Here is a 56,473-nt window from a genome sequence, read left to right as displayed (position 1 = left end):
CTCGGCTCGACCGCGCTGCTCTGCCTGTCCGTGCCGTCGTGGACGACCGGTGCGCTGATGGTCAACGGGGCCCTGCTGTCCACCCTGGTCGCACCGGTGCGGATGTCCATCGAGAAGACCGTCCCGCAGCTCGCCACGGACGAGGACCTGCCGCGCACCCAGGCGCTGTTCCAGAACATGGAGCTGCTCGCCATGGCGCTCGGGCCCGGTCTCGCCGTCGTGGCGGTGGCGGTGATCGGCAAGATCTGGTTGCTGGGGCTCGCCGCGCTGATGTTCCTGTCGGCCGCCGCCTGCTGGCGCGGGCTGCCCCGCGGCACCCGCACCGCGGGCACGGCCACCCTGCGTGGAAGCCTGGGGGAGCTGGGGCTCGGCTGGAGACTGCTGCTCGGCAACCGGCCGGTGGTGCTGCTCGCGAGCCTGAACTTCGCCATCAACCTGGTCTTCGCCACCATGCTCGGCGCCAACGCGGCCGTCGTCACCGATGTGTTCAAGGCCCCGGAATCCTCGTTCGCGCTCCTGAACATGCTGGTCGGGATCGTCGGGCTGGCCAACCTGCTGATCACTCCGCGGCTCCTGAAGCGGTTCGGAGTGGGGCTGATCGGCGTGGTCGGCTACACCACGCTGTGCGTCTGCCTGCTCGTCCTCGGCCTCGCCCCGTCGTTCGCGGTGTACGCCCCGGCCTTCGTCGCCGCGCTGTGCGGGGTCGCGTACTTCAACGTGTTCAACCGGACCGAGCGGGTCAAGATCATCCCGCGGCAGCACCTGGGCAAGGTGATGGGGCCGTTCTTCCTCGTCGGCCTGCTCTCCTACCCGATCGGCGGCCTGCTCATCAGCACCGTCGGCGCCGCCGTCGGTCCGCAGCGCCTCGTGGCCGCCCTCGCCGTGCTGATCACCGCGTTCGGCGCGGTCGTCCTGCCGCTGACCCTCCGGAGTTTCCGCCGGGCCCTCGCGGCCCGGCCGGCCACCCCCGCACCGGCCGCCCCGGAAGCCGCCGGGGCGCGCTGAGCGACCGGCCCGCCGACGCCACCCCTTCCGTACCGAACCACCGAGGAAAACCGTGACCGCAATGGCTCAGGACCTGTCCGCCCCCGTGGACAGCGACACCTTCCGCGAGGCGATGTCGCTGCTCGCGGCCCCGCTGACCCTCGTCACCACCCGGGACCGGGACGGGCGCCGCAAGGGCTTCACCGCCTCCGCGGTGACCTCGGTGTCGCTGGATCCGCCGCTGCTCCTGGTCGGGCTCGCCAACGACTCCAGCTGCCGGGCCGCGCTCACCGAGGCCGAGGGCTTCACCGTCAACCTCCTGGGGGCCCAGCACACCGCGGTGGCCCGGCAGTTCGCCTCCCGGGGCGTCGACCGCTTCGCCGGCCTCGACTTCGACGACTGGCCCGGCAGCGGCCTGCCGTACCTGAGCGACGCGGCCGCCGTGCTGCGCTGCCGCACCCACGCCCTGCTCCCGGTCGGCGACCACCAGCTCCTCATCGGCGAGGTGACCGGGGTACGCGTCCACGGCGACTGCGAGCCGCTGCTGTGGCACCGCCGGGCCTTCCACTCCACGCGACGGGCCGGGTGAGCCATGAAGGGCCGTCATATCGCCCTCGCCGTCCTGGTCACCGCGGTCTGGGGCGTCAACTTCTCCGTGATCAAGATCGGTCTGCACGCCGTCGACCCGTTCATCCTGGCGGGTCTGCGCTTCGCGCTCTGCGCCTTCCCCGCCGTCCTGTTCATCCGCCGCCCCGACGTTCCCCGGCGCCATCTCGCAAGCTACGGGCTGGTGTTCGGGGTGGGTCTGTGGGGCGTGGTCAACCTGGGGGTGCGGACGGGGCTCTCGGCGGGGATGGCCTCGCTGGTGCTCCAGTCCAGCGCCTTCTTCACCGTCCTGCTCGGGGCCCTGGTGTTCCGGGAGGCGCTGACCCGCTTCCAGCTCGCCGGAGCCGCGGTCGCCCTGGTGGGCCTGGCCTGCACGGCGTTCATCACCGACGGCAGCGTCACCCTGGCCGGGCTCGGCCTGGTCCTGCTCGGCGCGGCCGCCTGGAGCGTCGCCAACATCATCCTCAAGAAGGCCGGGCCGAAGGACGTGCTCGGCTTCCTGGTGTGGTCCTGCCTCTTCTCGCCGGTACCGCTGTTCGCCCTTGACCTGCTGGCCAACGGGACCTCCGGCTACACCCACCTGGCGGCCCAGGTGGACCTGACGGCCGTCGCCTCGGTCCTCTTCCAGGTCTACCCCAACACCCTGTTCGGGTACTGGATGTGGAACCTGCTGCTCAGGGAGTACCCGGTCTCCACCGTCGCCCCGCTCTCCCTGCTCGTCCCGGTCTTCGGCATCGTGGGATCGATGGTGATCTTCGGCGAGCGGCTGTCCGCCCTGAAGGGCCTCTCCCTCCTGCTGATCGTCCTCGGCCTCGCCATCGGCCTGTACGGCGGCCGGATCCTCGCGGCACTGCGCCCGCCCCGCCCCGCCCGAGCCTGACGCCGCCCAACCCTTCCCTGGAGGAACCCATGCCCTCGCACCTTCCGGCCCGGCCGGCGCCGTCGATGATTCCCGGAGTGGTGGACGGGACCGTGTACCTGTCGCTGGACTCCGAGCGGAGCCTCTCGCTGCACGTCTCGATCCGGGACAGCGACGACTACATCGAGCTGATCCTGACCGAGGAGCACGCCCGGGCGCTCGGCGCCCAGCTCGTCGCGGGAGAGCCGGACGCCTCTTTCCTGGCGTCCTGCTCGGTGGGCGTCCGCCTGGCCCCGCCCGTCAGGGCGTGACACAGGGGGAAGGGGCGCCCGCCGGTCTGGCGAGCGCCCCTTCCCCCGTGTCACCGGCCCGGAGCCGCAGGTCAGTTGCTGTCGCCCTTGCGTTCGCCGAGGGTGACCGTGACCGTGTTCTCCTTGCCGTCCCGCTTGTACGTGAGCGGGACCTGGTCGCCCGGCTTGTGCGTCCAGATCTCGCTGATCAGCGTCGGGCCGCTGTCGATGGGCATGTCGCCGAACTTGGTGATGACGTCGCCGGGCTTGAGACCCGCCTTGTCCGCCGGGCCGCCCGGGGTGATCGGCTGCTGGCTCGCGGTGCCCTGCGGGGAGATCTGGGCCCCGTCGGCGTTGCCCGCGCCCGGGCCGCTGCCCTGCTGGATGCCCACCGAGGCGCCGATCACCGGGTAGACCGGCTGGCCGGTCTTGATGAGCTGCTCCGCGACGTTCTTCGCCTGGTTGATCGGGATGGCGAAGCCGAGGCCGATCGAGCCCGCCTGCGACTGCCCCATGCCGCCGCCGCCCGTGCCCGCCGACTGGATCGCCGAGTTGATGCCGATGACCGCGCCGGCCGAATTGATCAGCGGGCCGCCCGAGTTGCCCGGGTTGATGGAGGCGTCGGTCTGGAGGGCGCTCATGTACGAGGCCTTGGAGTTCTGGCCGTCGCTGGAGGCCACCGGGCGGTTCTTGGCGCTGATGATGCCGGTGGTGACGGTGTTGGAGAGGCCGAACGGGGCGCCGATCGCGATCGTCGAGTCGCCGACGGCCACCTTGTCGGAGTCGCCGAGCGAGAGCGGCTTCAGGTTGGCCGGGGCGTTCTTCAGCTTGATGACGGCCACGTCGTACCCCTGGGCGCGGCCCACCACCTCGGCGTCGTACTTCTTGCCGTTGGAGAAGGTCGCGGACAGCTTGCCGCCGCTCGCCGCGGAGGCCACCACGTGGTTGTTCGTGAGGATGTGGCCTTCCTTGTCGTAGATGAAGCCGGTGCCCGTGCCGCCCTCGCCGTCGTTGCCCTGCGCGTCGATCGTCACCACGCTGGGCAGCGAGTTGGCGGCGACGCCCGCGACCGTGTTCGGGTCGCGCTTGAAGTCCTTGGGCGTGTCGGAGGAGGCCACGGTGGTGGAGCCCGAACCGTTGTTGTCCCGGTCCGCCGCGACGTAGCCGATGGCTCCGCCGATGCCGCCGGCCACCAGGGCGGCCGCCACGACCGCGGCGATCAGCCCGCCGCCGCGCCTGCGCGGGGCCGGGGGCTGCGGGGCTCCCCACGGCTCGCCGCCCTGGCCACCGCCGCCGTAGGTGGGGAGCGTGGGCGGGGGCGGCGGCCAGCCGGCCCCGCCGCTCTGCGGGGGCGCCGACTCGTGCGCCGCGTACGCGGGCCGGGCCGGAGCTTCCGGCACCGGGGGCCGCTGCTCGGTGACCGGGTCCCGGCCGGGCTGCTCCGACGCCTCCTGCGCGGGCGGCACGGGCTCGTGGACCAGGGTCTTCTCCGCCTCGGCGGGCGCGGCGTCCGACGGAACGGGGGCGGCGGGGGCCGCGGCGGGCTCGGGAGGTGCAGCAGGTGCAGACGACGGGGCAGGCGGGACGGCCGGGACCGCGGTGCCCTCGTTCTCGGTGCTCACAGCTTGCTCTCCTCGGTTTCCACTCGGTCTTGGGGACGGTCCGGCGGGCCGGCTGATGCCGGTGCGGGTGGCGCCGGGGCGCCTGCGTGGGAGCCCCGGTGACCACCATGGTGCGCCGGGGGTACGACATCGGATCACGCACTGTGCGGATGACTCCGCTCAGCTTTTCCCACCGCACGTCAGGCCACTGTAAGCAGGAGCTGTGTATTCGTGCGCCAACCTGTGACCCGGCGGTGGCACGATGACGCGGTGACCCAAGCACGGCAGCACAGCCCGCACACCCCCGACCGCGCCCCCGTTCAGGTGGTGGCCCACCGCGGAGCCTCCGAGGACGCCCCCGAGCACACGCTCGCCGCGTACGTGAAGGCGATCGAGGACGGGGCCGACGCCCTGGAGTGCGATGTCCGCCTGACCGCGGACGGACAGCTCGTCTGCGTCCACGACCGGCGCGTCAACCGCACCTCCAACGGCCGCGGCGCCGTCTCCGCGCTGGAGCTCTCCGAGCTCGCGGCGCTCGACTTCGGCTCCTGGAAGGACAGCGAGGAGAGCCCGGACTGGAAGGACCGCGAGTTCACCTCCGTCCTCACCCTGGAGCGGCTGCTCGAACTCGTCGCCGACGCCGGGCGGCGGGTGGAGCTCGCCATCGAGACCAAGCACCCCACCCGCTGGGCCGGCCAGGTGGAGGAGCGGCTGCTGCACCTCCTGAAGAGGTTCGGCCTCACCGAGCCGCCGGCCGGCGAGACCTCCCCGGTCCGCATCATGAGCTTCTCGGCGCGCTCCCTGCACCGGGTCGCGGCGGCCGCCCCCGACATCCCGACCGTCTACCTCATGCAGTTCCTCTCGCCCCGGCTGCGCGACGGAAGGCTGCCCGCGGGGGCGCGGATCGCGGGCCCCGGCATGCGGATCGTGCGCAACCACCCCGCCTACATCGAGCGGTTGCACCGCGCGGGACACCGCGTGCACGTCTGGACGGTGAACGAGCCCGAGGACGTGGATCTGTGCGTAAGCCTCGGCGTGGAGGCAATCATCACCAACCGCCCGAAACAGGTCCTGTCCCAACTGGGCCGCGCGTAACGCCCGTTACAGGGAGTGCACCGGCGCGTTCGCTCCGTGTCCGGCCGTGACGAATGCGTCGCCCGTCGCCCGTTGGCCGGTTTCCGGTCCAGTCCATTGGGGCATCCACACCGTGGCGTGGGGCGAAGGAGGTCTCGGGGGTGGCGTTGGTGGTGGCACAGGAGGTGCCCACGTCGTCGAGCATGGCCGTACCCCATGGCCCTGCGGGCGTGGGCAAGGCGAGACACCGGATGCGCGAGCAGCTGCTCGGCAGCGGGGTGTCCGAGCCGGTCGTGGACGATGCCGTTCTGATCCTTTCCGAACTGCTCAGCAATGCCTGCCGGCACGGCAGGCCGCTGGGGCGGTCCGACATAGGCGACGGAGACATCCGGGCGGCCTGGCGCATCGACAAGGCCGGGCGGCTGACGGTCGAGGTGACGGACGGGGGCGGCCCCACACGGCCGGTCCCCGCGACACCGTCGGTGACCGCGCGCGGCGGCCGGGGGCTGAACATCATCAGCGCCCTCGCCCAGGACTGGGGCGTACGGGACAGCGCGTCCGGGGAGGTCACCGTGTGGGTGATCCTCACCGCGGGGCACCGTCTCGACGATTTCGCTACGCGCGTCGCAGGGCCGGGAGCGGCGGCGGGCCTGGAGTACGCGGACGCGTTCGACGACCTCGACTGACCCGGTCCGACCCGGGCCGCCCGGACCGAGGGTCGTGCTGCCCGGGTCGCGCCCGGCCCGGGTGGCGCGTGCGGCTCCAAAGGCGCGCCGGGGGCCGCCGGGCCGGGAGCGGCACTCCCGGTGCGGCCGCCTCCGGGCGGCCGGTGCGGCTAGGCTCGCGCCCGACACAGCGACACCGCACCACCGCAGTCGGGAGAGAGCCACACCATGGCCAAGAAGCGTCCCCAGGCGAAGGCCGTCAAGCCGCAGATCAGCGACGGGGAGATCCCGGTCGTCGGGGCCCGTGAGCCCTGCCCCTGCGGCTCCGGCCGCCGTTACAAGGCCTGTCACGGGCGGGCCGCGTCGCACGCCGTGACCGAGCTGGTCCAGCGCCCCTTCGAGGGGCTGGCCGGCGAGTGCGACTGGGTCGCGCTGCGCGAACTGGTCCCGGCCGCGACCGTCCCGCTGACCCTCAAGGACGGGCTGCCCGAGGGCGTGCCGTCCGTGACGCTCGCGACCGTGCTGCCGATGGCGTGGCCCGCGCTGCGTCGCGAGGACGGGTCGGTGCTGCTCGGCCTCCAGAACGACACCCCCTCCGGCGACATCAGCCGCGACCTCGCCGACACGCTCCAGCGCGCGCTGGTCGCCGAGCCCGGCTCGCCGGTCGCCGCCCAGCGCGCCGAGTCCGACGGCGTGCGCCTGCAGGACCTGCTCGACGCGGCCGCCCCCTTCGAGCCCGAGGTGCACACCGGCTTCGAGTTCTGGGTGCCGGACGCCGACAGCGCGGCGAGCGAGGTGTCCGCCTCCCTGGAGCGGGCCAACGCCGCCGCGATCCCGACCGTACGGCTGAAGTCGGTCGACTCCTCGTACTGGTGCGAGACGCCCGAGAAGAACCACCTGCGGTGGGTCATGCCGCACCCCGAGGAGAAGCTCCTCGACGCGCTGGCCCGGCTGCACGCGGCCGGTACGTCCTCGCTCGGCGAGGGCACCCGGCTCGTCGGCTCCTTCCGGGCGCACGGCCTGACCGTGCCGGTCTGGGACCTGCCGTCGGACATGGGCGCCGAGGAGTGCGAGAAGCCTGCCGCCGAGTTCGCCGAGCGGCTCGCCGGGGCGCTCGCGAGCGAGGAGCCGCTCACCGCGGACGAGCGCCGCGCCCGTGGCGGGCTCACCAACCGCCAAGTGACCCTCAGCTGAGAGTGACCACGGGTACGGTTTCGGTCGACCGACAGGTGACTCCTGTCACAACTCCCCGTACCCACAGGTAAATCGGTGTCCGAATTACCGAGATCGAATTTGCGAACGACCGATCTCTTGTTACCGTTCTAATAGCCCGGTCGCTGGTGCATCCCCCGTCGCCAGCGACCGGGCCCTTCCATGTGCCGGCTCGCTCAACGAGCCGCGGCGTCCGAGGAGTTGCTCCCGGACCGCAGGAGCAGCGGTGAGTCCTCTCCCGCCGCCGAGAACTCCGAAACCGCCGAATACGCTCCCGTTCCCGGGGCCCGTCCCGCAGCGCTCTCGTGCGGGGTTTCGCAAGAATCCGGCTGGTCGTCGGCCGTCACCTGGCAGTTCGTCTCGACGGTGCGGCCGTCCGGGCCCATCAGGGTCAGCACCGAGCGCAGCTCCTGACCGGTGGCGTTGCGGTAGTAGGTACGGGCCCAGGTGTCGCGCCCCCGCTCCAGTACGCAGGTCTGCGCCTCGATCCCTTCGGGGGAGGCGAGTTCGGGTCCGCAGTGGGCGGCCGCGGTCCGCGCGGCCCGCGGCAGTGGCTTGTTCGCCCGCGCGAGGACGGGGGTGAGGGAGCTTTTTGCGTCATCCGCGGAGCCTCTTCCCGCGGGCTTCTCGGGCCCTCCCGCGGGGCCCGCGGAGGCCGCCAGCGGCAGCAGCACGGCGCCCACCACGACGGCGGTGAGCCCTGCCACGCGGAGGTGCTGGAGATTCATGGAGGGACCCGCCTGCCCTGGAATTCCTGATGGTGGGGCCGAAGATATCGACGGAAACCGGGCACCCGGCGGCGCGCACGCCCAATTCCCGTACAACCAGGGCCCGCTCACACCCGAAAGAGTGAAGGCGGCCCGGGAACCGGACCGCCTTCTCGCTCCTTGGGCGTCCCGCGCCGCGCGGGAAGCTCCTTGGGCGTCCCGCGCCGCGCGGGACCTCCCGCACGCTCAGTACGCCAGCCGGCTCCCGCCGTCCGGAGCGCTGGTGCTCGCCTCGACCAGCGCGTCCACCACCGCCTCCACGTCCGGCAGCCAGGGCCCGGGAGCCGTCCCCAGCGGGGGGCGCTCCCAGCGGATCTGGCCCTTGCCGGTCTGCGACGGGGGCAGCACCAGATATCCGCCCTCGCTGTGGAAGCGGAGCGAACTGGGCACCCAGTCCTTGGAGTAGAGCAGCTCGCCCAGGCGCTCCATCGAGTAGGGAGCGACCAGGAGCGACCACCGGGTGGGGGTCGCCACGACCGGGCCGAGCCGCACGCCCATGGAGTCGAGGACGGCGAGCGCCCGCGCTCCGGCGACGGCCGGGAGGCTGATCGCGCAGGGTGCGCCGGCGCCGGTGGCGAGCAGGACCGGCGCGGTGGGCCGGTTCGTCCACCACCAGCGGATCATGCGCTCGTCGGTGGTCGCCGCGAGCAGCACGGGGTCGAAGGGGTGTGCCCCGGGCACCACACATTCAGGGTCGGGACAGGCACAGCCGCGCCCGCCCGCCGCCAGTCCCGCGCCGGGAAGCACGGGCCATTTCCACCGGGTCGCACAGGTCAGCGCGGCGCCGAGCTGAGCAGCCCTTTCACTGCGCCGGAACCGGAACCTGCGTCGCCTTCCGAGGATCTCGCGCATGGGCGCTCGTTCCTTTCCGTTGAACGCCGAGTCCACATCACACCATGTGTGCATCTCTTCACTGCGCGTACTTGCTCTGTGGGCCTGCGGTAGGGGGAACCCGCCAGGACCGAACGCGGGCGGTCACCACTGGTTGCGACGGCCACTGCCCGTAACCATTTAAAGCATGGCGAAGGGTGGCGCGTACGTGGCGCTTGCCGTCCGGTGTGCAAAAACCCCGCCGCTCGGGGATGAGGCGGGGCCGGTCGGCTCCTAAGACGCTCAGGCCGGCCGCAAGGTTCCGGGGCATCCTCAACTGCCCCGGACCACACCGATTACGTACCCAACGCGGTTGAAACGACGCACAGTTGAACGGCCTCAGTCGACCCCAGAGCTGGGCCACCAGGGTCATTTTTTGGCCAAGTTGAACGCCCCACGGACACCAATAGTCCCGCTATGACAATGCTGGACATCCCCTCACTTGTGCGTGTACATGTGGATGCATTGATAGCGGCGCAGAATGACATGGGGGTTTGCGATGCTATTGCGCGGAATCGACCAGTCGGAAAGCCGGCTGCCATGAGCGCCCCTCACCTGCCGAAAGTGGCTGGAATCGATCCAGCCGTTCCGCCCCCCGCGCACACTCATGCGCCTCTGCCCTCACCCGCCGCCCCGACCCCACCCGGCGCGGTGCTCCAGGACCGGCTCGCCGGCTGGGTCTCCGACCTGACCACGCTGCACGAACTCACCGAGCGGCTCGCCCGCACGACCGCGCTCGACGACGCGCTGGACGAACTCCTCAGCGCCGGTGCCGCGCTGGTCGGCGCGCGGCGCGGGCTGGTCGTCCTGGAACCCGCCGACGGCCTGGGCCCGGCCGTCACCACCGGCCTCGGGCTCGCCCACGCCGACCTCGGCCACATCGAGACCGTCCCGCGCAGCGCGACCGCCTACGGCCGGATCCTGGACGGGCTGCCGGGCGCGGCCGGCGGCCCCGACCTCATGGCCGACCCGGACGGCCTCGACCCCCGCCACCGCGAAGTCGCCGCCCGCCTCGGCTACGCCGCCAGCTACGCCCTCCCCCTCACCACCGACGCCGCACAGCGGCTCGGCGCGGCCGTCTGGCTCTACGACGAGAGCGCGGAACCCGTCGAGCGCCAGCAACACCTGGCCGGGCTCTACATCCGGTACGCGGCCGAGCACCTGGGCCGCCTCGTCGAACTGGAGCGGGCCCGCACCCATGTGGCGACCGTCGCCGAGGAGCTGCTGCCCAGCCGGCTGCCCCGGGTCGCCCGCGTCCAGCTGGCCGCGCGCCACCGCACGGGACCGCGCGGCGGCGGCGACTGGTACGACGCGCTTCCGCTGCCCGAGGGCGCGCTCGGCCTCGCGGTCGGCTCCGTCACCGGGTCCGGGCCGAGCGCGGTGGCCGCCATGGGGCGGCTGCGCGCGAGCCTGCGGGCGTACGCCGTCATGGAGGGCGAGGATCCCGTCGCCGTGCTCTCCGACCTCGAACTGCTGCTGCGCCTGACCGAGCCCGCCCGCTCGGCGACCGCGCTCTTCGCCTACTGCGAGCCCGCCCGGCGCAAGATCGTCCTCGCCGGGGCCGGGCACGCCCCGCCGCTGATCATCGGGGACCGGCGCACCGAGTTCGTGGAGACCTCGCTCTCGGCGCCGCTCGGCATGCTGGCCTGCTGGGAGGCGCCGAGCGTGGAGATCTCTCCCGACCCCGGAGAAACGGTGCTGCTGTACACGGACGGGCTGCTGCACCGCACCGGCGACCCCATGGACCGGGCCTTCGCCCGGCTGCACGCGGCGGCGGCGAGCGTCCCCAAGGCGGTGCGCGACGACCCGGACGCCGTGCTCGACCACGTCCTGCGCACCGTGCTGCCCGACGGTCTCGACGCGGCGGACGGCGCCGAGGACGTCGTGATGCTCGCGGCCCGCTTCACCCAGCCGCGGTAAGAGGCACAACGACCCTGGACCCCCTTCCGCACGCCCGTACGATAGTGGGGGTCTCCCGTGGCTTTCCGGCCATGGGGGAGTCCGACGTCGTACTAGTGGAGGCAGACCGTGGCGGACCAGCTCACTCCGGAGACCCCGGAAGAAGCGGACGAGAAGCCGATCCAGCAGCGGAAGAACGGCCTGTACCCGGGCGTGTCCGACGAGCTGGCCGAGAACATGAAGTCCGGCTGGGCCGACACCGAGCTGCGCGACCTGGAGCCGATCGCGCAGGCCGGCCACACCGCCGACCGCCGGGCCGCGCTCTCGAAGCGCTTCCCGGGCGAGCGCCTGGTGATCCCCGCGGGCAACCTGAAGACCCGCTCGAACGACACCGAGTACAGCTTCCGCGCCTCCACCGAGTACGCGTACCTGACCGGTGACCAGACCGAGGACGGCGTGCTCGTCCTGGAGCCCACCGCCGACGGGCACGAGGCGACGATCTACCTGCTGCCGCGCTCGAACCGCGAGAACGGTGAGTTCTGGCTGTCCGGCACGGGCGAGCTGTGGGTCGGCCGCCGCCACTCCCTGGCCGAGGCCGAGCAGCTGCTCGGGCTGCCCGCCAAGGACGTCCGCGAGCTGGCCGCGGCCCTCGCCGAGGCCACCGGGCCGGTGCGCAACGTCCGCGGGCACGACGCCTCCATCGAGGCCGCCCTCGCCGACAAGGTCACCGCCGAGCGCGACGAAGAGCTGCGCGTGTACCTCTCCGAGGCGCGCCTGGTGAAGGACGCGTTCGAGATCGCGGAGCTGCGCAAGGCGTGCGACTCGACCGCCCGCGGCTTCGAGGACGTCGTCAAGGTGCTCGACAAGGCCGAGGCCACCAGCGAGCGCTACATCGAGGGCACGTTCTTCCTGCGCGCCCGCGTCGAGGGCAACGACATCGGCTACGGCTCGATCTGCGCCGCGGGCCCGCACGCCACCACGCTGCACTGGGTGCGCAACAACGGCGAGGTCCGCTCCGGCGACCTGCTGCTCCTGGACGCCGGTGTGGAGACGAACGAGCTCTACACCGCCGACATCACCCGCACCCTGCCGATCGACGGCACCTTCTCGCCGCTCCAGCGCAAGATCTACGACGCGGTGTACGAGGCCCAGGAGGCCGGCATCGCGGCCGTGAAGCCGGGCGCCGCCTACCGCGACTTCCACGACGCCGCGCAGCGCGTGCTCGCCGAGAAGCTCGTCGAGTGGGGTCTGCTCGGCGACCTCGGCGTGGACAAGGTCCTCGAACTCGGCCTCCAGCGCCGCTGGACCCTGCACGGCACCGGTCACATGCTCGGCATGGACGTCCACGACTGCGCGGCCGCGCGCACCGAGACCTACGTCGGCGGCGACCTGGAGCCGGGCATGTGCCTGACGGTCGAGCCGGGTCTGTACTTCCAGGCCGACGACCTCACCGTGCCCGAGGAGTACCGCGGCATCGGCGTCCGGATCGAGGACGACATCCTGGTCACCGAGGACGGCAACGTGAACCTGTCCGCCGCGCTGCCGCGCCGCGCGGACGAGGTCGAGGCGTGGATGGCACAGGTCAAGCAGGCCTGACCCAGGCCCGCCCGGCGTCCGGGGACGCGCGGCTCAGGACACCTTGAGCAGCGCGTCCTCGCGCCATTTCAGGATCTTGTCGAAGCTGACCACCGCGCCCCGGCCGGGCCGGTTCCTGAAGTGCACGTGGTCGGCGAGCTGTTCGATCAGGCCCAGGCCCCTGCCGTGCTCGGGCAGGGCGGCGGTCCGGGCTGGCACCGCGGCGCGCCGGCCGCGGCGCGCCGGAAAGCCGGGTCCGGAGTCGGCGACCTCGATGCGGCACTTCTCGCCGTCGAGGTACGCGGTCACCCGGTACGCCGCCGACGCGCTGTCCTCGACCTCGTCGCCGCCGTGCTCGACCGCGTTCGCACAGGCTTCGCTGAGCGCGACCGACAGGTCGTAGGAGATGTCCGGGTCAACGCCCGCGGTCTCCATGGTGCCGAGCAGGAGACGCCGCGCGAGCGGCACGCTCGCGGCCTCGCGCCGCAAGTGGAGGGACCACCAGATGCTCATGCTCCAGCCTCCTGGCTGCGGCGTTTGCGGCTCGACCCAGTCCTTCTCCCTACGGGCGCAGTATTGCCGCAAGTTCCCGTCCGTAAGCGCCCTCTTGACGTGATGGCGCCCATTCGGCGGATGTACGCGCCCCGCGCGCCGGTGTAAAGCACCCCGGAACCTTCCGCTCCGCTTGTCCGGAACCCCCGCCCCGTACCCAAAGGCGACCTTCCGGACCTGCCGTATGGGGCGGGTAAGCGCAGTGCGATGATGGCCCCGCCATGTCTACCCCCCACGCCCCCGCAGGCGCCGGTCTCCGGCTGCTCAGGGCCGCGGTGTTCGCCGCGGTCTGCGTCGTGCTGTCCGCGATGGGGCACGTCATGGCGGCCTGCGCGACCGTCCCCTGGTGGACGCTGCTCGCCGGTTTCCTCGGGGTGCTCGCGGTCGTGGCCCCGCTCGCCGGGCGGGAGCGCACGCTGCCGTCCATCGCGGGCGCGCTGGCGGCCGGACAGCTCGGCCTCCACATCCTCTTCGGCGTCGGCCAGCACACCGCGGCCCCCTCCGGCGGCGGATCCACCGGGGACCTCCCGCTGATCCGGTTCGCCGCCACGCTGATCTGCGGCCGCGGCGCGACCCCGCTCACCACGGCGGACGCCCAGCGCATCGTGACCGACGCGGGCATCGACCCGGCCCGCGTCACCGGCTCGGGCCACGCGGCCATGCCGGGGATGCACGGCATGGCCGACATGGTCTCCGGCGCGGGCTCGGCGCACTCCGCCTCGCTCGCCGCCTCCCTGCTGCCGACGCTGCCCATGCTGCTCTGCCACCTGCTGGCCGCCCTGGCCACCGGCTGGCTGCTGCGGCGCGGCGAGATCGCGCTGTTCCGGCTGGTGGAGCTGGCCACCGAGTCTGTCACCGCGGCCGCCGAGGCCACGGCCGTACGGTCGCTGCGCCGGGCCCTGGCCTTCGCGGCGGCCCTGTGCACCGGGCTCCTGGCGGCGGCCGGACCCGGCCCGCGCGCCCCCCTCGGGGACCCGCGCGCCCCGCTTCCCCTGCCCGGGGCGGCACTTCAGCACTCGGTGATCAGGCGCGGGCCGCCCGCAGCGTACGCCCTCGCAGCCTGAACGCGGCCCACTCCCCACACGTACGGCAGGGGTGGTGTCGCGGGTCCCCGCGCACCCGTGGCGCGGTGGACGTCCCCACCTTCCTGCTCACTGGAGTGTCTCTGTCATGAACGCTGCCCGTTCGCGCACCCGTCTCGCCGTGGTCACCTCGCTGGCCGCGGGGTCCGTCCTGCTGCTGTCGGGAACGGCCTTCGCCCACGTCACCGTCCAGCCCGAGGGCGCGGCCGCCAAGGGCGGTTACGCGGTGGTCGACTTCAAGGTCCCCAACGAGCGCGACAACGCCAAGACGGTGAAGGTCGAGGTCAACTTCCCGGCCGACCACCCGCTGGCCTCCGTCATGCCGCAGCCGGTGCCGGGCTGGAACGTCGAGGTCACCAAGTCCAAGCTCGACAAGCCGCTCACCGTGCACGGCAAGCAGATCAACGAGGCCGTCACCAAGGTGACCTGGAGCGGCGGGACGATCGAGCCCGGCCAGTTCCAGAAGTTCCCGCTCTCCGTCGGCTCGCTGCCCACCGACACCGACCAGCTCGTCTTCAAGGCGCTCCAGACGTACGACAACAACGAGGTCGTGCGCTGGATCCAGGAGACGCAGAAGGGCCAGCCCGAGCCCGCGAACCCGGCGCCGACCCTCCGGCTGACCGCCGCGGCCGGTGGCGGCGACGACGACGCGCCCGCCGCCGCGGGCGCTGCCGACAAGAAGACCGAGGCCGCCTCCTCGTCGGACACCGACACCACCGCCCGGGTCCTGGGCGTCGTGGGCATCGTGGCCGGCGTCGCCGGAGTGGCCTTCGGGGTGTTCGCCGGACGCCGCCGCTCCGCGTAACCCCTCCCCTGCACCCCTTCGACCGGAAAAGACCGGAAAATCACCCCATGCGCACCAAGACCGCGCTGACTGCCGCCGCCCTCGCGGCGGCAGCGGCGCTCACCCTGACCGCGTGCGGAAGCAGCGGTGACAGCGGCTCCAACAGCGCTGTCGCCGATGTCTCCGCCTCGGCGAAGACCCAGGCCGCGACGCTGCTCGACCGGCCGTTCACCAAGCCCGGCTTCGTCCTCACGGACACCAACGGCAAGAAGTTCGACTTCCGCGCCGAGACCAAGGGCAAGCCGACGCTCATCTACTTCGGCTACACCAACTGCCCGGACGTCTGTCCGCTCACCATGGGCAACATCGCCGTCGCCAAGAAGGCGCTGCCCAAGGCCGACCAGGACAAGCTCCAGGTCGTCTTCGTGACCACCGACCCCGAGCGCGACACCCCCGCCTCGCTCGGCAAGTGGCTCAAGGGCCAGGACCCGTCCTTCATCGGCCTGACCGGCGACTTCGCCACCATCCAGGCGGGCGCCCGCCAGCTGGGCATCGGCATCGACCCGGCCACCAAGGACAAGGACGGCAAGGTCGTCTCGATGCACGGCGCCCAGGTCATCGCCTTCTCCCCGAAGACGGACCAGGGCTACGTCCTCTACGGCGAGGACGCGACCGTGGCCGACTACACCAAGGACCTGCCGAAGATCATCAAGGGGGAGAACCCGTGAACCGCCGCACCACCCACGCCGTCCGCACCACCGTCGCCGCCGCCATAGCCCTGTCCGCGGGCCTCGCCCTGGCGGGCTGCTCCGGCAGCGCCGACGCCAAGCCGAAGCTCCAGGTGAGCGACGCGTTCATGCCGGTGCCGACCAGTGACATGGCCGGCGGCTTCCTCGTCGTCAAGAACGACAGCAAGACCGCCGACAAGCTCACCAAGGTCACCAGCGACCTGTCGGACAACGTCACGATCCACGAGACGAAGAACCAGAAGATGCAGGAGGTGACGTCCTTCGACATCCCCGCGGGCGGCGAGCTGGACCTCGAACGCGGCGGCAGCCACATCATGTTCATGGGGCTCAAGAAGAAGCCGAAGCAGGGCGAGAAGGTCACCATCGAGCTGCACTTCGAGAAGGCCGACCCGGTCAGGGTCGACCTCCAGGTGAAGGAAGCCACCTACAACCCGAAGCACCACTGAGGTAACCAGAGGGACTTGAGGGACTGACATGACGGCCACCGCCCCACGCCTTCGTACCACCGCGAGCCGGCCGCTGATCCGGCTGCTGCTCGTCACGGTGGCGCTGCTCGGCGCGCTCTTCGCGGGCGCCGTGCCCGCGTCCGCGCACGCCGCACTGACCGGCAGCGACCCGAAGGAGGGGGCGGTGGTCGCAACCGCTCCCGCGCAGGTCGCCCTCACGTTCTCCGAGGGCGTCGCCCTGGACGCCAACTCGATCCGGGTCCTGGACCCGACGGGCAAGCGGTCCGACACCGCCGAACTCGTCAACATGTGCAGCGGGGACGTCGTCAAGTACGGCGTCCGGCTGCGCACCGGCATCCCCAACGGCACCTACACGGTGGCCTGGCAGGCGATCTCCGCCGACAGCCACCCGGTCTCCGGCGCCTTCACCTTCTCCATCGGCGCCCCCTCCGCGACCACCGCGGTCGTCCCCACCCAGCAGGTGGGCGGCGGCCCGGTCGGCGTCCTCTACGGCATCGCGCGGTACGCGGCGTACGGCGGCTTCGTGCTGCTCACCGGCGGCGCCGCCTTCGTGCTCGCCTGCTGGCGGCGCGGGGCGACCGTGGGTCCGGTGCAGCGTGTCGTCGTCGGCGGCTGGCTCACGATGACCGCGGCCACCCTCGCGATGCTGCTGCTCCGCACCCCCTACACCGGATCCGGGAAGCTCTCGGACGCCTTCGACCTCAACGGGCTCCGGGCCGTCCTGGAGACCAAGCCGGGCGCGGCGCTCATCTCCCGGCTGCTGCTGCTCGGCGCCGCCGCCCTGTTCGTGTCGGTCCTGTTCGGCGCGTACACCAGGCGGGACGACGAGGGCGAGCAGGACGAGAAGAAGGACCTCACCTTCGGCCTGGCCATCGGCGGAGCCGTCGTCGCCGCCGGTCTCGCCGCGACCTGGGCGCTCGCCGAGCACGCCTCGACGGGGCTCCAGCCCGGCGTCGCCATGCCCGTCGACGTCGTGCACCTGCTGGCCGTGGCGACCTGGCTCGGCGGACTCGTCACCCTGCTGGTCGCCCTCTACCGCGCCCCGGGCATCGAGCGCGCCGCCGTCCTGCGCTTCTCCCGCATCGCGTTCTGGAGCGTGACCGTTCTCGTCGCGACCGGGGTCTACCAGTCCTGGCGGCAGGTCGGCACCTGGTCGGCGCTGGTCGACACCGCCTATGGGCAGCTTCTGCTGGTGAAGGTCGCCCTGGTCGCCGTGGTCGTGGGGACCGCGTCGGTCTCGCGGCGCTGGACCGCGCGCCTGTCGGAGGGCACCGCGCCGGAGGCCGAGGCCGCGCTGGTCGTCGAGCAGCGCGCGAGCGAGCCGGAGCCCGTCACCGTCCCCGACGACGGCAAGGACGCCAAGCGGGCCGCTCAACTCGCCCGCCAGCAGGCCGCGATGAGCACCGCCCGCGAGAAGCGGATCCGCGACGCCGACCCCGAGCGGACCGGGCTGCGCCGCACGGTCCTGGCCGAGGCCGGCGTCGCCGTGGTGCTGCTCGCCGTGACGACCGTGCTGACCTCGACCGAGCCCGCCCGCACCCAGGAGGCGGTGGACCGGGCGAAGGCCGGGTCCCAGATCGCCGTCGCGGACCGGCCCGTCGACATCCGGCTACCGTTCGACACCGGCGGCCCGAACGGCAAGGGCACGGTCAAGCTCGCCCTCGACCCGGGCCGGACCGGCTCCAACGACCTCCGGGTCGCGCTGGAGGACCCGGACGGCAAGCCCAAGGACGCCCCCGAGGTGAAGGTCGCCTTCACCCTGGCCGCGAAGTCGGTGGGGCCGCTCCCCGTCGTGCCCGACCGCGTCGCCGCCGGGCAGTGGAAGGCGAGCGGCGTCCAGATCCCGATGGCGGGCGACTGGCAGATCGCGGTGACCGTACGCACCTCGGAGATCGACGAGACCACCGTGGACAAGAACGTCAAGATCGGCTGAGTAGAACTGACATGAGTGAGACCAAGAACTCCGATCGGGCTCGGGCCTCCGCCTCCACCGAGGCTCCCCTCGACATCTCCCGGCGCAAGCTGCTCGGCACTGTCGGCGGGGTCGGCGTGGCCGGCCTGGCGCTGGGCGCCGCGGGCGGTGCCGGGGCGTACGCGGCCGTCGAATCGCCGGACGGCGCGAGCCCGTTGACGTCGGTCGGTGCCACGGAGGTGATGTTTCACGGGAAACATCAAGCGGGGATCTCCACTCCGCTTCAGGCGACCGGCCATCTGATCGCCTTCGACCTGGCCCCGGGTGCCGGGCGCAAGGAGGCGGCCGCGCTGATGCGGCGCTGGTCGGCGACGGCCAAGTCCCTGATGGCGGGCGAGCCGGCGGGCAGCGGCGACACCGGCGTGGCCCTGGACGCGGGCCCCTCCTCGCTGACCGTCACCTTCGGCTTCGGCCACAGCTTCTTCGACCGTACGCAGCTGACCGACCGGCGCCCCGCACAGCTGGACCCGCTGCCCGACTTCTCCTCCGACCAGCTCGACCCGAAGCGCTCCAACGGTGACCTGTGGGTGCAGATCGGCGCGGACGACGCGCTGGTCGCCTTCCACGCCCTGCGCGCGATCCAGCAGGACGCCGGTGCGGCGGCGAAGGTGCGCTGGCAGATGAACGGCTTCAACCGCACCCCGGGCGCCACCGAGAAGCCGATGACCGCCCGTAACCTCATGGGCCAGATCGACGGCACCGGCAACCCCAAGCCCTCGGACGCCGACTTCGAGCAGCGCGTCTTCGTGCCGGACACCGGGCAGCCCGCGTGGATGGCGGGCGGCTCGTACGCGGTGGTCCGCCGGATCCGGATGCTCCTGGACACCTGGGAGAAGCTGCCGCTCACCCAGCAGGAACAGGTGATCGGCCGCAGGAAGTCGAACGGGGCCCCTCTTTCGGGGGGGACGGAGACGTCGAAGATGCAGCTCGACAAGTTCGGTCCCGACGGCAAGCTGGTGATCCCGGAGAACGCCCACGCCCGCATCGCAGCGCCGGAGCAGAACGGCGGCGCGGCCATGCTGCGGCGCGCCTTCTCCTACCACGACGGCATCGCCGCGGACGGCACCCCGGACGCGGGCCTGCTCTTCGTCTGCTGGCAGGCCGACCCGGTCAGGGGCTTCGTACCGGTGCAGCGCAAGCTCGACCGGGGGGACGCGCTGTCGGCGTTCCTGCGGCACGAGGCGAGCGGGCTCTTCGCGGTGCCGGGCGGGCCGCGGGCGGGCGAGTACGTGGGCCAGCGGCTCCTGGAGGCGTGACCGGGCGATCGGCGGGTCGTGCTGCCGGAGCATCGGCCCGCCTGGTGGGACGGCCGCCGTGAGCGGTGGGTGCCGGTGAGTTCGGGCCATTAGTGTGACGTGCATGTCCGCCACGCGATACACCTATCTGGGTCCCGAGGGCACGTTCACCGAGGCCGCCCTGCGCACCCTCCCCGAGGCCGCGACCCGCGAACTGGTCCCGATGGTCTCCGTGCCGGCCGCCCTGGACGCGGTGCGCTGCGGGGAGGCGGCCGCGGCGCTCGTCCCCATCGAGAACTCGGTGGAGGGCGGCATCACCACCACCCTGGACGAGCTGGTCTCGGGCGAGCCGCTGATGATCTACCGCGAGGTGCTGCTCTCCATCAAGTTCGCGCTGCTCGTGCGGCCGGGGACGACGCTGGCGGACATCAAGACGGTCACCGCGCACCCGGCCGCCCAGCCCCAGGTCCGCAACTGGCTGAAGGCGAACCTGCCGGAGGCCCTGTGGGAGTCGTCGGCCTCCAACGCGGACGGCGCCCGTCTCGTCCAGGAGGGGCGCTACGACGCGGCGTTCGCGGGCGAGTTCGCGGCGGCGACGTACGGTCTGGAACCGCTGATCACCGACATCCACGACGCGGTCAACGCGCAGACCCGCTTCGTGCTGGTCGGCCGCCCGGCCCGCCCGGCGGCGCCGACCGGGGCCGACAAGACCTCGGTGGTCCTGTGGCAGCGCGAGGACCACCCGGGCGCCCTGCTCGAACTCCTCCAGGAGTTCTCGGTGCGCGGGGTCAACCTGATGCTGCTCCAGTCCCGGCCGACCGGCCAGGGCATCGGCAACTACTGCTTCGCCATCGACGCCGAGGGCCACGTCTCGGAGCGCCGGGTGGGGGAGGCGCTGATGGGGCTGCGGCGGATCTGCCCCGAGGTGCGCTTCCTCGGCTCCTATCCGCGGGCCGAGGTGACGCTCGACGACGTACGGCCGCTGCGGGCGGGGACCTCGGACGCGGAGTTCGTCGAGGCGGCGGAGTGGCTGGCCCGCTGCCAGGACGGGCGCGTCTGAAGCCGGCCGCCTGCCGTACGCAGCGCCCTGTGCGGGTCCGGTCGAGCGCTTCCCCGGAGGCGGTCCCCCGGGCCGCGCACGCTGCGGCGGCCGGTCCTACCTGCTGATTTTCGTTGTCCACAAAGTTATCCACAGGCTCTCTTCTCGACCTGTGGGTAAGTCGACAACACAACCGGACACAGTCGACAAATCCCTCTAGTGACGACACATCAGTCCACAGGTCGCCAGGGCATCCTCTGTCACCTCAATTCCATTGATCAACTCTTTAGAGCGAGCAATTCCCACCCGAATGAGTGTGTGGAGCGGGTTTGAGAGGGGAAACCTCGGTCCCGCACGCGGCTTTCGGAACGATCTCTTCCGAAGTCCACAGGGCGCCCGCACAGCCTGTGGATAAGTTTCCGGGGCTGTGCACTTCTGTGGACAAGTCCTGTGTGCGGCAAGGGAGTCGGTCAACGACCGTCCGGAAAGCGCCTCTTTTCAGGGAATAGCGGCGATTTCATTGACATCCCGTCCGGGAATTCCAGGGCCAGATTTCCCAATTCGGTCAATTCGGACAAAGTGACACGCGGGTGGACCGGGCCGGGGATATCCGGTGGGGTGCCGCGAGTCCGCACCGGTAGCCTGGAGGGGTGATTGACCTTCGCCTGCTCCGTGAGGACCCCGACCGTGTTCGCGCCTCCCAGCGCGCCCGTGGAGAGGACGTCGCCCTCGTCGACGCCCTGCTCTCCGCCGACGAGCTGCGCAGGTCCTCGGGCCTCCGCTTCGACGAGCTGCGCTCCGAGCAGAAGTCGCTCGGCAAGCTCATTCCCAAGGCCTCGCCCGAGGAGCGCGCCGAGCTCCTGAAGAAGGCCGAGCAGCTCAAGACCGACGTCAAGGCCGCCGAGGCCGCGCAGAACGACGCCGACGAGCAGGCCAAGCAGCTGCTCCTCCAGCTCGGCAACATCGTCCACACGGACGTGCCGGTCGGCGGCGAGGAGGACTTCGTCGTCCTGGAGACGCACGGCACCATCCGCGACTTCGGCGCCGAGGGCTTCGAGCCCAAGGACCACCTGGAGCTCGGCGAGGCACTGGGCGCCATCGACGTCGAGCGCGGTGCCAAGGTGTCGGGCTCGCGCTTCTACTACCTGACCGGCGTCGGCGCGCTCCTGGAGCTGGCCCTGGTCAACGCGGCGATCGCGCAGGCCACGGAGGCCGGGTTCATCCCGATGCTCACCCCGGCCCTGGTCCGCCCGCGCGCCATGGAGGGCACCGGCTTCCTGGGCCAGGCCGCCGAGAACGTGTACCACCTGGAGAAGGACGACTACTACCTGGTCGGCACCTCCGAGGTCCCGCTCGCGGCGTACCACATGGACGAGATCATCGACGCGGACAAGCTGCCGCTGCGCTACGCGGGCTTCTCGCCGTGCTTCCGCCGCGAGGCCGGCACGTACGGCAAGGACACCCGGGGCATCTTCCGGGTCCACCAGTTCGACAAGGTCGAGATGTTCTCCTACGTCCACCCGGACGAGGCCGAGAACGAGCACAAGCGCCTCCTGGACTGGGAGAAGCAGTGGCTGACCGCGCTTGAGCTGCCGTTCCAGGTGATCGACGTCGCCACCGGCGACCTCGGCGCCTCGGCCTCGCGCAAGTTCGACTGCGAGGCGTGGATCCCCACCCAGGGCAAGTACCGCGAGCTGACCTCGGCCTCCAACTGCGACGGCTTCCAGGCCCGCCGTCTGTCGGTCCGCATGCGCGACACCAGCGACGGCAAGAGCAAGGTCGCCCCGCTGGCCACCTTGAACGGCACGCTGTGCGCGGTCCCGCGCACCATCGTGGCGATCCTGGAGAACCACCAGCAGGCCGACGGCTCGGTGCGGGTCCCGGCCGTGCTCCGTCCGTACCTGGGCGGCCGCGAGGTCCTGGAGCCGATCTCCAAGTGAGCACCGCCGTGGGGCGCCCGTTCCCGTACAAGCTGATCGCGACCGACCTGGACGGGACGCTGCTGCGCTCCGACGAGTCGGTCTCGCAGCGCACCCGTGACGCGCTGGCGGCCGCCACCGCGGCGGGCGCCGCGCACATCGTGGTGACCGGCCGTGCGGTGCCCTGGACCCGGCACATCCTCGACGACCTCGGCTACGAGGGGCTCGCGGTGTGCGGCCAGGGCGCGCAGGTCTACCACGCCGGCGAGCACCGGCTGCTGACGTCGGTGACCCTGGACCGCCAGCTCGCCGGTCTCGCCCTGTCCAAGGTGGAGGCGGAGATCGGCCCGCTGGCGCTCGCCGCGAGCCGTGACGGCATCGACGGGGAGGTCCTGGTCGGCCCCGGCTACCAGGTGCAGGAGGGACCGCTTCCGGTCCGCTTTTTCGAGGACCCCGCCGAGCTGTGGTCGGCCCCGCTCAACAAGGTCTACCTCCAGCATCCCGAGTACGACGACGACGCGCTCGCGGCGATCACGCGGCAGGTGGTCGGCAGCCTGGTGGACGTCGTGATGGCGGGCGCGGGCGTCGTGGAGCTGCTGCCGCTCGGCCTCAGCAAGGCGACCGGGCTCTCGCTGGCCGCGCGCCGGCTCGGCTGCAAGGCGGCGGACACGATCGCGTTCGGGGACATGCCCAACGACATCCCGATGTTCGGCTGGGCCGAGCACGGCGTGGCGATGGCCAACGCCCACGACGAGCTGAAGGCCGTGGCCCACGAGATCACGGCGTCGAACGAGGACGACGGCATCGCCGTGGTCCTGGAAGAACTGCTTCAGGGGCGGTAAGCCCCAAGGACGGTCTCGCGGTCGGTCGGCGGACAGCGACCGGGGAATGCGAGTAAGGGGCGCCCGCTCTTGGCGGGCGCCCCTTACCCATGTCGCAGGGGCGGCCTCGCGCGTGATGCGCGCTCGAAGCGGCCGCCCCGGGCAGCCGTCCGCGGGCGGCCCGTCGGAGTCGTCGGTGCTACTCCGATGCCTGCCCCGCGCCGCCCCGCCAGGAGCACGTCGCACCTGCCCGTACGGTCCTTGTCGGACGCGTCCGTGCGGTCGTCGTCGTGCTCGTCCCCCGTCCGGCGGGCTCGCGTTCTCCGCGTCCGGCTGCGTCAACCACTGTGCCGGGCACGGTCGTTGGGCGCCACTGGTTTTCGCGTGGGCACGCCCCGGGTCAGCGGCCAGCAGGCGAAGCCGATGAACAGCGCGGTCACATGGCCGAGGTCGGTGAAGGTGCCGCCGGAGGCGAGCGGGATGCCGAAGAACGCGGCCACCCCCACGAGGTAGAGCCAGCGCCAGGGGTGGGGCAGCCGGTAGACGAGGATGCCCAGCGCCGCGGCCAGCCCGTAGCTGACCCCGATGTCCACGACGTGCGACATGGCGTGCGCGAGACGCTTGGGCAGGTGCTGGTTCTGGATCGACCACAGGACGTACTCCTGGCTGATCAGGGTCGCCACGACATGGCCGACCACGACCGTGCACAGCCAGCGCAGCGTGCCGAGCCAGCGCTCCACCGTGGCGTGCACGACCTCGAAGAGCACCAGGTAGAGCAGGAGCGAGGACGGGTTCTCGATCCAGAAGGCACTGGTGAAGAGGGACTGCACGGGGTGTTTGGTCAGCTCGTGGATGTTGCTGCTGTTGCGGTGCAGCAGGAAGCGCTGCAGGCCCTGGGTGGAGAGCTGGATGACGAGACTGGTGATGGCGATGGTCAACAGCCAGATGTGCGTCCCGGGTGCTGAGCGCACCCAGGACCGGACCGGCCGCGCGTGCTCGGTGCCACGGGGGAGCAGGGTCGTCATCCCTAGATGATGGCGCGAAACGCTGTGGAGCGAATAAGAGGCGCGCGCAGTTGTAGGATGACTGGGCAACCGGGTGAATGGAGTGAATGGCGTGGCTCTTCGTACGGCGGGGCGGCAGTCCCTCGTGGACACCGTCGTCGATCAGCTGAAGGCCCAGCTGACCAATGGCGAGTGGGCGGTCGACGACCGCATTCCGACCGAGCACGAGCTGGCCGAGCAGCTGGCCGTCGGCCGCAACACGGTCCGCGAGGCCGTGCGGGTGCTGGTCCATGCCGGGCTGCTCGAATCCCGCCAGGGCAACGGCACCTTCGTACGCTCCACCGCGGATCCCTCCGCGGTCCTCCAGGGCATCCGCGCCGCCGACGCCCTTGACGTACTCGAACTCCGCGTCGCTCTGGAGGCCGAGGCCGCCCGGCTCGCCGCCGAACGCCGGGACACCGCCGACATGGTGGCGCTGCGGGGTTCCCTTCAGACGCTGCGGGAGCACGGCGACCGCGCCGCCGACGCAGACATGGCCTTCCACCTGGGCGTCGTGCAGGCCACACACAACCCGGCGTTCATCGAGGTCTACCGGTTCTTCTCGGTCCAGGTGCACGAGAGCCTGATCACCTCGCTGCGCGACGAGGAGATGCCCCCGATCGACCTGGACACGCACGAGGCCCTGGTCGACGCGATCGAGAGCGGCGACCCCAAAGCCGCGGAACACGCCGTGCGCGAACTGCTACGGAAGCCGCTGGAGGCGGTCCGGGCGGTGGCGGCCCGCCGGAGCGGCTGACGTTGCGGAAGCCCAGTGCGCCGGACGGAATCCCCCATCTGAAATCTGAAATCCGACCGCTGGAACCCGACCGCTGAGATCTGACCGCTGAGATCTGACCGCCGAGCGCTGACCTCTGACCTCTGGTCCCCGAACTCTGACCGCCGAACTCTGACCCCCCGAGCGCTGAGCTCCTGGCCCTGATTCCTGAGCCCTGAGCCCTGAGCCCTGAGCTTGGGCCTCTGAGCTCAGCAACCCGCCCTCCCCAACCCGCCCTCTGCCTTTGCCTCTGCCTGTCACTGGCCGGGGCTCGAAGGCCGAAAGGCCGAAAGGCCGTCTACGAAAGGTGCCTTGTCTTGTCACGCCCGGATGCTGATCGCCTGCTGTTGCCCGATGCCGAGGCCGACGTACGGCCGTCGCCACAGGGCGCCGCCGCGCGGCGGGCGCTGCTGGCGCATCCGGTGGTGCTGCTGGTCGGGATCGTGCTGGCGTCGGTGAACATGCGGGCGGCGCTGGCCAGCGTGTCGCCGCTGGTGAGCGAGATCAGCCAGTCGTTCGGCCTGTCGTCGACGGCGAGCAGCCTGGTGACCTCCGTGCCGGTGCTGTTCCTGGGGCTCGGCGCGCTGGTGGCGCCGTGGCTGGCCCGCCGCTTCGGAAGCGAGCCGGTGCTGCTGTTCGCGCTGCTGCTCCTGGCCGTCGGCATCCTGGTGCGGGTGGCCCCCTCCGCGGTGGCGCTGTACGGCGGAGGCGTCCTCGTCGGCACGGCGATAGCGCTGCTCAACGTGCTGATGCCCGGCCTGATCAAGCGTGACTTCCCGGACAAGGCGGCGTCGATGACGTCGGTGTACACCGGCGCGATGATCGCGGGCGCGACGGTCGTGGCCGCGTCCTCGGTCCCGCTGGAGAAGGCGTTCGGCGGCAGCTGGGAGGCCTCGCTCGCGGTGTGGTCGCTGCTCGCGGTCCTCGCGGCGGTGGCCTGGCTGCCGCAGGTGCTGATCGCGCGCGGCCGTACGGGCCACGAGGTGCGGGTCGCCGCCCCGGCCTCGTCCGGCGCGGGCAGGAGCGTGTGGCGCTCGGCCCTGGCCTGGCAGGTCACGCTCTTCATGGGACTGCAGTCGCTCTGGTCGTACGTGCTGATCGCCTGGATGCCGACGATCTTCACGGATCACGGGATGAGCCGCTCCACGGCGGGCGTCATCTTCGCGTTCAACAACCTGATCCAGGTGGCGGGCGCCTTCGGGGTGCCGCTCCTGGCCGGCCGCATGCGCAGCCAGCGCCCGCTGATCGTCCTGGTCACCTCGCTGGTCGCGGCCGGGTACGCGGGCCTGATGGTCGCCCCGGTGAGCGGCGCCTGGCTGTGGTCGGGCGTCCTGGGCATCGGGCAGGGCGGGGCGGTGGGGCTGGCCCTCACGCTGATCGTGCTGCGCTCGGGCGACGCGCGGACGGCGGCCCGGCTGTCCGGCATGGCCCAGACGGTGGGCTATCTGCTGGCGGCCGTCGGCCCCATCGCGGCGGGCGCGGTGCACCAGGCGACGGGCGGCTGGACGGTGCCGATCGGCCTGGTCCTCTGCGTCTGCGCGGCAGCCCTGGCGGTAGGCCTCTTCGCGGCTCGCGACCGAACGGTCTAGCGCGGCGGCACAGTCGGGCCGAAACGTTTGTTCCCAACGCGTGTTCCCCGGATGCGTGACCTGTACGAAAGTCCGCTCGTTGTCCCCCGTGCGTGGAGGCAACTGGGGTTAGTGGCGTCGTACCTTTCGTGAATTCGGGGATTGCCGGTCGCTGTACGAGAACCGGTCATTGAGTCAGTGGCGTAGATGAGCGGACCTCCACCCCTGCAGCCCGGGGACAGGGCGTCCACATCATCCATCGGTCCATGACCATGAACGGAAGGCCCGACCATGCCATCCGAAGTCGCCCTGCTCGAATCGCGCACCCTGCGCGACGACCACCTGGGACGCGTCGACGTCCTGGAGAAGGTCAAGGCATTGCAGCTGCTACCTGATGGTCTGCACGTGACCACAGAAGGCGTCGCCCGGTACTTCGTTGTCCACAAGGAGGCTGTGCATAGCCTCGTCAGGAGGCACCGCGAAGAGCTGACCGGCAACGGAATGACCATTCTCAGTGGCGATGACCTGCGGTTCGATGACGTGGTCAAAACGACCACGCCATCCGGCGGCCCAGCCGAAAGTTATCCACAGGGGCGCTCCCACCTCCGGCTCTTCACCCGCCGAGCCGTCCTCAACATAGCCATGCTTCTTCGCGACAGCGAAGTTGCTCGCTGTGTACGCACCTACCTCCTCGACACCGAGGAGGCCTCCCGGAACGTCATCGCGAGCGACCCCCGCCACGACGGACTGGACCGCCGCGTCACCGACCTGGAGAGCTCCATGGCCCGGATCGGGCCCGCGCTCCAGGAACTCGGTCCGGTGCTGAACCGGATGTCGATGCGGCTGGAGGCCATGGACCGGAGGATGGAGTCCATGGATCACCGGATCGAGGCCATCGATCACCGTCTGGAAGGCGTGGACCAGCGGCTCGAAGGGCTGGACCGACGGCTCGACTCCACCAACCGCGTGGTCGGGGCGATGAGTGTCCGCCTCGTGGATCTCTCCGAGGGCCTCGCCGACGTCCGGCGGCGCCCTCCGCATCCCCCGCGCCGTAAGCGCCGCAGGTAGCTCTGCAACCTGCCAGCCCGAGGCAGCGGCTCAGGACGCACAACAGGCGGGGCCCGCCGGCCGCAAGACGGCGCCGGGCCCCGCCCCTGTCCGGGGAACCCCCGTCACTCCTCCCCGGCCAGCTTCAGGGTGCGCAGCTTCTGGCCCGCGTACCAGGTGGCCACGGCGGTCACTCCCACCAGCAGGGTCACCGCGAGGGGCAGGCCCACGTCGGAGGAGATCACGCCGTTCTCGCCGATCTTCTGGGCGAGGGCGAGCGACCACTGCTGCACACTCAGGGTGCGCGCACCGGGCACCAGGTTGCCGAACAGCGACTCCCACACCAGCGCGTACACCAGGCCGAAGACGACGGCGTGCCGGGTGACGGTGCCGAGCAGCAGGAACACCGCCGCGTACGCGATGGAGGCGACCAGCGCCGCCACGGTGTAGGCGATCGCGATCTGCTGCCCGTTGCCGTTCAGGATGAATCCGGCGATCAGCGTCGGGATCGCGGAGAAGGCCATGGTCACGGCGATCGCGACGATCAGCTTGGTGACGATGATCGTGGAACGCTTCACCGGCTTGGCCAGCAGATAGACGATGGAACCGTCGTCTATCTCCGGGCCGATCGCTCCGGTGCCCGCGATGACACCGATCAGCGGCACCATCGTGGCCAGCGCGAAGCTGCCCAGGAGGTCGGCGGTGACCTGGTCGTCGGCGCCGCTGAAGGACCGGACGGCCGCCGCGATCACGATCAGCAGGGCGGGCAGGACGAAGAGGATGGCGGCCCGGCGGCGGCCGAGCAGGGCCCGGTAGGTGAGCCGGGCGACGGTCGGGTTGTACATGGGAACGTCACCGCTCCTTTCTGGAGGCGCTCAGGCCGCTACGAGGTAGGAGAAGACGGATTCGAGGGACTCGTCGGACGGCGAGACCGTGAGCAGCCGGATCCCGTGGGCCTTGGCGACCTGTGGAAGCAGCGTGGTGAACCGGCCGAAGTCGACGGCCTGGATGCGCAGCGCGCCCTCCTTGAGGTCCACCTCGATCCCGGCGGTCGACGGGTCGGCGATCAGCGCCGCGGCCAGCGCGCGGTCGTCGCTGGAGCGGATCAGGTAGCGGTGCGGCCGGTCCGTCATGAGGCGGCGGATCTTGCGGAAGTCTCCGCTCGCCGCGTGCCGTCCGGCGACGATGACCTCGATGTGCGAGGCGAGCTGCTCGACCTCTTCGAGGATGTGGGAGGAGAACAGGACCGTGCGGCCCTCGGCCCCCATCCGCCGCAGCAGCTCCATCAGTTGCATGCGCTGGCGCGGGTCCATGCCGTTGAACGGCTCGTCGAGCAGCAGCACCGACGGGTTGTGGACGAGGGCTGAGGCCATCTTGACGCGCTGGCGCATGCCCTTGCTGTACGTCTGGATCTTGCGGTCCTGTGCGTACTCCATCTCGACCGTGGCGAGGGCCTGTTGGGCCTCCTTCGCGCCGAGTCCGTGCAACTCGGCGTTGGCGACGACGAATTCGCGGCCCGTCAGGAAGTCGTACATGGCCTCCCGCTCGGGGACGATGCCGATCTTCTTGTAGACGGACTCGTTGCGCCAGATCTGCTCGCCGTCGAGCGTGACCGTTCCCGTGGACGGGGCGAGGAAACCGCCCATCATGTTGATGAGCGTGGACTTTCCGGCACCGTTGGGGCCGAGCAGCCCGGTCACGCCGGGGCCGATCGTCATGGTGACGTCGTTGACCGCCACCACGTTGCCGAACCAGCGCGAGGTGTGGTCGATGTCGAGGGTGGTCACAGCCCGACCTTCCGGTAGCGGCGCATCAGCACGGCGTACGAGCCGTAGATCAGCGCGAGGACGACGAGCAGGTAGACCGCCCCGGTGCCCGACCCCGGGCCGTGGCCGCCGGGGAAGTTGGAGCCCGCCCCGAGGAAGGCGGTCTGCACGCCGTCGATGAGCGTGATGGGCGAGAACAGGCCGAGCCACTGGACCGCTCCGGGGGAGCCCTGGTTGAAGGCGATGGCCTGGACCGCGGAGACGGCCCCGTAGGAGACGGTCAGTACGGCGATGATGGCGGCCACGCCGAAGCCGCGGCGCGGCGTCAGTGCCGCGATGACCAGGCCGAGGCCCGCGAAGAGGAGCGAGAGCAGTGCCACCGAGACCAGCCCCTGGGCGAACCCCTTGGTCTGGTCCGCGAAGTCGAGTTTGGCGAGCAGAGCGCCGACGTACAGGATCACCAGCGGCGCGCCCGTGATGATGAACAGGGCCGACGCCATGGCGGCGAACTTGGCCAGGACGTAGTCGAGGCGCTCGATCGGCCGCGAGAAGTACAGCGGCACCGTCTTGAACCGCAGGTCGCGCGAGACGGTCTGGGGCGCCTGGGCCGCGATGAACAGCCCGATGACGGCCTGGAGGAGGATCGCGTACCGCGTGTACTGCACCGGCAGGTCGTTGGCCTTGGTGGCGACGGCGACCGCGACCATGATGGCCGCGGGCACGCACATCACCGCGAACAGCAGCATCGGCAGGACCTTGGACTTGGCGCTGCGGCCCAGGCCGTACGCGCCGCGCAGGGACTGCGAGAAGAGCGAGCGGCGGGCGTAGGCCCGGCCCAGGCGCGGCCCGTCGTAATTGCGGTAGCCGATGTTGTGGATCTGGGTCTGGACGCTGTCAGTTGCCATCGCGACCGGCCCCCTTCTGCTCGGCGCCGGCCGCGGTGGCTGCCCACGCGGCGGCGCGTTCGGAGACCGGCTCCGGCGCCGGGGTCTGGAACACCTCGGCGATGTGGTGACGGCGCTGTTCCATCCGGACGAGGCCGAGGCCGAGGCCGGCCACGGTGTCGCGGACGGTGTCGTAGGTCTCCTCGCCGGTGGCCTCGACGAGCAGGATGTGACCGGCGCCCGGAAGCCCGTCCTCCACGCCCGCCTGCAACGTGATCCCGGCGGCGGTGAGCGCCTTGCGCACCGCCTCGGTGCCGTCGGGGTGAGTGTCGGAGTCGGTGACCTCGACCGCGAGGGTGGTGGTGGTCTGGGTGAAGTCGCTGGTGGAGCTGGAGCGCAGCAGCTTGCCGCCGTCGACGACCACCACGTGGTCGCAGGTGCGCTCCAGCTCGCCGAGCAGATGCGAGGTGACCAGGACCGAGATGCCGAAGTCGGTGTGGATGCGGCGGATCAGGCCGAGCATCTCGTCGCGGCCGACCGGGTCGAGGCCGTTGGTCGGCTCGTCGAGGAGGACCAGCTGCGGGTCGTGGACAAGTGCCTGGGCGAGCTTGACCCGCTGCTTCATACCGGTCGAGTAGCCGCCGATGGGCCGGTAGCGCTCCTCGTAGAGCCCCACGTGGCGCAGTGTGTCGGCGGTCCGTTCGCGGGCCGCGGTGGCCGGGAGGCCCGACATGCGCGCCATGTGCACGACGAACTCGGTGGCCGAGACGTCGGGCGGCAGGCAGTCGTGCTCCGGCATGTAGCCCACCCGCTCGCGGATGGCGCTGCCACTGGTGGCAACGTCCAGGCCGAGCACGGCGGCGGTGCCCTCCGTGGCGGGCGAGAGACCAAGAAGGATCTTGATCAACGTGGACTTGCCGGCTCCGTTGGCGCCCACCAGCCCGGTCACACCGGGGCCGATGTCCAACGACAGCCGGTCAAGCGCGGTCACCCGGGGGAACCGCTTGCTCAGGCTTTCGGTCGCGATCACAGTCACGTCATCGACGGTAGTGGCGCAGGCCACACGAATCGTCAGCCCAGGAGGTTGGATCCATGTCCGACTCCAGAGGTACGAACCCGTAGGGGACCCGTACGAGAGGCTGACGGGCTCACCTTCCGGAGGCACGGAGTTGTCCACAACGGGCCCGTTGTCCACAGGCTGGTGCAGCACCCTTGACGCAGCCGCCAGGCATTGTCACATTCATCAGTGTCAAGTTACGCACGCGTAGGGCGACAGGGGTGGACGGATGCCATCGGCACTGAAGGCTGAACCCGAGGCGCGGCTGCGCGGGTTCAGGGAGGTACAGAGCCTCGCGTACGAGTGCGCGGAGGCCGTCGCGGCCCAGCTCAAGCCGGGGGTGACCGAGCGCGAGGCCGCGCGCATGCAGCGGGACTGGCTGCGCGAGCGCGGCGTGCGGGACTGGTTCCATCTGCCGTTCGCCTGGTTCGGCGACCGCACGGCGTTCGTGAACTTCCGCATCCCGCTCCAGTTCTTCCCCACCAACCGGCGCCTGGAGGCGGGGATGCCGTTCATCCTCGACATGGCCCCGGTCCACAAGGGCTTCACCGCGGACATCGGCTACTCGGGCTGCCTGGGGCTCAACCCGGTGCACGACCGGCTGCTCGCCGACCTGGAGGCGCACCGGGCCCTCATCCTGCGCGAGGTGCGCGAGAAACGGCCGCTGCGCGAGATCTACGAGGACGTGGACCGGCTCATGGTCCGCCAGGGGTACGCCAACCGGCACCGGGCCTATCCGTTCGGCGTGATCGCCCACAAGATCGACCAGGTGAAGGAGCGCCGCTGGTCGCCGAACGTGTTCGGGTTCGGCACGCAGGCGCTGAAGGGCTTGGCGAGCGACGCGCTGCACGGCCACCGGGACGGCTGGTCGCCGCTCTGGTCGCCGTACCGGTTCTCCGACCACCCGCCCCGGCCGGGGCTGTGGGCGGTCGAGCCGCACCTCGGCTTCCGGGGTACGGGCGCGAAGTTCGAGGAGATCCTGGTCGTCACCGACTCCCGGGATCCCGAACAGAGCGCGTTCTGGCTGGACGACGATCTGCCGCACGTGCGGCGCTGGGCCGAGGAGAAGGCGGCGTGAGCGTGGAGAACGTGACCATCGAGGGAGCCCGCGAGCGCTGGGTGCGGACCGGCGGCGTGGAGCTGTGCGTCGCCGAACTGGGCGACGCGTCCCAGCCCACCGTGCTCCTGGTGCACGGCTACCCGGACAGCAAGGAGGTGTGGTCCGAGGTCGCGAAACGGCTGGCCGAGCGCTTCCACGTGGTGCTCTACGACGTTCGCGGGCACGGCCGCTCCACGGCACCGGCCCCGCTGCGCGGCGGGTTCACGCTGGAGAAGCTGACGGACGACTTCCTCGCCGTGGCGGACGCGGTCAGTCCGGACCGGCCAGTGCACCTGGTCGGCCACGACTGGGGGTCGGTGCAGGGCTGGGAGTTCGCCACCGTCCAGCGCACCCAGGGCCGGATAGCCTCCTTCACCTCCATGTCGGGGCCTTCCCTGGACCACTTCGGGCACTGGATCAAGAACCGGATGAGCCGCCCGACGCCGCGCAGGGCCGCACAGCTCCTCGGCCAGGGCGCCAAGTCCTGGTACGTGTACATGCTGCACACCCCGGTCCTGCCCGAGCTGGCCTGGCGCGGTCCGCTCGGCAAGCGGTGGCCCAGAATGCTCCAGCGCCTGGAGAACGTGCCGGCCGACGGCTACCCCACGGGCTCCCTTCCGCAGGACGCGGCGCACGGTGCCTGGCTCTACCGGGACAACGTCCGCGCCCGGCTGCGCCGCCCGCGCCCGGACGCCTTCGCCCATGTGCCCGTCCAGCTGATCACTCCGCTCGACGACGCGTTCCTCTCGCCCCAGCTCTATGCCGAGCTGGAGCAGTGGGCGCCTCAGCTGGTCCGCCGGACCCTTCCTGCCAAGCACTGGGTCCCACGCACCCGGCCGGACCAACTGGCGGCCTGGATCGGCGAGTTCGTCCGCACCAACGAGGACGGCACGCCCGCGCGGGACACCGTCGCCACCGGCCCGTACGCCGACCGGTTCGGCGGCCAGCTCGTCCTGGTGACGGGCGCCGCGAGCGGCATCGGCCGGGCCACCGCCTTCGCGTTCGCCGAGGCGGGGGCGCGGATCGTCGCCGTGGACCGGGACGCCGAGGGGGCGACCCGGACCGCGGAGATGTCCCGCCTGATCGGCGCGCCCGAGGCCTGGGGGGAGGCCGTCGACGTCAGCGACGAGCAGGCGATGGAGAAGCTCGCCGAGAAGGTCGCCACCGAGTACGGCGTCGTCGACGTCCTGGTCAACAACGCGGGGATCGGGCTGTCGGGCTCCTTCTTCGACACCACGGCCGAGGACTGGAAGAAGGTCCTCGACGTCAATCTGTGGGGCGTCATCCACGGCTGCCGCGTCTTCGGCAGGCAGATGGCCGAGCGCGGCCAGGGCGGCCACATCGTCAACACCGCGTCCGCCGCCGCCTACCAGCCCTCCCGGGTGCTGCCCGCCTACAGCACCTCGAAGGCCGCGGTGCTGATGCTCAGCGAGTGCCTGCGCGCCGAGCTGGCGGGTCAGGGCATCGGCGTCTCCGCGATCTGCCCCGGCCTCATCAACACCAACATCACCTCAACCACGCACTTCGCCGGGGCGGACGCCCAGGAGGAGAAGCGCCTGCAGAAGAAGACCTCGCGTCTGTACGGGCTGCGCAACTTCCCTCCGGAGAAGGTGGCTTCGGCCGTCCTGCGCGCCGTGGTGAAGAACCAGGCCGTGGTGCCGGTGACGGCGGAGGCGCGCGGAGCCCACCTCCTGTCCCGCCTCGCCCCGAGGACGCTGCGCGCGATCGCCCGATTGGAGCCGCCGCTGTGAGCAGGGAGCGCCGAGAAGGCACCGCGAGCGAGGAGCACTACCGGATCAGCCCGCGCCGCGTCTCGTTCGACTGGGACCGGACGCCGCTGCACTGGATACCGGACGAGCCCACCGCCACCCATGTGATCAATGTGCTCCACCTGCTGCTCCCGGGGGGCGAGCGCTGGTTCGTGAAGGTCTTCAAGGAGGCCCTCCCGCTGGTGGACGACCCGGTGCTGCTCAAGGACGTCAAGGGATTCATGGGCCAGGAAGCCACCCACAGCGTCCAACACGCCTACGTGCTGGACCACTTGGCGCACCAGCGGCTCGACACCGGCGCCTACACCCGCCACGTCGACTTCCTCTTCGAGAGGCTCCTCGGCGAGACGCCACCGTTCGGGGCTCCGATACCGACGCAGGAGTGGCTCCGCTTCCGCCTCTCGCTGATCGCGGCCATCGAGCAGTTCACGGCGGTGCTCGGCGACTGGGTGTTGCACGCCGAGGGCCTGGACCGGGCCGGCTCCGACGCGGTCATGCTGGACCTGCTGCGCTGGCACGGCGCGGAGGAGGTCGAACACCGGTCGGTGGCCTTCGACATGTACCAGCACTGCGGCGGCACGGGTCTGCCCCGGTACGCCCGCCGGGTGGAGGGCATGGCCGTGGTCGCCCCGGTCCTGTTGTGGCTGTGGGTGTGGGGCGCCTCCTATCTGATCCGGCACGACCCCCAACTGGCGGGCCGCCTGCGCTACTCGCTGCGTGAGCACAACCGGGCCGTACGCCGGGGCCTGCTGCCGACCTGGAAGGAGCTGGGCTCGGCCATACCCCGCTACTTCCGCCGGTCGTACCATCCCTCGCAGGAGGGCTCCCTGCGCAAGGCCGTCGAATACCTCGCGACCTCGCCGGCGGCCCGAGCGGCGGCGGGCGCTGTGGGCCGCGCCGCCTTGGGGTAGAGGGAGTGGGTTTGTCCGGGCAGTCAGCACTTCAGCAGGTGGGCCCGCCGGCGACGGCACCGGCCGAGTACCGGATCGAGGACCTGGCGCACGCCAGCGGCGCCACGGTCCGCACCATCCGCGCCTACCAGGACCGCGGCCTGCTGCCCCGGCCCGAACGGCGCGGACGCTCCAATGTGTACGGCGACGCCCACCTCGCCCGGCTGCACCAGATCGCCGACCTCCTGGACCGCGGCTACACGCTGGCCTCCATCAAGGAACTCCTGGAGGCCTGGGACGCCGGACGGGGGCTCGGCGGCGTGCTCGGCCTGGTCGCCGAGGTCAACGGCCCCTGGACGGACGAGGAGGCCGCCCGGATCTCCCGTGCCGATCTCGACGAGACCTTCGGCGGCATCCCCGACGACAAGGCCGTCGCCGAGGCGGTGGAGCTCGGCATCCTGGAGCGCATCCCGGACAACGACGCCGAGTTCCTCGTCCCCAGCCCCCAAGAGCTGGCGGTGGCAGCCGAGTTGCACGCGGCGGGCGTGCCGCTCGATGCCATCTCCGGACACCTGCGGGAGCTGCGCGGCCAGGTCGAACACATCGCGGCCCGGTTCCTCGACTTCACCACGGAACACGTCTTCGCCCGCTATCTGGGCCACCACCCCCCGACCGACACCGAGGCCGCCGAAGCGGCCGATCTTGTACGCCGCATGCGTCCGCTGGCCCAGCAGACCGTCGACGCCGAACTGGCGCGCGCCATGCGCCTCTTCGCGACCCGCCACCTCCAGAAACACCTGGGCACCCCGGCCGCAGCCCCCTCCCCACCAGATCCCGGCCCGGTGACCCTGCCCGCGGCCACCCTCCGAGCGGTTCGGGATCTGGTGGGCCAGGACAACGTCTCGGCGTTCATCACCGCGGCCACCGAACGCGAGGTACAGGCACGCACCTTGGACGCGCTGTCACCCCCAACGCGCAATAGCCCCGAGACGTGATTACTACTAAATCGGCTTCATGGTGATGAAGTTGACCAAACCCCTTTTATCGGACGCCCGTTGTCCACAGAGATGTCAAATTGCCTGTGGATAACGCGACTTCGCTGTGGAACAAACCCAACTGCACGGTTCAGCAGGGTGATTGGCGTCACATGCGACCCCTTTCATGGATTCCTGTCACTGATCGGCGAGCCAGTTGCCGTGGAAGCCGAAGGGCACGCGCTGGGGGAGATGGATGGTCGCCACCGGGGGCGCCGCCAGGTTCTGGGCGTCCACGATGACGAGGTCGCTGGCGTCCCTGGCCGCGTCGTAGACGTAGCTGAGCAACCACCCCGGGCCGCCCGGCCGATCGTCCGCCGGGGCGAACGCCGCCTCCGCCGGGACCCGCCCCGGCCCGAAGTCGTGCCGGACCACCGCCCCCGTCCGCAGGTCGTACCGGAGCAGCGCCCCCGATATCGGCCCCGACGAGGGGGTCCGGGCCACCGTGACGTGGCCGTATCCGGTCTCGAGCCCGGCCAGCCGGTCGTCGATCCGGGGAAACTCGCATGCCTGGTCGTCGAGCTGCTCCTCGCGGACCAGCCCCGTCGCCAGATCCAGCGTCCACTTCCACAGCGTGGCCCCGCGGGCCCCCAGCCGCTCGTACCGCACGACGTGGAGCACGATCCGCCCGTCGCCGCCCTCCCCCGGTTCGTCGTACGCGTTCAGCGCGTGGAAGACGTAGCAGGGGTCGATCGACAGCCACCGCACCTCGCCGTACGGGTCGTCCCTGCGCAGCACGCCCAGCCGGGCGCCGTACTCCGCGTCCCAGCGGTAGGGCAGCCCGCCGCCGGGTCGCATCGCCACCTCCAGGTCGAAGACCGCGGGGAGGTCCATGAACACCACATGGGATGCGGTGGGGTGGAAGTCGTGCATCATCGTGGCCCCCGGCACCTCCACCGGACGGCTCACCACCAACTCGCCCTCGGCGTCGGCGCGGTGGTAGGTGAGATACGGCGGGGCGATCGTCCCGTACCCGAAGAAGTGCAGCTCACCGGTGACCGGGCAGGTCTTGGGGTGGGCGGTCATGGCTGTGGTGAGCCGCCCATCGAAGTCGTAGGAGCCCAACGTCTCCAGCTCGCGCCCCGGCCGGCAGTCCAGTGCGTACGGGAAGGACGACTCGACGAGGGCCAGGGTGCGCCCGGCGTGCCGCACCACGTGGGTGTTGGCCGCCCCGGCGGTGAAGTCGACATTGCCCTGGCGGTCGTAGACCCGCGCCCCGTCGGTGAAGGTCGTGGTGCGCACCCATCGGTTGCGGTAGGAGCGGGCCCTGCCGCCTTCGAGCCGGACGCCGTGGACCATCCCGTCCCCGAAGAACCAGTGGGCGGAGGCGGCGTCCTGCGGGTTGGGCCCGTTGCGCACGTACCAGCCGGACAGCTCGGGCGGTATGGAACCGGTGACGGGCAGCTCCTGGGTGGTCAGCTCTTCGGCGACCGGGGCGAAGTTGCCCGCGAGATGCGGGGCCGGCGGGATCTCGGACGTGGTCATGGTCAGGCATCCTTCTGGACGGCGGCGCGACGGGCGCGCTCGGGGTACCGGGCGGTGACGAGGGCCGGGACGGCGAATCCGGCGACCTGCACGGCTATGGAGGCGGCGCTCCCCAGGGACTCCGCCTTGACGACGGCGAGACCCGCGGCGGTCAGGGTGAAGGCCACGGCCCACACCGAGGTCAGCACCACGTTGATCCGGATGAACAGGGGGTGCGTCCACACCTCGCGCGGCGCCTGCCGCTTGGCGATCCCGGTGGTGAAGGGCCTGCGCACGCCCAGCGTGACCCAGGAGGTCAGGGCCAGTCAGCCGGTGGCCAGCGCGCCCCCGTACTCCCGCAGTCCACCCCCGGGAACAGCGAAGGCCACGACGCTCAGCACGGCGAAGAAAGCGATCGTGGACTGTTCCAGGATCAGGGAATCGGCGGACAGACCGCGCTTGCGGTCCAGGGAAAACAGGCAGGCCGCCGCGGCGAGGGCGGCGACGGCACCCCACGGCCAGAAGGCGCCGCCGACGACGGCGAAGACGATCCACGGGATGAATCCGCGCAGGTAGTTCATGGGAGTCCCCCTCTGTTCCGAGCGCTGCCACCCGGCTCCACATTCCACTTGTGACATGTCGAATGTAAAAGTTCCTCCTTTGACGTGTCAAGAGTGGAGGGTAGAGTGGGCGGCATGAGCCTTCGTCATGCAGTCCTGGGCCTCCTCACCAACCGCCCGGCCAGCGGCTATGACCTCATGAAGCTGTTCGAGACCTCGCTCGCCCACGTGTGGGCGGCAACCCAGAGCCAGGTCTACGGAGAGCTGGGCAAACTCGCGGACGCGGGTCTAGTGGAGGTGTCCGCCGAGGGCCCGCGCGGCCGCAAGGAATACGCGATCACCGACGCGGGCAGAGCCGAGCTGCGCCACTGGCTCACCGAGGTCGAGCCGTCCCGCACCCGCCGCAGCGACTCCCTGCTGCGCGTCTTCTTCCTCGGCGAGCTCACGCGACTCGAAGCGAAGGCGTATCTGCTCACCGAGGCCGAGCGCTCGGCCCAGCAGCTCGTCGGCCTGAAGGAGGCGGAGGCGGTCATCGACTGGGGCGACGATCCGATCTCGGTGCACGGCCGCCTCGCCCTGGAGTACGGCAAGCGGTTCAGCGCGATGCAGGAGGAGTGGGCCCGGTGGGCGGCGGAGCAGCTCGCCCCCTGATTCCCCACCCGGGAGACTCCGCCTCGGAGAAATCGGGATGCCGGGGACACACCCGCCCCGGCACCCTGATGGCATGACACGAACCCCGCCGGAGCCGCGCCACGACGGTACGCGGCAGTCCCCGGACGACCGGCGCACCGTCAAGGTGTCCAAATACCTGGCCAAACACCTGCGCCATCAGCCCGAGCGGATCGGCCTCACCCTGGACCCGCGGGGCTGGGTGGAGATCGACGTGCTGCTGCGGGCCGCGGCCGCGCATCACTTCCCCCTCACCCGCGCCGAGCTCGACCACGTGGTCGCCACCAACGACAAACGGCGCTTCGCCGTGCAGGGCGACCGCATCCGGGCCAGCCAGGGCCACACCGTGACCGTCGATCTCGACCTGCCGGTCACCGAACCGCCCGCGTACCTCTACCACGGCACCGTGGCCCGCAACCTGGACGCGATCCGCGCCGAGGGGCTGCGCCCCATGGCCCGCCATCACGTCCATCTCTCCCCCGACCGGGAGACCGCGACCCGGGTCGGCGCCCGCCGCGGCCGCCCGGTGGTCCTGAGTGTCGACGCCGGCGCCATGCACCGCGCCGGCCATGTCTTCCACGTCAGCGCCAACGGGGTCTGGCTCACCGACTCCGTACCCGCGCGGTACCTGCGGCTGCCCGGCTGAGCCGACGCTTGGCATGATCGATCCCATGCCCCATCCACATCTGCCCACCACCGAGTCCGTGGTCACCGCGATCCGCGCGATCGCCGACGAACACCGGCTGACGGTCGAGGTCACCGACGACATCGGCGCCGACCGGACCTCTCGCCGCACCTCGTCGGGGGTCTTCGCGGTGCTCGACCCGGACGGCTCGCTGCCGCACGAGGCGTACGTCGAACTCGGCGGCTCGCCCTCGGTGGCCGTACGGGTCCATCCCGAGGACGATGCCCAAGTCACCGTCGACGGCGTGCAGTTCGACGATGTGCCGCGCTCCGCCGTGCCGGCCTTCCTGCGGTCCGTCTACGGCGGCCTCGCCCATGTGCGGGGCCGGTTCTTCCCGCCAGGCTGGTGGCTGGTCGTGCCCCTGCCCGGCGACGAGACGTACAAGGAGCTGGTCCTGCTCGGCGCGCTCACCCCGTGGATGAGCGCGCACGTCCGCGGCGGGAAGGGCTAGCGGCGCAGCTGCGCGAGTCCCTCGGTCGCGATCCGCTCGAAGACCTTCGGGTCGGCCGCGAAGTCGGAGTCCGGGATCGGCGCGTGCAGAACGATCTCGGTGAAGCCGAGGTCGAAGTGCCGCCCCGCGAAGTCGACGAACGCGTCGAGCGATTCCAGCGGGCGACCGGGCTGCGGGGTGAAGCCGGTGAGCAGGATCTTGTCCAGCTCGTCCACGTCGCGGCCGATGTCGTCGCAGGCCTCACCCAGCTTCTTGAGCTGCCCGCGGATCGCCTCGACCGACTGCTCGGGCGTCCCGGACTCGAACAGCTTCGGATCGCCCGTGGTCACCCACGCCTGCCCGTGCTTCGCCGCGAGCCGCAGCCCGCGCGGGCCGGTCGCGGCCACCGCGAAGGGGATCCTGGGCCGCTGGACACAGCCCGGCAGGTTCCGTGCCTCGACAGCCGAGTAGAAGGTGCCGTCGTACGACACCGAGTCCTCGGTGAGCAGGCGGTCGAGGAGTGGCACGAACTCGCCGAATCGGTCGGCCCGTTCGCGCGGCGTCCAGGCGTCCTGGCCCAGCGCGGTGGCGTCGAAACCGTTGCCGCCCGCGCCGATCCCGAGGGTGACGCGGCCGTTCGACACGTCGTCGAGCGTGATCAGGTCCTTGGCGAGGGTCACCGGGTGCCGGAAGTTCGGCGAGGTGACCAGAGTACCGAGGCGCATCCGGCTGGTCGCGGCCGCCGCGGCCGTGAGCGTCGGCACCGCCCCGAACCACGGGCCGTCGCGGAACGTCCGCCAGGACAGATGGTCGTAGGTGTACGCCGTGTGGAAGCCCAGCTCCTCGGCGCGCAGCCACTCGTCGCGACCGCCTTCGTGCCAGCGGCGGACCGGAAGAATCACAGTGCTCAGACGCATACTCCGACCCTACGTCGTCTGCCGGTGCCCCGGCGGACACCCGGGCCCCTCACGCACACGGTGCGAGCCCAGCCCCTCCTGCCTCGAAGCGCCCCCTGCGTCACGTACGCCCCCTCGTGCCCCGGGCGCACCGCTCAGCGCTCTCAGATGTGCGTCCGCTCGCACGCCCGTGCGCGTGGATACGGGAGAATGGGCCGGTGACCTCAGCTACGGATCCCGCCCCGGCCATCCGCCCCGTGCCCACCGCACCGCGGCTCATCGCGACCGACCTGGACGGCACTCTGCTGCGTGATGACAAGTCCGTGTCGGACCGTACGGTCGCGGCGCTGGCCGCCGCCGAGGAGGCGGGCATCGAGGTCTTCTTCGTCACCGGCCGCCCGGCCCGCTGGATGGATGTCGTCAGCGCCCACGTCCACGGCCACGGCCTGGCCATCTGCGGGAACGGCGCGGCCGTCGTCGACCTGCACGGCGGGAGCGACGGGCACCTCTTCGTGAAGGTGCGGCCGCTGGAGCGGGCCGCCGCCCTCGACGTCGTCACCCTGCTGCGGGCGGCCGTGCCCGGCACGTCCTTCGCGGTCGAGCGCACCGGCGGCTTCCACCACGAACTCGCCTATCCGCCCATGCACATGGACCCCGCGGCGAGCATCGCGCCGGCCGAGAAGCTGCTGGCCGAGGACGCCGACACGGCGGACCAGCCGGTGCTCAAGGTGCTCGCGTTCCACCCGGAACTGACCCCGGACGACTTCCTCGCGCTCGCCCGCACGGCGGTCGGGGTGCGCGCGGAGATCACCCGGTCCAGCCCGACCGCGCTCCTGGAGATCAGCGGCGCGGGTGTCTCCAAGGCCTCCACGCTGGCGCTGTGCTGCGCCGAGCGCGGCATCTCACCCGCCGAGGTGGTGGCCTTCGGCGACATGCCGAACGACATGGAGATGCTGAGCTGGGCGGGCACGTCGTACGCCATGGGCAACGCCCATCCCGACGTGCTGGCCACCGCCTCCGGCCGGACCGCCGCCAACAACGAGGACGGCGTGGCGGTCGTGATCGAGCAGATCCTCAAGGCCCTGTGAAGGATCCGCGCGAGGTGATGTCCGCGCTGCGGGAGGGCGGACAGGCCCGCTAAGGACCGGCCACCGGCTCCTGCGGTGTGCTCCGCAGGACCACACCGTGGTCGCCCAGCCAGCGGACGGGATCCACCCCGGACCCCAGGTAGGGCGTGAGCCGCACCTCGAAGTGGAGGTGCGGACCGGTGGAGTTGCCGGTGGTGCCGCTCTGCCCGATCCACTGGCCGGTGCGCACCCGCTCGCCCTGGTCGACCGCCACCGCGGCCAGGTGCGCGTACTGCGAGTACCAGCCGCCGGGGTGGCCCACCACGACCTCGATGCCGAAGCTGCCGCCGCACGAGACCGAGAAGACCCGGCCCGGGCCGACCGCGCGGACCGGCGTCCCGATGGGCACGGCGAAGTCCTGGCCGGTGTGCCGGTTCGCCCAGTGCTCACCCGCGCTGTCGAAGCCCGCAGAGAGTTCGTACTCCTCCACCGGAGCGACCCAGCCGAGCTCCGCGAACGATGGTTGCGCGAGCCGTTCGGCACCGCGGCACCGGCCCGCCGTCACGCTCAGCTGGGCCTCGTCCTGAAGCTTCCACCGCGCCTCTTCCAGGCGCTCGGTGAGCCCCCGCCTGATCGCGGCGAGCCTCTCGCGTCGGACCGCGAGGTCGTGCCACGCGGTCCGGGCGGTGTGCTCGGCCGCCGCGAAGGTCCGCTCGGCCCGCAGCGTCCTGTCGTAGAGCCTGCTCACGGCCAGGTCCGCCTGCCACGCCAGATGCTGGGACCGCATCAGCTCCTCGGGGTCCCGGGCGAGCAGGAGTTGCACCGTGTACGAGGTGGTCCCGCCGATCCGGTACTGAGCCCGCGCCACCCGGCCCATGTCGGCCCGCAGTCGGCCGACGTCCCTCGTGCGGGCCGCCAGGAGCCGGTCGAGACGGTGGGCGCGCCGCTCCTGTTCGTCGGCGGCCCGACTGCCCTGCTCGTACGCGGCGGTGGCGTTGGCCGCGTCCTCGTAGAGCCGTGCCACCGACGCGCTCGGGCCGGGCCCGTCAGGGCCGCCGGAGGACGCCGCGACCGTGCCCGGCAGGCAGACAAGGAGGGCCAGCACTCGCCCGAGGATTCTGTACCGGCGCCCGGATCGCATGCCCGGATCGTCGCGCGGCCGGAGTGTGTTTCACGTGAAACACACCTCCCGCGGGCGTGCGGCTCCGCCCACCTGGCGTACCTCGGCCCGGTGCCGACCGGCTCATCCGGTCAGAGCGGCGCCTCCCAGACGACGGTCGTGCCGCCTCCGCCGTCGCCCAGTCCCGGTCCGTACGAGCTCGATCCGCCCAGCGCCTCCGCACGCCGCTGGAGGTTGCGCAGTCCGCTGCGGCGGCCGCCCGGCGGGATGCCGACCCCGTTGTCCGCGACGGTCAGCCGCACACCCGCGCTGCCGTCCGGCAGCTGTGCCGTGGCATCGACGACGACCTCGATCCGGGAGGCCTCGGCGTGCCGGAACGCGTTCGAGAGCGCCTCGCGCAGCGCCGCGATCAGGTTCTTGCCCGTCAGCTCGCCGACCAGGGTGTCGACGGCGCCGAGGAAGCGGTGGGCCGGCTTGAAGCCGAGCGGCACGGCCGCCATGTTGATCTCCCGCAGGACGCGGGTGCGGAGCCCCGACGGGGCCTCGGCCGGGCCCTGCTGGAGCGCGAAGATCGCGGTGCGGATCTCCTGGATGGTGACGTCGAGTTCGTCGACCGCCTTGCCGATGCCGCCCTGCACCTCGGGCACGACCGACTTGCGCTGGGCGCCCTCCAGCATCATTCCGGTGGCGAAGAGGCGCTGGATGACCAGGTCGTGCAGGTCACGGGCGATCCGGTCGCGGTCCTCGTACACCGCGAGCCGCTCCCGGTCCCGCTGGGCCTCGGCCATCATCAGGGCGAGCGCGGCCTGCGAGGCGAACTGGCTGGCCAGCGTCCGCTCCGCCTCGGTGAAGGGGCGCCCGCCGCGCACCCGGGGCGTGGCGAGAGCGCCCAGGACCCGGCCACCGCTCTGCAACGGCAGCAGCATGCTCGGCCCGTACCGCTCCGATAGCTTGGTGATCATGCGCGGGTCGGTGGCGGCGTCGTCGACGAAGACCGCCTCGCCGTCCAGCAGGGTGGAGACGACCGGGCTCTCCGGCGGGATCACCACTCCCAGCGAGACACGCGGGTTGTCGGCGGAGACCGCGACGATCTCCAGCCCGCCCTCTTCCGCGGGCAGCAGCACTATCCCGGCGTCGGAGACGGCCAGGTGGCGGGCCTGTTCGGCGACGACCTCCAGAGCGTCGTCCGCGTCGCCCCCCGACAGCAGGGCCGTGGTGACGGCGACCGAGCCGTCGATCCACCGCTCGCGCTGGCGGGCCGCCTCGTAGAGCCGCGCGTTGCCGATGGCGATCCCGGCCTCGGTGGCCAGCACCCGCACCATGTGCAGGTCGTAGTCGTTGAACTGCGCTCCCTCGTGCTTCTCGGTCAGATAGAGGTTGCCGAAGATCTCGCCCTGCACGCGGATGGGGACGCCGAGGAAGGTGCGCATCGGGGGGTGGTTCGGGGGCAGCCCGGCCGAGCGGGGGTCGGCCGAGATCTCGGCGAGCCGCAGCGGCTCGGGATGGTGGATCAGCCAGCCGAGCAGCCCGCGGTGCCCATCGGGCCGGCGCCCGATCGCACGGGCCTCCTCATCGCTCACGCCGTACGTCACGAAGTCGGAGAGCCCGCGGCCCTCCTCGTCGACGACCCCGATGGCCGCGTAGCGCGCGGAGGCGAGCTCGGCGGCCGTCTCACAGATCCGGTCCAGCGTGGAGTGCAGCTCGAGGCCGGTGCCCACCGAACGCATCGCCTCCAGCAGCTGCGGCACGCGAGCGGTGAGCTCGGTGGACAGCCCTTGCAGACTGCGGGTGGCCCGGGTCGCCGCTTCGAGCGGGTCCTGGTCCTGGCGGTCCAGGTCCTTGACGTCCTGGTGGCCCGTCGGCCTCTTCGGGTCTGGCGGCACTGGCATGTCTTGAGACTAGTTAGTCCTATTTGGCGAGGAAAGTCGGGTACTGCGCGGCCTCGGTCTCCCGCTCCCTCTCCAGCATGCGTCGCAGCGGCCCGTCGACCAGTGCGAGATCGTCGTACGCGCCGCGTTGCACGGTGCGGCCCTCGTCGAGCACCACCACCTCGTCGACGGCTTCGAGGCCGCGCAGCCGGTGGGTGATGAGCACGGTCGTACGGCCTTCGGTGGCGGCCAGGAGGTCGGCGGTGAGCGCGTCGGCGGTCGCGAGGTCCAGATGTTCGGCGGGCTCGTCGAGGACCAGGACCGGGAAGTCGGCGAGCACGGCACGGGCCAGCGCGAGCCGCTGGCGCTGGCCACCGGAGAGCCGGGCGCCGTGTTCGCCGACGAGGGTGTCGAGCCCCTCGGGCAACCCGTCCACCCAGTCCAGGAGCCGGGCCCGCCGCAGGGCGGCGCGCAGTTCCTCGTCGGTCGCGTCGGTGCGGGCCAGCCGCAGGTTTTCCCGTACGGAGCTGTCGAAGAGGTGGGCGTCCTGGGCGCACAGCCCGACGAGCCGCCGCACGTCGTCGCCGTCGAGCCGGCTCGCGTCGCTCCCTCCGATCTCGTACGCGCCCTGCTGGGGGTCCAGGAAGCGGAGCAGCACCTGGGCGAGCGTGGTCTTGCCGGAGCCCGAGGCCCCGACGACGGCGACCCGCATGCCCTCGGTGAGGCGCAGCCCGAAGTCGTGCAGCGCGTCCCGCCGCTGCCCGGCGTACCGGGCGCTGAGACCGCGCAGCTCCAGCGGGAACGGCGAGGTGGGCAGGGCGAGCGGCTCGTCCGGCTCCTGCACGGGGGCGGGGGCGTCGAGCACCTCGTAGACGCGTTCCGCGCTGCGCCGGACCCGTCGGCGGGACTGCACGGCGAGCGGAAGCCCGGTGACGGCCTCGAAGGCCGCGAGCGGAACCAGCACGACCACCGCGAGCTGTACCCCGTCGAGTCGGCCGGCCGCGACCGCCTGCGCGCCGACCAGCGCGGCGGCGGCCACGGTGAGCCCGCAGACCAGCGCGGAGAGCCCGCCGCCGAGCGCGGTGGCGGCGGCGCCCCGCGAGGCGATCCGGGTCAGCCGCGCGTCGGCGTCACTCACGTCACGCGCACGGCGGCCGAGGGCACCTGCCACGGTCAGCTCGCCGGTCCCGGTGAGCAGATCGGCCACCCGGGTGGCGAGCGTCCCGCGCGCCGGGGCCAGCTGCTGCTCGGCCCGCCGCGCCATGGCTCCGCTGACGCACGGCACCACGACCCCGGCGACGAGGAGTCCCGCGGCGAGCACGGCACCGGCCTCGGGCAGCAGCCACGCGGTGAACGCGGCGCTGAGTACGGAGACGACGACGGCGACCCCGGCCGGGAGGGCCCAGCGCAGCCAGTAGTCCTGGAGTTCGTCCACATCGGCGACGAGGCGGGAGAGCAGGTCGCCGCGCCGGGTCGTGCGCAGCCCCGCGGGCGCGATGCGCTCGAGCCTCCGGTAGACCGCGACCCGCAGTTCGGCGAGCATCCGCAGCACGGCGTCGTGTGAGACGAGGCGCTCGGCGTAGCGGAACACGGCGCGGCCGATCCCGAAGGCCCGGGTCGCGGTGACGGCCACCATCAGATAGAGCACGGGTGGCTGCTGGGACGCCCGTGAGATGAGCCAGCCGGAGGTGGCCATCAGGCCCACGGCCGAGCCGAGCGCCAGCGCGCCGAGGAGCAGGGCGAGGGCGAGGCGGCCACGCAGTCCACGGGCCGCGGCGCGGACCCGGGCGAGCGGCCTGCGCGTGGCCGGGCCGCCCACCCCGGCCGTGACCACGACCGGCCCCTCAACCGGCGCCGCTTTCCTGCCACTTGGGGCGGGGGAGGGCGCTCCTCGTGCCGGAGCGCGGCGCGGCGCCTCGGCGCGCCTCAGCTCCACCACCCGGTCCGCGACCGCCAGCAGCGCGGGGCGGTGCACGACGAGCAGGACGGTACGGCCGACCGCCAGCCTGCGCACCGCGTCGACGATGCCCGCCTCGGTCGCGCCGTCGAGCGCGGCCGTCGGTTCGTCGAGCAACAGCACCGGCCGGTCGGCCAGGAAGGCCCGGGCCAGGGCGAGACGCTGGCGCTGCCCGGCCGAGAGGCCGGCGCCGTCCTCGCCCAGGAGCGTGGCCGCGCCGTCCGGCAGCGCGGCCACGAAGTCGTCCGCTCCCGCTGCGCGCAGCGCGTCGAGCACGGCCGCGTCGGAAGCGTCCGGGCGGGCGAGGCGGACGTTCTCCGCGACGGACCCCGCGAAGAGGTGGGGACGCTGCGGCACCCAGGCGATCCGCTCCCGCCAGTGAGCGAGGGAGAGCGTGGAGAGGTCCGCCCCCGAGACGAGGACCCGGCCGCCGTCCTCGGGGGCGACGAAGCCGAGCACCGCGTTGAGGAGCGTGGACTTTCCGACGCCGCTGGGCCCGGTCAGCGCCACCGTCTCGCCCGGCTCCACCACGAGGGAGGCGGCGGCCAGGGAGGGTTCCGTACGTCCGGGGTGGCGCACGGTCACGGCGTCGATCTCGATGCGGACGGGGCCGGCGGGCACCTCGCCCGTGCCGGTCTCGGGCAGCGGGGTCTCCAGGACCTCGAAGATCTCCTCAGCGGCCGAGAGCCCTTCCGCCGCCGCGTGGTACTGCGCCCCGACCTGGCGCAGCGGCAGGTACGCCTCCGGGGCCAGGATCAGGATCACCAGGCCGGTGTAGAGGTCGAGGTCGCCGTGGACCAGGCGCATACCGATGCCGACCGCGACCAGCGCCACCGAGATCGTCGCGAGCAGTTCCAGTGCGAAGGACGAGATGAAGGCGATCCGCAGGGTCTTCAGGGTCGCCCGGCGGTACTCGGCGGTGATCGTCCTGATCGACTCGGCCTGGGCCTTGGCCCGCCCGAACACCTTCAGCGTGGGCAGCCCGGCGACCACGTCGAGGAAGTGCCCCGACAGACGGGACAGCAGCCGCCACTGACGGTCCATCTGCGACTGGGTGGCCCAGCCGATGAGGATCATGAACAGCGGGATGAGCGGCAGAGTGATGACGATCGTGGCCGCGGACACCCAGTCCTCGGTGACGATGCGCGCGAGCACCGCCACCGGCACCACGACGGCGAGGCCCAGCTGCGGGAGATAGCGCGCGAAGTAGTCGTCGAGGGCGTCGACACCACGGGTGGCGAGCGCGACCAGCGAACCCGTGCGCTGGCCGCTCAGCCACTCGGGGCCGAGTCCGGCCGCCCGCTCCAGGAGCCTGCCCCGCAGTTCCGACTTGACCGCCGCGCTCGCCCGGTGTGCGGCGAGCTCGGTCAGCCAGGAGACCAGACCCCGCCCGACCGCGACCGCCGCCAGGTACAGGAGCGGCGTACGCAGTCCGGCCGCGTCGTGGCCGTGCTGGAACGCGCCCACGACGACGTCGGCGATGAGCATGGCCTGGGCAACGATCAGCCCGGCTCCGACCAGACCGAGGGCCACCACCACGGCGAGGAAGAACCGGGTGGCGCGGGCGTACCGGAGCAGGCGCGGGTCGATCGGTTTCACGTGAAACATCCCCCAACCGGAAGGATCAGAGCGGGGCAGGAGGGGTGTGTTTCACGTGAAACACACCCCCGTTGAGCGTGGCGACCCGAGGGTCAGTGCGCGTCGGCGATGTTCTTCGTGCCGATCCGCTTGCGGAACACCCAGTAGGTCCAGCCCTGGTAGAGGAGCACGACCGGGGTCGCGATCCCCGCACACCAGGTCATGATCTTCAGTGTGTACGGGCTGGACGAGGCGTTGGAGACCGTGAGGTTCCAGGCGTCGTTCAGCGAGGACGGCATGACGTTCGGGAAGAGCGTCAGGAAGAGCATCGCCACCGCGGCCGCGATCGTGATGCCCGACAGCGCGAACGACCAGCCCTCGCGCCCGATCTTGATGGCCGCGATCGCCCCGACCAGTGCGAGTACGGCAACGGCCATCGCGACCAGGCTCTTCGTGTCTCCGCGCGAGGCCTGCGTCCAGATCAGGAAGCCGAGCGCGAGCACGGCCGTGGCCAGGCCCAGCTTGAGCGCCAGCGCGCGGGCCCGCTCGCGGATGTCCCCGAGCGTCTTGAGCGAGGCGAACACCGCACCGTGGAAGGTGAACAGGAAGAGCGTGACCAGCCCGCCCAGGATCGAGAACGGGTTGAGCAGGTCCCAGAAGGTGCCCACGTATTCCATGTGCGCGTCGATCTTCACACCGCGCGTGATGTTGGCGAAGGCCACGCCCCAGAGGAACGCCGGGATGAGCGAGGTCCAGAAGATGGCCTGCTCCCAATTGCGCTGCCACTTGTCCTCCGGCCGCTTCGCCCGGTACTCGAAGGCGACCCCGCGGACGATCAGACAGACGAGGATGATCAGCAGCGGCAGGTAGAAGCCGGAGAAGAGCGTCGCGTACCACTCGGGGAAGGCGGCGAAGGTCGCGCCGCCGGCCGTGAGCAGCCACACCTCGTTGCCGTCCCAGACCGGCCCGATGGTGTTGATCAGGACGCGCTTCTCTGTGCGGTCCCGGGCCAGCAGCTTCGTCAGGATGCCGATCCCGAAGTCGAATCCCTCCAGGAAGAAGTAGCCGATCCACAGGACGGCGATGAGTACGAACCAGACGTCGTGGAGTTCCATGCCTCGATCTCCTCAGCTCAGTACGAGAAGGCCATCGGCCGGTCGGGGTCGCGGTGGTCCCCGCCGATCTTGGTGGGCGGGTTGAGGTCGTCGTCCGTGAGCTCGGGCGGGCCGGCCTTGACGTACTTGACGAGGAGCTTGACCTCGATCACGGCGAGCACGGCGTACAGCAGGGTGAAGACGATCATCGAGGTGAGAACCTCGCCCTGCGAGACCGTGGGGGAGACCGCGTCCTTGGTGCGCAGCACGCCGTACACCACCCAGGGCTGGCGGCCCATCTCGGTGAAGATCCAGCCCCAGGAGTTGGCGATCAGCGGGAAGCCGAGCGTCCAGACGGCGGCGAACCAGTACCACTTGGTCAGTCGGGCGCCGAGGGGCGTGCTCTTGAAGAGCACCAGGTTCGGCACCTCGTCCTCACCGGTCCTCATCCCCGGTGCCAGCATGAACTTCTTGCGGGTGAGCCAGAGTCCGACGAGGCCGATGACGAAGGACGTCATGCCGAAGCCGATCATCCATCGGAAGCCCCAGAAGGTGACCGGGATGTTGGGCCGGTAGTCGCCGGGCCCGAACTTCTGCTGCTCCGCCTTGTTCACGTCGTTGATGCCGGGGACGTAGGAGGAGAAGTTGTTGTCGGCGAGGAAGGACAGTATTCCGGGCACCGAGATCTCGACGTCGTTGTGGCCCTTGGCCACGTCGCCGACGGCGAAGATCGAGAAGGGTGCGGAGTTCTGGCCGTCCCACAGGGCTTCGGCGGCGGCCATCTTCATCGGCTGCTGCTTGAACATGACCTTGCCGAGCGAGTCACCGCTGACGGCCGTGAGCAGTCCGCCGATCACCAGCGTCACCAGGCCGAGCCGCAGCGAGGTGCGCATCACCGGGATGTGCTTCTTGCGGCGCAGGTGGATGGCCGCGACCCCGACCATGAACGCGCCACCGGTCAGGAAGGCGGCGGTCAGCGTGTGGAAGACGACGACCAGGGTGGTGTCCTGGGTCAGGACGTGCCAGAAGTCGGTGAGCTCCGCGCGCCCGGTGGCCTTGTTGAGCTTGTAGCCGACCGGGTGCTGCATCCAGGAGTTGGCCGCCAGGATGAAGTAGGCGGACAGGATGGTGCCGATCGAGACCAGCCAGATGCAGGCACAGTGGATCTTCTTCGGCAGCTTGTCCCAGCCGAAGATCCAGAGCCCGATGAAGGTGGACTCGAAGAAGAAGGCGATGAGTGCCTCGAAGGCGAGCGGGGCGCCGAAGACGTCACCGACGAACCTCGAGCAGTCGGACCAGTTCATGCCGAACTGGAACTCCTGGACGATGCCCGTGACCACACCCATCGCGATGTTGATCAGGAAGAGCTTGCCCCAGAACTTCGTCGCCTTGAGGTACTTGTCCTTCCCCGTCCGCACCCAGGCGGTCTCCAGGCCCGCGACGAGCGCGGCCAGCGAGATCGTCAGGGGGACGAAGAGGAAGTGGTAGACGGTGGTGATACCGAACTGCCATCGCGCCAGGGTCTCCGGCGCCAGAGCCAGGTCCACGTCGGCACTCTCCTTACATCGCCGTGGTCACAGCCGCAGCTTGCCCCTTTAATCCCACCGATCATGGGATGAAGCGGGACACGCTTGTGAACGCGTTCACATTCACAAGCATTATGTCGCACTGGCTGTCGACATCTTTCAGGGGGGTCCCCTTTGCGGGCGCGGGCGAACGTGGACAGGCTCTTCCCAAGAGTTTCAACATATTGTTGAATTCGGCGCCATGGAGAACCAGCTGCGCATACGCATCTCATGGCCCGCGGGCAGCCTCACCGCGACGCTCGAAGCAACCCCCACGAGCAAGGCGCTCGCGGAGGCCCTCCCGATCACCTCCACCGCCCACACCTGGGGCGAGGAGGTCTATTTCGACACCCCCGTCTCCCCCGCCAGGGAGGCGGACGCCCGGCAGGTCGTGGAGCCGGGCACCGTGGCGTTCTGGACCGACGGCGACGCGCTCGCGCTGCCGTACGGCCCCACGCCCATCTCCCGAGGTGAGGAGTGCCGGCTCGCGAGCCCGTGCAACATCCTCGGCCGGATCGACGGCGACCCCCGGCTGCTCGCCACGGTCCGCTCCGGCGACCCGATCCGGGTCGACGCCCTCTGAGACGCCGCCCCGGATGCCGGTGGAAGCGCGTCAGGCCTGCTTGCGGAAGCCCTCGGCGACCTTGAGGAACAGGTCGTTGGCCTCGCTCTCGCCGATCGTGACGCGCACACCCTCACCCGCGAACGGGCGCACCACCACGCCCGCCGCCTCGCACGCCGCGGCGAAGTCGACCGTGCGCTCCCCGAGGCGCAGCCAGACGAAGTTCGCCTGCGTCTCGGGCACGGTCCAGCCCTGCTGCGCCAGGCCCTCGTACACCCGCTGCCGCTCGCACACCAACGAGCCGACACGGCCCATCAGTTCGTCCTCGGCACGCAGTGAGGCGATCGCCGCCTCCTGGGCCAGCTGGCTGACGCCGAAGGGCACCGCCGTCTTGCGCAGCGCCGCTGCGACCCGCTCGTGCGCCACGGCGAAGCCGACCCGCAGCCCCGCGAGGCCGTACGCCTTGGAGAAGGTGCGCAGGACCGCCACGTTCGGCCGGTCGCGGTAGATCTCGAGGCCGTCCGGCACCTCGGCGTCGCGGATGAACTCCCGGTAGGCCTCGTCGAGCACCACCAGGACGTCCGAGGGCACCCGGTCCAGGAAGCGCTCCAGCTCGGCCCGGCGCACCACCGTGCCGGTCGGGTTGTTCGGGTTGCAGACGAAGATCAGCCGCGTCCGGTCGGTGATCGCGTCGGCCATCGCGTCGAGGTCGTGCACCTCGCCGGAGGTCAGCGGCACCTGGACGGACGTCGCTCCACTGATCTGGGTGATGATCGGGTACGCCTCGAAGGAGCGCCAGGCGTAGATGACCTCGTCACCGGGGCCGGAGGTGGACTGGATCAGCGACTGGGCCACGCCCACCGAGCCGGTGCCGGTGGCCAGGTGCGACAGCGGGACCCCGAAACGCTCGGCGAGCTCGTTCATCAATCCGGTGCACGCCATGTCCGGGTACCGGTTGAAGTTTCCCGCGGCCGCCATCGCGCTCTCCAGCACGCCCGGGAGCGGCGGGTAGGGGTTCTCGTTCGAGGAGAGCTTGTAGGCGGCCGGACCGTCCGACGCCGCGGGCTTGCCGGGCTTGTAGGTGGGGATGCCGTCCAGCTCGGCGCGCAGCTTGGGGCTCGTCTCGCTCACCGCAGGTCCTCCTCGACCGTTCCGTGCAGGGGCTCGTGCCCGCCGCCGCGGACAGCCCCGTACACATCCAATACTCCTCACCTTATGAGGATTCGGCCTCCCTGCGAATAGGGGACGGGAACCGGTTCCCGGCGGGCGTACGGGGAGGGGGGAGCGCTCCTCGTACGGCCATGCGCCGGTGGCTCGCGCCGTGGCGCGCATCACCCGTGAAGGTGAGTTGAGACCTCTTCGAAACATCGGACAGTTGTCAGCCGCCCACGGGTCGACAAGCGTCACCACAACGCCAGAACGCCCAACTTCCTTGCATATCAAGGCCATTGACCATTTACGATCATGCAGAATCGTGCCTGTCAACGCGTGCATATGCACCCGGGCCAACCGCCCGTCATCGCCCTACTATCGGCTCGCCATGACAGCAGCAGGGAAGCACCAGGTGAGCCGGTCGACCGGTCGCCGGCTGGGGCGGGCGGGCATTCGGGACGTGGCCGCCGCCGCCGGTGTCTCCATCACGACCGTCTCCGACGCGCTCAACGGCAAGGGCCGGCTCCCCGACGCCACCCGCCGCCACGTCCGCGAGGTCGCAGACCGGCTGGGCTACCGCCCATCCGCAGCGGCCCGCACGCTCCGTACCGGAAAGTCGGGCCTCATCGGCCTGACCGTGACGACCTACGGGGATGAACCTTTCACCTTCACCGAATTCGCGTACTTCGCCGAGATGGCCAGAGCCGCGACCTCCGCCGCGCTGGCCCGCGGCTACGCCCTCGTCATCCTGCCCGCCACCTCACGCCGCAGCCCGGCGGACGTCTGGTCGAACGTCGCCCTCGACGGCACCGTCGTCATCGACCCCTCCGACCAGGACCCCGTCGTCAGCGAACTCGTACGCCAGGGCCTTCCCGTCGTCTCCGACGGCCGCCCGGCGGGCTCCCTGCCCGTCACGGCCTGGGTGGACAACGACCACGAGGCCGCCGTACTCGATCTGCTCGACCATCTCGCCGCCGCCGGCGCCCGCCGGATCGGCCTGCTCACCGGGACCACCACCGACACCTACACCCGGCTCTCCACCGAGGCCTATCTGAGCTGGTGCGAACGCGTCGGCCAGGATCCGGTGTACGAGTCCTACCCGGCCCACGACCCCTGTGCGGGCGCCGTCGCAGCCGACCGGCTGCTCGCCCGCCCCGACCGGCCCGACGCCGTCTACGGACTCTTCGATCCCAACGGCACCGACCTGCTCGCGGCCGCCCGGCGCTACGGCCTGCGGGTGCCCGAGGACCTGCTCCTCGTGTGCTGCAGCGAGTCGACCGTGTACGCCACCACCGAACCGCCCATCACCACCCTCTCGCTCAAACCGCGGCGCATCGGCACGGCGGTGGTCCAGCTCCTCATCGACGCGATCGAGGGAATCGACAACGGTCACCCGATCGAGCAGGTGATACCGACCGAACTGATCGTGCGGACGTCGTCCCAGCGACGCCCGCCGCGCACCACGGTCAGCCCGCCCCGCTCCCCGGCCAAGGACCAGGCGGGCCCCAACAAGGAGTGAACTCCCGGCCGGGCACTGACCCCCGGCCGGGACACAGATGACTCCACAATGGCCCGAACCGCAGACTTCGGCCTGGACTGGACCATCACATTGGGGACATAAGCCCCCGAGAAGGTCCCTCGCACCCGGATTGACCACCCCTGGTGCGTCACACACCATGAGGCGCATTCCTATGATGGGCGCACGACACCACGGAGCCCCGCCCGACCTGGCGGCTCCCACGGTGTACGGCGGCGCGACGGTGGTGGAGGGGTCGATGACTCAGGGGGCCGGTCAGGGACCCGTGCGGACGGAGACGTTGCGTGATTTCCGGGTGCCGCCGTACGCGCAACAGACCCCCGTGCCACCGCCGGAGGAACCGGTCGCGCATCCGGACCCCGCGGCGCACGTCTTCCGCCAGGAGCCGCCCGCCGGTCACCCGGAGGCACCCGTGCCGCTCGCGTCCGCTCCGGCGCCCGGCGTGAGCACCTATTCGGATGACGAGCCCCCCGAGGGCTACACGCCGACCGCCCGCGACCTCCCGGTGATCCACCGGGGGGACGCCGTCCAACTGCCGACGGTCGAGCCCGTCGCCGCGCCCGGGGTGTCCGAGGGGCCCGGCCCGCTCTACGTCGTCGGCGACGTCCACGGCTATCTCGACGAACTCCTGGCCGCCCTGCGCGCCCAGGGCCTCATCGACGAGTCCGGCCACTGGGCCGCGGGCACCGCCCGCCTCTGGTTCCTCGGCGACTTCACCGACCGGGGTCCCGACGGCATCGGCGTCATCGACCTGGTCATGCGGCTCTCCGCCGAGGCCGCGGCCGCCGGCGGATACTGCAAGGCCCTCATGGGCAACCACGAGCTGCTGCTCATCGGCGCCAAGCGGTTCGCCGACACCCCGGTCAACTCCGGGGCGGGCACCGCCACCTTCCAGGCCGCCTGGCTGCTCAACGGCGGCCAGAAGGCCGACATGGACCGGCTCCAGGACGTGCACCTGCAGTGGATGTCCCGGCTCGACGCGATCGAGCAGGAGGACGACCACCTCCTGATGCACTCCGACACGACCGCCTATCTGGAGTACGGCGACTCCATCGAGGCCGTCAACGACACCGTCCACGCCATCCTCAACCGCAACGATGCCGACGAGTGCTGGGACCTGTTCCGCAAGTTCACCAAGCGCTTCGCGTTCCGGGACGACTCCGGCCCGCAGGCGGCCCGCGAGCTGCTCTCGGCGTACGGCGGGCAGCGTGTGGTGCACGGGCACAGCCCCATTCCGTATCTGCTCGGGGAGGTCGGCACCGAGGACGGCGAGGAGGACTCGCGCCCCGTGGTCGAGGGGCCCCACGTCTACGCCGACGGTCTCGCCATCGCCATGGACGGCGGCGTGACCATGGCCGGAAAGCTGCTGGTCCAGCAACTACCGCTGCATGGCTGACGGTTGACCGGGAAGGCGTTCCGCAAAGCGCCGGGTATGCCATTTCCGGAAACACCCTGTCACCCCGTGCCGTAGCGGCTCTACCATCGGGTTATCCGTAGCAGGCTCTCCTCCGTTTCCGCCCAACTGCCCGTTCACCAGGCGGGCTTCCCGGCCCTACGGAGCATCGGGGGATGCACATGAACAGCGCTCCGCACCTGCTCGCCGAGGACCGCCCCGAGTTCGAGCGGATCCTCGACGAGGCACTGCGCACCGCGCATGAACGGCCCGAGCTGTCCGGTATCGGCGACCGCCTCAACGCCGTGCAGCTGCGCACCATGGTGCTCGCCGCCGGCACGTTCGTCACCGAGCGGGCGGCCGCCGAGTACGAGAACTACGTCAAGGCGCGCGAAGAGCTGCGCGCGCCCGGCACCGGCACCGCGCACGACTCCGTCCTGGCGCCCGCCGAGGGCGTACCGCTGGAGCCCTCGGGCGCGGGTGTCGGCGCGGTCGTCGCCGTGCTCGCCCCGGTGCTCGCGGGGACCGCCGCCGCGATCTTCCTGCTGGTCGGCTACATCCTGAAGATGCTCAACCCGGTGCCGGCCTTCGCCGACACGATGCTGACGGCGGGCTGGTTCTTCGGCGCGCTGACCGCGGCCGCGATCCTGGCCGCCGCCGTCGGGCTGCTGATCACCGCGGTGCGCAACGGCGCGACCCAGGTGGTGGCCGTCGACGAGGACAGCGAGGCGGACGCCCCCGACGAGCGCACCCAGGAGTTCGCCCGCGCCCGCGAGGCCTGGCGCCACGCCCTGCTGGAACGCGGCATCTATCCGTTCCTGCGCGACGCGCTGGCCGACCCGAGCGTCGACCCCGGCGCGCCGGCCCCGCGCCGCCCGATCGGCCGCATCCCCACCCTCGGCTACGGCCGGCCCGGCTTCGA

At 71.3% G+C, this 56,473-nt stretch carries 52 protein-coding genes (2 of these 52 only partly in view); 33 read left to right on the top strand and 19 right to left on the bottom strand.

Annotated features, from left to right (window positions below):
• The 4 genes from AC07F3_RS14770 to AC07F3_RS14755 all read left to right on the top strand — a co-directional run.
• Positions 1–1,005, top strand: partial view of an MFS transporter gene (locus AC07F3_RS14770; protein WP_479113948.1) — the 3' portion only. Its footprint begins 252 nt before the window's first position; the window shows 1,005 of its 1,257 coding nt (coding positions 253–1,257); the start codon falls outside the window, past its left edge; its stop codon occupies positions 1,003–1,005.
• A 61-nt stretch (positions 1,006–1,066) separates the two neighbouring features.
• Entirely contained in the window at positions 1,067–1,573 is a 507-nt protein-coding gene (locus AC07F3_RS14765) for a flavin reductase family protein (RefSeq protein WP_479114061.1), read from the top strand.
• A 3-nt stretch (positions 1,574–1,576) separates the two neighbouring features.
• A complete protein-coding gene (locus tag AC07F3_RS14760; RefSeq protein ID WP_479113946.1) occupies positions 1,577–2,470 on the top strand; it encodes an EamA family transporter in 894 nt (297 codons plus the stop codon).
• A 29-nt stretch (positions 2,471–2,499) separates the two neighbouring features.
• Positions 2,500–2,760, top strand: coding sequence for a hypothetical protein (locus tag AC07F3_RS14755; protein ID WP_479113944.1), 261 nt, complete (start codon positions 2,500–2,502; stop codon positions 2,758–2,760).
• Positions 2,761–2,831: 71 nt separating this feature from the next.
• Here the strand turns inward: AC07F3_RS14755 and AC07F3_RS14750 are convergent, their stop codons facing one another.
• A complete protein-coding gene (locus tag AC07F3_RS14750) occupies positions 2,832–4,361 on the bottom strand; it encodes a S1C family serine protease (protein WP_479113942.1) in 1,530 nt (509 codons plus the stop codon).
• A gap of 249 nt (positions 4,362–4,610) precedes the next feature.
• On the opposite strand from AC07F3_RS14750, the gene AC07F3_RS14745 reads away from it, so the two are divergent.
• The 3 genes from AC07F3_RS14745 (at position 4,611) to AC07F3_RS14735 (ending at position 7,273) form a co-directional block, all read left to right on the top strand.
• The gene (locus tag AC07F3_RS14745; RefSeq protein WP_479113940.1) at positions 4,611–5,435 is read left to right on the top strand and encodes a glycerophosphodiester phosphodiesterase; all 825 of its coding nucleotides are present in this window, start codon (positions 4,611–4,613) and stop codon (positions 5,433–5,435) included.
• 53 nt (positions 5,436–5,488) lie between these two features.
• The gene (locus tag AC07F3_RS14740; RefSeq protein ID WP_388972263.1) at positions 5,489–6,100 is read left to right on the top strand and encodes an ATP-binding protein; all 612 of its coding nucleotides are present in this window, start codon (positions 5,489–5,491) and stop codon (positions 6,098–6,100) included.
• 207 nt (positions 6,101–6,307) lie between these two features.
• A complete protein-coding gene (locus AC07F3_RS14735) occupies positions 6,308–7,273 on the top strand; it encodes a DUF5926 family protein (RefSeq protein ID WP_479113938.1) in 966 nt (321 codons plus the stop codon).
• A 194-nt stretch (positions 7,274–7,467) separates the two neighbouring features.
• On the opposite strand, the gene AC07F3_RS14730 is transcribed toward AC07F3_RS14735, so the two are convergent.
• Positions 7,468–8,019: a hypothetical protein gene (locus AC07F3_RS14730; RefSeq protein ID WP_479113936.1), complete on the bottom strand. Its 552-nt coding sequence runs from the start codon at positions 8,017–8,019 to the stop codon at positions 7,468–7,470.
• Positions 8,020–8,244: 225 nt separating this feature from the next.
• Positions 8,245–8,910 (bottom strand): bifunctional DNA primase/polymerase, encoded by a 666-nt coding sequence (locus tag AC07F3_RS14725; protein WP_388972265.1) that lies wholly within the window; start codon positions 8,908–8,910, stop codon positions 8,245–8,247.
• A 441-nt stretch (positions 8,911–9,351) separates the two neighbouring features.
• Here AC07F3_RS14725 and AC07F3_RS14720 point away from each other — a divergent pair, with 441 nt between their 5' ends.
• On the top strand, positions 9,352–10,848 hold the full coding sequence (locus AC07F3_RS14720) for a PP2C family protein-serine/threonine phosphatase (protein WP_479114059.1): 1,497 nt from the start codon (positions 9,352–9,354) through the stop codon (positions 10,846–10,848).
• Positions 10,849–10,956: 108 nt separating this feature from the next.
• The gene (locus AC07F3_RS14715; RefSeq protein ID WP_479113934.1) at positions 10,957–12,423 is read left to right on the top strand and encodes an aminopeptidase P family protein; all 1,467 of its coding nucleotides are present in this window, start codon (positions 10,957–10,959) and stop codon (positions 12,421–12,423) included.
• Positions 12,424–12,456: 33 nt separating this feature from the next.
• On the opposite strand, the gene AC07F3_RS14710 is transcribed toward AC07F3_RS14715, so the two are convergent.
• Positions 12,457–12,915 carry an ATP-binding protein gene (locus tag AC07F3_RS14710; protein WP_479113932.1) on the bottom strand — a complete coding sequence of 153 codons (459 nt, stop codon included), beginning with the start codon at positions 12,913–12,915 and terminating at the stop codon, positions 12,457–12,459.
• 260 nt (positions 12,916–13,175) lie between these two features.
• Between AC07F3_RS14710 and AC07F3_RS14705 the strand changes: the two genes are divergently transcribed.
• The 9 genes from AC07F3_RS14705 (at position 13,176) to AC07F3_RS14665 (ending at position 23,043) form a co-directional block, all read left to right on the top strand.
• Complete coding sequence (locus AC07F3_RS14705) at positions 13,176–14,018, top strand: hypothetical protein (RefSeq protein WP_479113930.1); 843 nt, start codon at positions 13,176–13,178, stop codon at positions 14,016–14,018.
• A 106-nt stretch (positions 14,019–14,124) separates the two neighbouring features.
• Complete coding sequence (locus tag AC07F3_RS14700) at positions 14,125–14,841, top strand: YcnI family copper-binding membrane protein (protein ID WP_479113928.1); 717 nt, start codon at positions 14,125–14,127, stop codon at positions 14,839–14,841.
• A gap of 47 nt (positions 14,842–14,888) precedes the next feature.
• Positions 14,889–15,548, top strand: a complete 660-nt coding sequence (locus tag AC07F3_RS14695) for an SCO family protein (RefSeq protein WP_479113926.1) — start codon at positions 14,889–14,891, stop codon at positions 15,546–15,548.
• Entirely contained in the window at positions 15,545–16,015 is a 471-nt protein-coding gene (locus AC07F3_RS14690; RefSeq protein WP_479113924.1) for a copper chaperone PCu(A)C, read from the top strand. The genes AC07F3_RS14695 and AC07F3_RS14690 overlap by 4 nt, the downstream gene beginning before the upstream one ends.
• Before the next feature lie 28 nt (positions 16,016–16,043).
• Entirely contained in the window at positions 16,044–17,969 is a 1,926-nt protein-coding gene (locus AC07F3_RS14685) for a copper resistance CopC/CopD family protein (RefSeq protein WP_479113922.1), read from the top strand.
• Between the two features lie 11 nt (positions 17,970–17,980).
• Positions 17,981–19,264, top strand: a complete 1,284-nt coding sequence (gene efeB, locus AC07F3_RS14680) for an iron uptake transporter deferrochelatase/peroxidase subunit (protein ID WP_479113920.1) — start codon at positions 17,981–17,983, stop codon at positions 19,262–19,264.
• Positions 19,265–19,367: 103 nt separating this feature from the next.
• A complete protein-coding gene (pheA, locus tag AC07F3_RS14675; protein ID WP_479113918.1) occupies positions 19,368–20,303 on the top strand; it encodes a prephenate dehydratase in 936 nt (311 codons plus the stop codon).
• Positions 20,304–20,932: 629 nt separating this feature from the next.
• A complete protein-coding gene (gene serS, locus AC07F3_RS14670; protein ID WP_479113916.1) occupies positions 20,933–22,222 on the top strand; it encodes a serine--tRNA ligase in 1,290 nt (429 codons plus the stop codon).
• Between the two features lie 8 nt (positions 22,223–22,230).
• Entirely contained in the window at positions 22,231–23,043 is an 813-nt protein-coding gene (locus AC07F3_RS14665; protein ID WP_479114057.1) for an HAD family hydrolase, read from the top strand.
• 317 nt (positions 23,044–23,360) lie between these two features.
• Here the strand turns inward: AC07F3_RS14665 and AC07F3_RS14660 are convergent, their stop codons facing one another.
• Positions 23,361–24,047, bottom strand: coding sequence for a rhomboid-like protein (locus AC07F3_RS14660; protein WP_479113914.1), 687 nt, complete (start codon positions 24,045–24,047; stop codon positions 23,361–23,363).
• Positions 24,048–24,138: 91 nt separating this feature from the next.
• Between AC07F3_RS14660 and AC07F3_RS14655 the strand changes: the two genes are divergently transcribed.
• From AC07F3_RS14655 to AC07F3_RS14645, 3 genes are all read left to right on the top strand, one after another.
• On the top strand, positions 24,139–24,822 hold the full coding sequence (locus AC07F3_RS14655; protein WP_479113912.1) for a FadR/GntR family transcriptional regulator: 684 nt from the start codon (positions 24,139–24,141) through the stop codon (positions 24,820–24,822).
• A gap of 335 nt (positions 24,823–25,157) precedes the next feature.
• Entirely contained in the window at positions 25,158–26,429 is a 1,272-nt protein-coding gene (locus AC07F3_RS14650; RefSeq protein ID WP_479113910.1) for a CynX/NimT family MFS transporter, read from the top strand.
• A 270-nt stretch (positions 26,430–26,699) separates the two neighbouring features.
• Positions 26,700–27,476: a hypothetical protein gene (locus AC07F3_RS14645; RefSeq protein ID WP_479113908.1), complete on the top strand. Its 777-nt coding sequence runs from the start codon at positions 26,700–26,702 to the stop codon at positions 27,474–27,476.
• A gap of 104 nt (positions 27,477–27,580) precedes the next feature.
• Here AC07F3_RS14645 and AC07F3_RS14640 read toward each other — a convergent pair whose 3' ends face one another.
• The 4 genes from AC07F3_RS14640 to AC07F3_RS14625 are packed head-to-tail and all read right to left on the bottom strand — an operon-like array spanning position 27,581 to position 31,135.
• Entirely contained in the window at positions 27,581–28,300 is a 720-nt protein-coding gene (locus AC07F3_RS14640; protein ID WP_469841826.1) for an ABC transporter permease, read from the bottom strand.
• A gap of 30 nt (positions 28,301–28,330) precedes the next feature.
• Positions 28,331–29,242, bottom strand: a complete 912-nt coding sequence (locus AC07F3_RS14635) for an ABC transporter ATP-binding protein (RefSeq protein ID WP_479113906.1) — start codon at positions 29,240–29,242, stop codon at positions 28,331–28,333.
• Positions 29,239–30,126, bottom strand: a complete 888-nt coding sequence (locus AC07F3_RS14630; protein WP_479113904.1) for an ABC transporter permease subunit — start codon at positions 30,124–30,126, stop codon at positions 29,239–29,241. The genes AC07F3_RS14635 and AC07F3_RS14630 overlap by 4 nt, the downstream gene beginning before the upstream one ends.
• Positions 30,116–31,135, bottom strand: a complete 1,020-nt coding sequence (locus tag AC07F3_RS14625) for an ABC transporter ATP-binding protein (RefSeq protein ID WP_479114055.1) — start codon at positions 31,133–31,135, stop codon at positions 30,116–30,118. The genes AC07F3_RS14630 and AC07F3_RS14625 overlap by 11 nt, the downstream gene beginning before the upstream one ends.
• Positions 31,136–31,391: 256 nt before the next feature.
• Between AC07F3_RS14625 and AC07F3_RS14620 the strand changes: the two genes are divergently transcribed.
• From AC07F3_RS14620 to AC07F3_RS14605, 4 genes are read left to right on the top strand one after another with little or no spacing between them, the layout of a single operon-like run.
• Positions 31,392–32,240 carry a M24 family metallopeptidase gene (locus tag AC07F3_RS14620; protein ID WP_479113902.1) on the top strand — a complete coding sequence of 283 codons (849 nt, stop codon included), beginning with the start codon at positions 31,392–31,394 and terminating at the stop codon, positions 32,238–32,240.
• Between the two features lie 11 nt (positions 32,241–32,251).
• A complete protein-coding gene (locus AC07F3_RS14615) occupies positions 32,252–34,012 on the top strand; it encodes an SDR family oxidoreductase (protein ID WP_479114053.1) in 1,761 nt (586 codons plus the stop codon).
• Complete coding sequence (locus tag AC07F3_RS14610) at positions 34,009–34,941, top strand: metal-dependent hydrolase (protein WP_479113900.1); 933 nt, start codon at positions 34,009–34,011, stop codon at positions 34,939–34,941. Before AC07F3_RS14615 ends, AC07F3_RS14610 begins: the two co-directional genes overlap by 4 nt.
• An 11-nt stretch (positions 34,942–34,952) precedes the next feature.
• Positions 34,953–35,915 (top strand): MerR family transcriptional regulator, encoded by a 963-nt coding sequence (locus AC07F3_RS14605; protein ID WP_479113898.1) that lies wholly within the window; start codon positions 34,953–34,955, stop codon positions 35,913–35,915.
• A 177-nt stretch (positions 35,916–36,092) separates the two neighbouring features.
• On the opposite strand, the gene AC07F3_RS14600 is transcribed toward AC07F3_RS14605, so the two are convergent.
• Genes AC07F3_RS14600 through AC07F3_RS14590 form a run of 3 tightly spaced genes read right to left on the bottom strand, consistent with a single transcriptional unit; the run spans position 36,093 to position 37,999 of the window.
• A complete protein-coding gene (locus AC07F3_RS14600; protein WP_479113896.1) occupies positions 36,093–37,439 on the bottom strand; it encodes a carotenoid oxygenase family protein in 1,347 nt (448 codons plus the stop codon).
• Between the two features lie 2 nt (positions 37,440–37,441).
• On the bottom strand, positions 37,442–37,714 hold the full coding sequence (locus AC07F3_RS14595) for a hypothetical protein (protein ID WP_479113894.1): 273 nt from the start codon (positions 37,712–37,714) through the stop codon (positions 37,442–37,444).
• A 30-nt stretch (positions 37,715–37,744) separates the two neighbouring features.
• A complete protein-coding gene (locus AC07F3_RS14590) occupies positions 37,745–37,999 on the bottom strand; it encodes a hypothetical protein (RefSeq protein WP_479113893.1) in 255 nt (84 codons plus the stop codon).
• Between the two features lie 114 nt (positions 38,000–38,113).
• Here AC07F3_RS14590 and AC07F3_RS14585 point away from each other — a divergent pair, with 114 nt between their 5' ends.
• The 3 genes from AC07F3_RS14585 (at position 38,114) to AC07F3_RS14575 (ending at position 39,783) form a co-directional block, all read left to right on the top strand.
• Complete coding sequence (locus AC07F3_RS14585; RefSeq protein WP_479113891.1) at positions 38,114–38,629, top strand: PadR family transcriptional regulator; 516 nt, start codon at positions 38,114–38,116, stop codon at positions 38,627–38,629.
• Between the two features lie 73 nt (positions 38,630–38,702).
• Positions 38,703–39,293, top strand: a complete 591-nt coding sequence (locus AC07F3_RS14580; RefSeq protein ID WP_479113889.1) for an RNA 2'-phosphotransferase — start codon at positions 38,703–38,705, stop codon at positions 39,291–39,293.
• 25 nt (positions 39,294–39,318) lie between these two features.
• Positions 39,319–39,783, top strand: coding sequence for a hypothetical protein (locus tag AC07F3_RS14575; protein ID WP_479113888.1), 465 nt, complete (start codon positions 39,319–39,321; stop codon positions 39,781–39,783).
• Here AC07F3_RS14575 and AC07F3_RS14570 read toward each other — a convergent pair.
• Positions 39,780–40,679, bottom strand: coding sequence for an LLM class flavin-dependent oxidoreductase (locus AC07F3_RS14570; protein ID WP_479113887.1), 900 nt, complete (start codon positions 40,677–40,679; stop codon positions 39,780–39,782). The two genes, AC07F3_RS14575 and AC07F3_RS14570, sit on opposite strands and share 4 nt — an antisense overlap.
• A 179-nt stretch (positions 40,680–40,858) precedes the next feature.
• Between AC07F3_RS14570 and AC07F3_RS14565 the strand changes: the two genes are divergently transcribed.
• A complete protein-coding gene (locus tag AC07F3_RS14565) occupies positions 40,859–41,746 on the top strand; it encodes a Cof-type HAD-IIB family hydrolase (RefSeq protein WP_479114051.1) in 888 nt (295 codons plus the stop codon).
• A gap of 49 nt (positions 41,747–41,795) precedes the next feature.
• Here AC07F3_RS14565 and AC07F3_RS14560 read toward each other — a convergent pair whose 3' ends face one another.
• The 5 genes from AC07F3_RS14560 to AC07F3_RS14540 all read right to left on the bottom strand — a co-directional run bounded on the left by AC07F3_RS14560 (position 41,796) and on the right by AC07F3_RS14540 (position 50,889).
• Positions 41,796–42,866, bottom strand: a complete 1,071-nt coding sequence (locus AC07F3_RS14560) for a M23 family metallopeptidase (protein WP_479113885.1) — start codon at positions 42,864–42,866, stop codon at positions 41,796–41,798.
• A gap of 110 nt (positions 42,867–42,976) precedes the next feature.
• Complete coding sequence (locus AC07F3_RS14555; protein ID WP_479113883.1) at positions 42,977–44,734, bottom strand: sensor histidine kinase; 1,758 nt, start codon at positions 44,732–44,734, stop codon at positions 42,977–42,979.
• A gap of 19 nt (positions 44,735–44,753) precedes the next feature.
• Complete coding sequence (gene cydD, locus AC07F3_RS14550; RefSeq protein ID WP_479113881.1) at positions 44,754–48,278, bottom strand: thiol reductant ABC exporter subunit CydD; 3,525 nt, start codon at positions 48,276–48,278, stop codon at positions 44,754–44,756.
• Positions 48,279–48,361: 83 nt separating this feature from the next.
• Entirely contained in the window at positions 48,362–49,363 is a 1,002-nt protein-coding gene (gene cydB, locus AC07F3_RS14545) for a cytochrome d ubiquinol oxidase subunit II (protein WP_479113879.1), read from the bottom strand.
• A gap of 17 nt (positions 49,364–49,380) precedes the next feature.
• Positions 49,381–50,889 carry a cytochrome ubiquinol oxidase subunit I gene (locus AC07F3_RS14540; RefSeq protein ID WP_479113878.1) on the bottom strand — a complete coding sequence of 503 codons (1,509 nt, stop codon included), beginning with the start codon at positions 50,887–50,889 and terminating at the stop codon, positions 49,381–49,383.
• 220 nt (positions 50,890–51,109) lie between these two features.
• Between AC07F3_RS14540 and AC07F3_RS14535 the strand changes: the two genes are divergently transcribed.
• On the top strand, positions 51,110–51,490 hold the full coding sequence (locus AC07F3_RS14535) for a cyclophilin-like fold protein (RefSeq protein ID WP_479113876.1): 381 nt from the start codon (positions 51,110–51,112) through the stop codon (positions 51,488–51,490).
• Positions 51,491–51,520: 30 nt separating this feature from the next.
• On the opposite strand, the gene hisC is transcribed toward AC07F3_RS14535, so the two are convergent.
• Positions 51,521–52,600 carry a histidinol-phosphate transaminase gene (gene hisC / locus AC07F3_RS14530; protein ID WP_479113875.1) on the bottom strand — a complete coding sequence of 360 codons (1,080 nt, stop codon included), beginning with the start codon at positions 52,598–52,600 and terminating at the stop codon, positions 51,521–51,523.
• Between the two features lie 409 nt (positions 52,601–53,009).
• On the opposite strand from hisC, the gene AC07F3_RS14525 reads away from it, so the two are divergent.
• The 3 genes from AC07F3_RS14525 to AC07F3_RS14515 form a co-directional block, all read left to right on the top strand.
• On the top strand, positions 53,010–54,140 hold the full coding sequence (locus tag AC07F3_RS14525) for a LacI family DNA-binding transcriptional regulator (RefSeq protein WP_469839896.1): 1,131 nt from the start codon (positions 53,010–53,012) through the stop codon (positions 54,138–54,140).
• Between the two features lie 256 nt (positions 54,141–54,396).
• Complete coding sequence (locus AC07F3_RS14520) at positions 54,397–55,554, top strand: metallophosphoesterase (protein ID WP_479113873.1); 1,158 nt, start codon at positions 54,397–54,399, stop codon at positions 55,552–55,554.
• A 173-nt stretch (positions 55,555–55,727) separates the two neighbouring features.
• Positions 55,728–56,473, top strand: the 5' portion of a protein-coding gene (locus tag AC07F3_RS14515; protein WP_479113871.1) for a hypothetical protein. 100 nt of this gene lie beyond the right edge of the window; the window shows 746 of its 846 coding nt (coding positions 1–746); the start codon lies at positions 55,728–55,730; its stop codon lies off the right edge, out of view.

The sequence above is a fragment of the Streptomyces sp. NPDC045846 genome, from assembly GCF_056431605.1.
Note: the sequence above shows the minus strand (reverse complement) of the source record. Positions and strands in the feature narration are given on the sequence as shown.

What these genes read in the sequence shown, in the direction of transcription:
- AC07F3_RS14725 (WP_388972265.1), bottom strand. Translation starts at nt 8,910, where the DNA reads ATGCGCGAGATCCTCGGAAGGCGACGCAGGTTCCGGTTCCGGCGCAGT.
- AC07F3_RS14730 (WP_479113936.1), bottom strand. Translation starts at nt 8,019, where the DNA reads ATGAATCTCCAGCACCTCCGCGTGGCAGGGCTCACCGCCGTCGTGGTG.
- AC07F3_RS14520 (WP_479113873.1), top strand. Translation starts at nt 54,397, where the DNA reads ATGACTCAGGGGGCCGGTCAGGGACCCGTGCGGACGGAGACGTTGCGT.
- AC07F3_RS14735 (WP_479113938.1), top strand. Translation starts at nt 6,308, where the DNA reads ATGGCCAAGAAGCGTCCCCAGGCGAAGGCCGTCAAGCCGCAGATCAGC.
- AC07F3_RS14740 (WP_388972263.1), top strand. Translation starts at nt 5,489, where the DNA reads ATGCGTCGCCCGTCGCCCGTTGGCCGGTTTCCGGTCCAGTCCATTGGG.
- AC07F3_RS14695 (WP_479113926.1), top strand. Translation starts at nt 14,889, where the DNA reads ATGCGCACCAAGACCGCGCTGACTGCCGCCGCCCTCGCGGCGGCAGCG.
- AC07F3_RS14640 (WP_469841826.1), bottom strand. Translation starts at nt 28,300, where the DNA reads ATGTACAACCCGACCGTCGCCCGGCTCACCTACCGGGCCCTGCTCGGC.
- AC07F3_RS14580 (WP_479113889.1), top strand. Translation starts at nt 38,703, where the DNA reads ATGACACGAACCCCGCCGGAGCCGCGCCACGACGGTACGCGGCAGTCC.
- AC07F3_RS14570 (WP_479113887.1), bottom strand. Translation starts at nt 40,679, where the DNA reads ATGCGTCTGAGCACTGTGATTCTTCCGGTCCGCCGCTGGCACGAAGGC.
- AC07F3_RS14765 (WP_479114061.1), top strand. Translation starts at nt 1,067, where the DNA reads ATGGCTCAGGACCTGTCCGCCCCCGTGGACAGCGACACCTTCCGCGAG.
- cydB (WP_479113879.1), bottom strand. Translation starts at nt 49,363, where the DNA reads ATGGAACTCCACGACGTCTGGTTCGTACTCATCGCCGTCCTGTGGATC.
- AC07F3_RS14660 (WP_479113914.1), bottom strand. Translation starts at nt 24,047, where the DNA reads ATGACGACCCTGCTCCCCCGTGGCACCGAGCACGCGCGGCCGGTCCGG.
- AC07F3_RS14600 (WP_479113896.1), bottom strand. Translation starts at nt 37,439, where the DNA reads ATGACCACGTCCGAGATCCCGCCGGCCCCGCATCTCGCGGGCAACTTC.
- pheA (WP_479113918.1), top strand. Translation starts at nt 19,368, where the DNA reads ATGTCCGCCACGCGATACACCTATCTGGGTCCCGAGGGCACGTTCACC.
- AC07F3_RS14705 (WP_479113930.1), top strand. Translation starts at nt 13,176, where the DNA reads ATGTCTACCCCCCACGCCCCCGCAGGCGCCGGTCTCCGGCTGCTCAGG.
- efeB (WP_479113920.1), top strand. Translation starts at nt 17,981, where the DNA reads ATGAGTGAGACCAAGAACTCCGATCGGGCTCGGGCCTCCGCCTCCACC.
- AC07F3_RS14620 (WP_479113902.1), top strand. Translation starts at nt 31,392, where the DNA reads ATGCCATCGGCACTGAAGGCTGAACCCGAGGCGCGGCTGCGCGGGTTC.
- AC07F3_RS14685 (WP_479113922.1), top strand. Translation starts at nt 16,044, where the DNA reads ATGACGGCCACCGCCCCACGCCTTCGTACCACCGCGAGCCGGCCGCTG.
- AC07F3_RS14585 (WP_479113891.1), top strand. Translation starts at nt 38,114, where the DNA reads ATGAGCCTTCGTCATGCAGTCCTGGGCCTCCTCACCAACCGCCCGGCC.
- AC07F3_RS14755 (WP_479113944.1), top strand. Translation starts at nt 2,500, where the DNA reads ATGCCCTCGCACCTTCCGGCCCGGCCGGCGCCGTCGATGATTCCCGGA.
- AC07F3_RS14720 (WP_479114059.1), top strand. Translation starts at nt 9,352, where the DNA reads ATGCTGGACATCCCCTCACTTGTGCGTGTACATGTGGATGCATTGATA.
- AC07F3_RS14630 (WP_479113904.1), bottom strand. Translation starts at nt 30,126, where the DNA reads ATGGCAACTGACAGCGTCCAGACCCAGATCCACAACATCGGCTACCGC.
- AC07F3_RS14710 (WP_479113932.1), bottom strand. Translation starts at nt 12,915, where the DNA reads ATGAGCATCTGGTGGTCCCTCCACTTGCGGCGCGAGGCCGCGAGCGTG.
- cydD (WP_479113881.1), bottom strand. Translation starts at nt 48,278, where the DNA reads ATGTTTCACGTGAAACCGATCGACCCGCGCCTGCTCCGGTACGCCCGC.
- AC07F3_RS14575 (WP_479113888.1), top strand. Translation starts at nt 39,319, where the DNA reads ATGCCCCATCCACATCTGCCCACCACCGAGTCCGTGGTCACCGCGATC.
- AC07F3_RS14700 (WP_479113928.1), top strand. Translation starts at nt 14,125, where the DNA reads ATGAACGCTGCCCGTTCGCGCACCCGTCTCGCCGTGGTCACCTCGCTG.
- AC07F3_RS14555 (WP_479113883.1), bottom strand. Translation starts at nt 44,734, where the DNA reads ATGCCAGTGCCGCCAGACCCGAAGAGGCCGACGGGCCACCAGGACGTC.
- AC07F3_RS14760 (WP_479113946.1), top strand. Translation starts at nt 1,577, where the DNA reads ATGAAGGGCCGTCATATCGCCCTCGCCGTCCTGGTCACCGCGGTCTGG.
- AC07F3_RS14645 (WP_479113908.1), top strand. Translation starts at nt 26,700, where the DNA reads ATGCCATCCGAAGTCGCCCTGCTCGAATCGCGCACCCTGCGCGACGAC.
- AC07F3_RS14525 (WP_469839896.1), top strand. Translation starts at nt 53,010, where the DNA reads ATGACAGCAGCAGGGAAGCACCAGGTGAGCCGGTCGACCGGTCGCCGG.
- AC07F3_RS14560 (WP_479113885.1), bottom strand. Translation starts at nt 42,866, where the DNA reads ATGCGATCCGGGCGCCGGTACAGAATCCTCGGGCGAGTGCTGGCCCTC.
- AC07F3_RS14590 (WP_479113893.1), bottom strand. Translation starts at nt 37,999, where the DNA reads ATGAACTACCTGCGCGGATTCATCCCGTGGATCGTCTTCGCCGTCGTC.
- AC07F3_RS14535 (WP_479113876.1), top strand. Translation starts at nt 51,110, where the DNA reads ATGGAGAACCAGCTGCGCATACGCATCTCATGGCCCGCGGGCAGCCTC.